The 57671-nt window shown below is 42.2% G+C and carries 65 protein-coding genes (1 of these 65 running past the window's edge); 39 read left to right on the top strand and 26 right to left on the bottom strand.

From position 1 onward, the window contains the following. The 22 genes from GBN19_RS03375 to GBN19_RS03275 all read left to right on the top strand — a co-directional run. A protein-coding gene (locus GBN19_RS03375; protein ID WP_151777165.1) for a phage major capsid protein crosses the window boundary here: on the top strand, positions 1-918 show its 3' portion. 405 nt of this gene lie to the left of the window's left edge; only the last 918 of its 1323 coding nucleotides appear in the window; its start codon lies beyond the left edge, outside the window; the stop codon is at positions 916-918. A gap of 90 nt (positions 919-1008) precedes the next feature. After that, the gene (locus GBN19_RS15715; RefSeq protein ID WP_171494427.1) at positions 1009-1176 is read left to right on the top strand and encodes a hypothetical protein; all 168 of its coding nucleotides are present in this window, start codon (positions 1009-1011) and stop codon (positions 1174-1176) included. A gap of 11 nt (positions 1177-1187) precedes the next feature. Beyond that, positions 1188-2627, top strand: coding sequence for a phage portal protein (locus GBN19_RS03370; protein ID WP_151777164.1), 1440 nt, complete (start codon positions 1188-1190; stop codon positions 2625-2627). Continuing rightward, entirely contained in the window at positions 2627-2935 is a 309-nt protein-coding gene (locus GBN19_RS03365) for a head-tail connector protein (protein WP_151777163.1), read from the top strand. Before GBN19_RS03370 ends, GBN19_RS03365 begins: the two co-directional genes overlap by 1 nt. Positions 2936-2943: 8 nt before the next feature. Further along, entirely contained in the window at positions 2944-3297 is a 354-nt protein-coding gene (locus tag GBN19_RS03360) for a phage head closure protein (protein ID WP_151777162.1), read from the top strand. A 7-nt stretch (positions 3298-3304) separates the two neighbouring features. Then, entirely contained in the window at positions 3305-3763 is a 459-nt protein-coding gene (locus GBN19_RS03355) for an HK97-gp10 family putative phage morphogenesis protein (protein WP_151777161.1), read from the top strand. 2 nt (positions 3764-3765) lie between these two features. Then, positions 3766-4137: a DUF3168 domain-containing protein gene (locus tag GBN19_RS03350; RefSeq protein ID WP_151777160.1), complete on the top strand. Its 372-nt coding sequence runs from the start codon at positions 3766-3768 to the stop codon at positions 4135-4137. 64 nt (positions 4138-4201) lie between these two features. Further along, the gene (locus GBN19_RS03345) at positions 4202-4666 is read left to right on the top strand and encodes a phage tail tube protein (protein WP_151777159.1); all 465 of its coding nucleotides are present in this window, start codon (positions 4202-4204) and stop codon (positions 4664-4666) included. A gap of 50 nt (positions 4667-4716) precedes the next feature. After that, positions 4717-5190, top strand: a complete 474-nt coding sequence (locus tag GBN19_RS03340; protein ID WP_151777158.1) for a phage tail assembly chaperone family protein, TAC — start codon at positions 4717-4719, stop codon at positions 5188-5190. A 234-nt stretch (positions 5191-5424) separates the two neighbouring features. Beyond that, the gene (locus GBN19_RS03335) at positions 5425-5919 is read left to right on the top strand and encodes a hypothetical protein (RefSeq protein WP_151777157.1); all 495 of its coding nucleotides are present in this window, start codon (positions 5425-5427) and stop codon (positions 5917-5919) included. Between the two features lie 60 nt (positions 5920-5979). Further along, complete coding sequence (locus tag GBN19_RS03330) at positions 5980-10182, top strand: transglycosylase SLT domain-containing protein (RefSeq protein ID WP_151777156.1); 4203 nt, start codon at positions 5980-5982, stop codon at positions 10180-10182. Then, positions 10179-10523, top strand: coding sequence for a phage tail protein (locus GBN19_RS03325; protein WP_151777155.1), 345 nt, complete (start codon positions 10179-10181; stop codon positions 10521-10523). Before GBN19_RS03330 ends, GBN19_RS03325 begins: the two co-directional genes overlap by 4 nt. A 51-nt stretch (positions 10524-10574) precedes the next feature. Further along, the gene (locus tag GBN19_RS03320; RefSeq protein WP_151777154.1) at positions 10575-11456 is read left to right on the top strand and encodes a phage tail fiber protein; all 882 of its coding nucleotides are present in this window, start codon (positions 10575-10577) and stop codon (positions 11454-11456) included. Further along, positions 11440-12246, top strand: a complete 807-nt coding sequence (locus tag GBN19_RS03315; protein ID WP_151777153.1) for a phage minor tail protein L — start codon at positions 11440-11442, stop codon at positions 12244-12246. Before GBN19_RS03320 ends, GBN19_RS03315 begins: the two co-directional genes overlap by 17 nt. Positions 12247-12249: 3 nt before the next feature. Next, positions 12250-13011: a C40 family peptidase gene (locus tag GBN19_RS03310; protein ID WP_151777152.1), complete on the top strand. Its 762-nt coding sequence runs from the start codon at positions 12250-12252 to the stop codon at positions 13009-13011. Then, positions 13001-13600: a tail assembly protein gene (locus tag GBN19_RS03305; RefSeq protein WP_151777151.1), complete on the top strand. Its 600-nt coding sequence runs from the start codon at positions 13001-13003 to the stop codon at positions 13598-13600. Before GBN19_RS03310 ends, GBN19_RS03305 begins: the two co-directional genes overlap by 11 nt. A 54-nt stretch (positions 13601-13654) precedes the next feature. Continuing rightward, positions 13655-17257: a host specificity protein J gene (locus tag GBN19_RS03300; RefSeq protein ID WP_228271201.1), complete on the top strand. Its 3603-nt coding sequence runs from the start codon at positions 13655-13657 to the stop codon at positions 17255-17257. A gap of 10 nt (positions 17258-17267) precedes the next feature. Then, positions 17268-17615, top strand: coding sequence for a hypothetical protein (locus tag GBN19_RS03295; protein ID WP_151777150.1), 348 nt, complete (start codon positions 17268-17270; stop codon positions 17613-17615). Continuing rightward, on the top strand, positions 17615-18340 hold the full coding sequence (locus GBN19_RS03290; protein WP_151777149.1) for a hypothetical protein: 726 nt from the start codon (positions 17615-17617) through the stop codon (positions 18338-18340). Before GBN19_RS03295 ends, GBN19_RS03290 begins: the two co-directional genes overlap by 1 nt. 70 nt (positions 18341-18410) lie before the next feature. Further along, positions 18411-18671 (top strand): holin, encoded by a 261-nt coding sequence (locus GBN19_RS03285; RefSeq protein WP_151777148.1) that lies wholly within the window; start codon positions 18411-18413, stop codon positions 18669-18671. Continuing rightward, positions 18655-19197: a lysozyme gene (locus GBN19_RS03280; protein ID WP_151777147.1), complete on the top strand. Its 543-nt coding sequence runs from the start codon at positions 18655-18657 to the stop codon at positions 19195-19197. Before GBN19_RS03285 ends, GBN19_RS03280 begins: the two co-directional genes overlap by 17 nt. After that, on the top strand, positions 19194-19784 hold the full coding sequence (locus GBN19_RS03275) for a hypothetical protein (protein WP_151777146.1): 591 nt from the start codon (positions 19194-19196) through the stop codon (positions 19782-19784). The genes GBN19_RS03280 and GBN19_RS03275 overlap by 4 nt, the downstream gene beginning before the upstream one ends. Before the next feature lie 10 nt (positions 19785-19794). Here GBN19_RS03275 and GBN19_RS03270 read toward each other — a convergent pair whose 3' ends face one another. The 5 genes from GBN19_RS03270 to GBN19_RS16210 all read right to left on the bottom strand — a co-directional run bounded on the left by GBN19_RS03270 (position 19795) and on the right by GBN19_RS16210 (position 22020). Further along, entirely contained in the window at positions 19795-20463 is a 669-nt protein-coding gene (locus tag GBN19_RS03270; protein ID WP_151777145.1) for a hypothetical protein, read from the bottom strand. Next, positions 20456-21031, bottom strand: a complete 576-nt coding sequence (locus GBN19_RS03265; RefSeq protein ID WP_151777144.1) for a hypothetical protein — start codon at positions 21029-21031, stop codon at positions 20456-20458. Before GBN19_RS03265 ends, GBN19_RS03270 begins: the two co-directional genes overlap by 8 nt. Next, positions 21018-21479: an Aca2/YdiL-like domain-containing protein gene (locus GBN19_RS03260; protein WP_151777143.1), complete on the bottom strand. Its 462-nt coding sequence runs from the start codon at positions 21477-21479 to the stop codon at positions 21018-21020. Before GBN19_RS03260 ends, GBN19_RS03265 begins: the two co-directional genes overlap by 14 nt. 47 nt (positions 21480-21526) lie before the next feature. Next, positions 21527-21730, bottom strand: a complete 204-nt coding sequence (locus GBN19_RS03255; RefSeq protein WP_151777142.1) for a hypothetical protein — start codon at positions 21728-21730, stop codon at positions 21527-21529. A 164-nt stretch (positions 21731-21894) separates the two neighbouring features. Next, the gene (locus GBN19_RS16210; RefSeq protein WP_266095374.1) at positions 21895-22020 is read right to left on the bottom strand and encodes a hypothetical protein; all 126 of its coding nucleotides are present in this window, start codon (positions 22018-22020) and stop codon (positions 21895-21897) included. A 583-nt stretch (positions 22021-22603) separates the two neighbouring features. Between GBN19_RS16210 and GBN19_RS03250 the strand changes: the two genes are divergently transcribed. From GBN19_RS03250 to GBN19_RS03220, 7 genes are all read left to right on the top strand, one after another. Further along, positions 22604-23971, top strand: coding sequence for an NAD(P)-binding domain-containing protein (locus tag GBN19_RS03250; RefSeq protein ID WP_151777141.1), 1368 nt, complete (start codon positions 22604-22606; stop codon positions 23969-23971). A 460-nt stretch (positions 23972-24431) separates the two neighbouring features. Further along, on the top strand, positions 24432-24908 hold the full coding sequence (locus tag GBN19_RS03245) for a dimethylamine monooxygenase subunit DmmA family protein (protein ID WP_151777140.1): 477 nt from the start codon (positions 24432-24434) through the stop codon (positions 24906-24908). Positions 24909-24928: 20 nt separating this feature from the next. Continuing rightward, positions 24929-25870, top strand: coding sequence for a PDR/VanB family oxidoreductase (locus tag GBN19_RS03240; RefSeq protein WP_151777139.1), 942 nt, complete (start codon positions 24929-24931; stop codon positions 25868-25870). Between the two features lie 10 nt (positions 25871-25880). Then, positions 25881-26894 (top strand): heme-dependent oxidative N-demethylase family protein, encoded by a 1014-nt coding sequence (locus GBN19_RS03235; RefSeq protein ID WP_151777138.1) that lies wholly within the window; start codon positions 25881-25883, stop codon positions 26892-26894. Positions 26895-26949: 55 nt separating this feature from the next. Further along, positions 26950-28080 (top strand): aminomethyltransferase family protein, encoded by a 1131-nt coding sequence (locus GBN19_RS03230; RefSeq protein ID WP_151777137.1) that lies wholly within the window; start codon positions 26950-26952, stop codon positions 28078-28080. Positions 28081-28270: 190 nt separating this feature from the next. Further along, positions 28271-28849, top strand: coding sequence for a helix-turn-helix domain-containing protein (locus GBN19_RS03225; protein ID WP_151709181.1), 579 nt, complete (start codon positions 28271-28273; stop codon positions 28847-28849). Between the two features lie 20 nt (positions 28850-28869). Continuing rightward, entirely contained in the window at positions 28870-29415 is a 546-nt protein-coding gene (locus GBN19_RS03220) for a GNAT family N-acetyltransferase (RefSeq protein ID WP_151777136.1), read from the top strand. Between the two features lie 50 nt (positions 29416-29465). On the opposite strand, the gene GBN19_RS03215 is transcribed toward GBN19_RS03220, so the two are convergent. From GBN19_RS03215 to purU, 8 genes are all read right to left on the bottom strand, one after another. Continuing rightward, positions 29466-30062, bottom strand: coding sequence for a GNAT family N-acetyltransferase (locus GBN19_RS03215; RefSeq protein ID WP_151777135.1), 597 nt, complete (start codon positions 30060-30062; stop codon positions 29466-29468). Positions 30063-30245: 183 nt separating this feature from the next. After that, positions 30246-30584 (bottom strand): P-II family nitrogen regulator, encoded by a 339-nt coding sequence (locus GBN19_RS03210; protein ID WP_151777134.1) that lies wholly within the window; start codon positions 30582-30584, stop codon positions 30246-30248. 64 nt (positions 30585-30648) lie between these two features. Then, complete coding sequence (locus GBN19_RS03205) at positions 30649-31314, bottom strand: sarcosine oxidase subunit gamma (protein ID WP_151777133.1); 666 nt, start codon at positions 31312-31314, stop codon at positions 30649-30651. Continuing rightward, positions 31314-34214: a glycine cleavage T C-terminal barrel domain-containing protein gene (locus GBN19_RS03200; protein WP_151777132.1), complete on the bottom strand. Its 2901-nt coding sequence runs from the start codon at positions 34212-34214 to the stop codon at positions 31314-31316. Before GBN19_RS03200 ends, GBN19_RS03205 begins: the two co-directional genes overlap by 1 nt. After that, the gene (locus tag GBN19_RS03195; RefSeq protein ID WP_151777131.1) at positions 34211-34528 is read right to left on the bottom strand and encodes a sarcosine oxidase subunit delta; all 318 of its coding nucleotides are present in this window, start codon (positions 34526-34528) and stop codon (positions 34211-34213) included. The genes GBN19_RS03200 and GBN19_RS03195 overlap by 4 nt, the downstream gene beginning before the upstream one ends. A gap of 10 nt (positions 34529-34538) precedes the next feature. After that, complete coding sequence (locus GBN19_RS03190) at positions 34539-35777, bottom strand: FAD-dependent oxidoreductase (protein ID WP_045793348.1); 1239 nt, start codon at positions 35775-35777, stop codon at positions 34539-34541. Between the two features lie 27 nt (positions 35778-35804). After that, positions 35805-36713 (bottom strand): bifunctional methylenetetrahydrofolate dehydrogenase/methenyltetrahydrofolate cyclohydrolase FolD, encoded by a 909-nt coding sequence (gene folD / locus GBN19_RS03185; protein WP_151777130.1) that lies wholly within the window; start codon positions 36711-36713, stop codon positions 35805-35807. After that, positions 36710-37579 carry a formyltetrahydrofolate deformylase gene (gene purU / locus GBN19_RS03180; RefSeq protein WP_151709172.1) on the bottom strand — a complete coding sequence of 290 codons (870 nt, stop codon included), beginning with the start codon at positions 37577-37579 and terminating at the stop codon, positions 36710-36712. Before purU ends, folD begins: the two co-directional genes overlap by 4 nt. A gap of 323 nt (positions 37580-37902) precedes the next feature. Here purU and GBN19_RS03175 point away from each other — a divergent pair, with 323 nt between their 5' ends. Beyond that, on the top strand, positions 37903-38754 hold the full coding sequence (locus tag GBN19_RS03175) for a 3'(2'),5'-bisphosphate nucleotidase CysQ family protein (protein WP_151777190.1): 852 nt from the start codon (positions 37903-37905) through the stop codon (positions 38752-38754). Positions 38755-38812: 58 nt separating this feature from the next. Beyond that, complete coding sequence (locus tag GBN19_RS03170) at positions 38813-39556, top strand: histidine phosphatase family protein (RefSeq protein WP_151777129.1); 744 nt, start codon at positions 38813-38815, stop codon at positions 39554-39556. Between the two features lie 45 nt (positions 39557-39601). Here GBN19_RS03170 and rpsT read toward each other — a convergent pair whose 3' ends face one another. Continuing rightward, entirely contained in the window at positions 39602-39868 is a 267-nt protein-coding gene (gene rpsT / locus GBN19_RS03165) for a 30S ribosomal protein S20 (RefSeq protein ID WP_004900852.1), read from the bottom strand. A 203-nt stretch (positions 39869-40071) separates the two neighbouring features. On the opposite strand from rpsT, the gene GBN19_RS03160 reads away from it, so the two are divergent. From GBN19_RS03160 to GBN19_RS03140, 5 genes are all read left to right on the top strand, one after another. Then, positions 40072-40752, top strand: coding sequence for a nucleoside-diphosphate sugar epimerase (locus GBN19_RS03160; RefSeq protein ID WP_151777128.1), 681 nt, complete (start codon positions 40072-40074; stop codon positions 40750-40752). After that, positions 40749-41255, top strand: coding sequence for a ribonuclease E activity regulator RraA (gene rraA, locus GBN19_RS03155; protein WP_151777127.1), 507 nt, complete (start codon positions 40749-40751; stop codon positions 41253-41255). Before GBN19_RS03160 ends, rraA begins: the two co-directional genes overlap by 4 nt. A 117-nt stretch (positions 41256-41372) precedes the next feature. Further along, the gene (gene mfd, locus GBN19_RS03150; RefSeq protein WP_151777189.1) at positions 41373-44837 is read left to right on the top strand and encodes a transcription-repair coupling factor; all 3465 of its coding nucleotides are present in this window, start codon (positions 41373-41375) and stop codon (positions 44835-44837) included. A 142-nt stretch (positions 44838-44979) separates the two neighbouring features. Continuing rightward, positions 44980-45414, top strand: coding sequence for an HIT domain-containing protein (locus tag GBN19_RS03145; RefSeq protein ID WP_004751830.1), 435 nt, complete (start codon positions 44980-44982; stop codon positions 45412-45414). A gap of 38 nt (positions 45415-45452) precedes the next feature. Beyond that, positions 45453-46931 (top strand): adenylate/guanylate cyclase domain-containing protein, encoded by a 1479-nt coding sequence (locus tag GBN19_RS03140; RefSeq protein WP_171494426.1) that lies wholly within the window; start codon positions 45453-45455, stop codon positions 46929-46931. On the opposite strand, the gene fdx is transcribed toward GBN19_RS03140, so the two are convergent. The 8 genes from fdx to GBN19_RS03100 all read right to left on the bottom strand — a co-directional run bounded on the left by fdx (position 46928) and on the right by GBN19_RS03100 (position 53034). Then, on the bottom strand, positions 46928-47266 hold the full coding sequence (fdx, locus tag GBN19_RS03135; protein ID WP_151709166.1) for an ISC system 2Fe-2S type ferredoxin: 339 nt from the start codon (positions 47264-47266) through the stop codon (positions 46928-46930). The genes GBN19_RS03140 and fdx overlap by 4 nt on opposite strands. Positions 47267-47275: 9 nt before the next feature. Further along, on the bottom strand, positions 47276-49141 hold the full coding sequence (hscA, locus tag GBN19_RS03130) for a Fe-S protein assembly chaperone HscA (RefSeq protein ID WP_151777125.1): 1866 nt from the start codon (positions 49139-49141) through the stop codon (positions 47276-47278). 25 nt (positions 49142-49166) lie between these two features. Then, entirely contained in the window at positions 49167-49682 is a 516-nt protein-coding gene (hscB, locus tag GBN19_RS03125; protein WP_151709164.1) for a Fe-S protein assembly co-chaperone HscB, read from the bottom strand. 82 nt (positions 49683-49764) lie between these two features. Further along, positions 49765-50085, bottom strand: coding sequence for an iron-sulfur cluster assembly protein IscA (gene iscA / locus GBN19_RS03120; RefSeq protein WP_004751838.1), 321 nt, complete (start codon positions 50083-50085; stop codon positions 49765-49767). A 31-nt stretch (positions 50086-50116) separates the two neighbouring features. After that, a complete protein-coding gene (gene iscU, locus GBN19_RS03115; RefSeq protein WP_151709163.1) occupies positions 50117-50503 on the bottom strand; it encodes a Fe-S cluster assembly scaffold IscU in 387 nt (128 codons plus the stop codon). 76 nt (positions 50504-50579) lie between these two features. Beyond that, positions 50580-51797: an IscS subfamily cysteine desulfurase gene (locus GBN19_RS03110; protein WP_151777188.1), complete on the bottom strand. Its 1218-nt coding sequence runs from the start codon at positions 51795-51797 to the stop codon at positions 50580-50582. Between the two features lies 1 nt (position 51798). Next, positions 51799-52272, bottom strand: a complete 474-nt coding sequence (locus GBN19_RS03105; RefSeq protein ID WP_151709161.1) for an Rrf2 family transcriptional regulator — start codon at positions 52270-52272, stop codon at positions 51799-51801. Positions 52273-52386: 114 nt separating this feature from the next. Continuing rightward, positions 52387-53034 (bottom strand): hypothetical protein, encoded by a 648-nt coding sequence (locus GBN19_RS03100; protein WP_151777124.1) that lies wholly within the window; start codon positions 53032-53034, stop codon positions 52387-52389. A 224-nt stretch (positions 53035-53258) separates the two neighbouring features. On the opposite strand from GBN19_RS03100, the gene GBN19_RS03095 reads away from it, so the two are divergent. From GBN19_RS03095 to GBN19_RS03085, 3 genes are all read left to right on the top strand, one after another. Continuing rightward, a complete protein-coding gene (locus GBN19_RS03095; protein ID WP_228271203.1) occupies positions 53259-53687 on the top strand; it encodes a phasin family protein in 429 nt (142 codons plus the stop codon). Between the two features lie 150 nt (positions 53688-53837). After that, on the top strand, positions 53838-54110 hold the full coding sequence (locus GBN19_RS03090; protein WP_151709158.1) for an HU family DNA-binding protein: 273 nt from the start codon (positions 53838-53840) through the stop codon (positions 54108-54110). Positions 54111-54240: 130 nt separating this feature from the next. Further along, positions 54241-56109 (top strand): SurA N-terminal domain-containing protein, encoded by a 1869-nt coding sequence (locus GBN19_RS03085; RefSeq protein ID WP_151777122.1) that lies wholly within the window; start codon positions 54241-54243, stop codon positions 56107-56109. Positions 56110-56137: 28 nt separating this feature from the next. Here GBN19_RS03085 and GBN19_RS03080 read toward each other — a convergent pair whose 3' ends face one another. The 4 genes from GBN19_RS03080 to tusD are packed head-to-tail and all read right to left on the bottom strand — an operon-like array spanning position 56138 to position 57511. Then, positions 56138-56449, bottom strand: a complete 312-nt coding sequence (locus tag GBN19_RS03080; protein ID WP_151777121.1) for a TusE/DsrC/DsvC family sulfur relay protein — start codon at positions 56447-56449, stop codon at positions 56138-56140. 9 nt (positions 56450-56458) lie between these two features. After that, positions 56459-56743: a hypothetical protein gene (locus GBN19_RS03075; RefSeq protein WP_151777120.1), complete on the bottom strand. Its 285-nt coding sequence runs from the start codon at positions 56741-56743 to the stop codon at positions 56459-56461. A gap of 6 nt (positions 56744-56749) precedes the next feature. Next, the gene (locus GBN19_RS03070) at positions 56750-57100 is read right to left on the bottom strand and encodes a hypothetical protein (protein WP_151709154.1); all 351 of its coding nucleotides are present in this window, start codon (positions 57098-57100) and stop codon (positions 56750-56752) included. Positions 57101-57142: 42 nt separating this feature from the next. Continuing rightward, a complete protein-coding gene (gene tusD, locus GBN19_RS03065) occupies positions 57143-57511 on the bottom strand; it encodes a sulfurtransferase complex subunit TusD (RefSeq protein WP_151777119.1) in 369 nt (122 codons plus the stop codon). Positions 57512-57671 lie beyond the last annotated feature (160 nt).

Raw genomic sequence — 57671 nt, 5'->3', positions numbered from 1 at the left:
AAAAATTTGGGTTATGGGGAAAGTGTGATTCAGTTTGTGGAAAAGGCAACACTAGGAACCACGACCGATACAGGCTTTGGTGCGCCATTGGTTGAAACCAGTACTTATACAGGCGACTTTATCGAACTGCTACGCAATGCCACTGTGTTTGACAAATTGAAGGGCTATCGTTCAGTGCCTTTTAACGTAAAAATTAAAGGTCAGAAAACAGGCGGTACGGCTGCATGGGTAGGTGAATCTCAGCCTAAACCACTGACCAACCCAACTTTTGATAGTGTGGAAATCAAAGAGCATAAGCTTGCTGCGATTACGGTCTATACCCAAGAGCTATTGCGCCGTGCAGACCCTGCAATTGATAAACTGGTTTTGGATGATTTGATTGCAGCATCGGCTGAATTGATTGATACCACATTCTTGGGTACAGCTGCAGGGAGTGATGTCGTTCCTGCGGGCATTTTAAATGGCGTGACTGCTGTACCAAGTTCAGGCACAACGGCAGCAGATTATGAAAAGGACTTAATGACTCTAATCACAACTTTTGTGGAAGCCAACCTATCAACAGACAATGCCTATTTCCTGATGTCTGAAACCCGCGCCATGCAATTGGCTTTGCTGCGTGATGCTTTAGGAAATACCTACTTTACTGGAATGTCGTTTGCAGGTGCAGCCCGTAGCTTGTTGGGAATTCCTGTGATTACTTCTCAAGCAGTGGGTTCTAAAATTGAGCTTGTGAAAATGAGTGAAATCTTGGTGGCTCAAGATGGTGGTGTGGATGTGTCCTACAGTGACCAAGCAACCTTAGTGGATGGCACAACGACTTACAATCTATGGCAGAACAATGAGTTTGCCATTCGTGTTGAAAAGTTCATTACATGGGCAAAACGCCGTGCCATTGCCAGTGCTTATATTCAGTACTAAGCCGTGTAAATGAATGAATAACAGCTCCTGATTTGGGGCTGTTTTCATATCTGAGCAATGAAAATTGATTGTTGAGCTATGGGAGCAGCGATGAAAATTGAGTATTTAAAGACGATGCATGATGCCAACGTGGGCGATGTTAAAGAGGTTGAGGATTTTGCTGCCAATGTTTTGATTAAAACAGGGGTTGCAAAGGCATGTGATGAACCTAAAAAGGCATCTTCTGAAGTGGAAAAAGAACAAGTTCCAAGCGAATAAAGGCGGTAGACATGGGTATTTTTGAGAAGTTATTCAAACGAAAAAGCTACCAAACTGCCCGAAATGCAGGAACTTGGAACAGTTTTTTTGTGCAAGAGCCATTTTCAGGCGCTTGGCAACAAAATAAGGAAATTACCCGTGAAGACATGACCGCATTTTATGCTGTATTTGCTTGTGTCGGTCTAATTTCTAAAGACATTGGCAAGATGCCGATTCTACTCAAGAAGAAACAGCAGGGCGTTTTGGTGGATGCATTGACTCCAAAACAGCTTGTTCGTGTCTTTAAAAAGCCAAATCATTACCAGAATTGGCAGCAATTCAATGAACAATGGACGCAAAGCTTACTTTTACGTGGTAATACTTATGTATTCAAGGTGAAAGATGCCTTTGGTGAAATTTATCGCCTTGTAATTCTCAACCCTGATTTGGTCACCACCTTGGTGGATGATCAGGGTAATGTGTTTTACCAGTTGAGCACTGATCGGCTGACACAAACTGAAAATGTGATTATCCCTGCCTCCGAAATGATCCATGACCGTATTAATGCACTGTATCACCCATTGATTGGTTTAACCCCGATCATGGCATGTGCTTTGGCTTCGGAGCAGGGCATCTCGATTTTACGCAATTCTAAAAATTTCTTTCTGAATGGCTCAAGACCTGGTGGCGTGATTGAAGTACCTGGTGCAGTCGATAAAGATAAAGCCCAAGATATTAAAACCAAATGGGACACAAACTATGGTGGTGCCAATGTAGGTAAAACTGGGCTACTGTCTGATGGGGCGAAATACACCAGTATTGGGATGAAAGCCACAGATAGCCAACTGGTTGAGCAGTTGAATATGTCAGCTCGGATTGTCTGTACCGCTTTCAATGTCCCACCTTTTAAAATTGGCATTACCGATGTGCAGGGCGCAACCAAAGTTTCTGATCTGAACGAGATCTATTATTCAGATTGTTTGCAGTCTTACATCGAGGCCCGTGAAAACCTGCTAGATGATGGTTTGGGCTTGGTTGATTTGGGTGTCGAAGCCTTTCTTGATTTAGATGTGCTGATTCGCATGGACTCATCGAGCAAGATTGCTTATTACAAGGAAGGAATTGGCGCAGGGATTTTTTCACCCAATGAAGCGCGGCAAAAATTAGGTTATTTGCCCGTTAAAGGTGGTGATTCTCCACTGATTCAACAGCAAAATTTCTCACTGGAAGCATTGGCAAAGCGTGATGCCAAAGATGATCCATTTAGTACAGGGTCATCCAATACGCCAGCACCACAGTCTGATGCCAATAAGTCCTTTGAAAGTTTGTATCAGGGCGTATTTTCAGATGAAAAAACCTATAAAAAAGGCAGTTTTGTGACGTTTAAAGGTTCACTTTGGCACTGTGAAAAAGATCATCAGGGTGAATTCAGCCATGAATCATTTAAGTTGTGCGTAAAAGGGGCAAAATAATGGCAATTACTACCTTGGAACTGGTCAAACAGCATTTGCGTTATGATTCGGATGATCAAAATGACCTTTTGGATGCCTACCGACAAGCCGCAGAATCTGCGGTTTTTTCGTATGTGACAGATACGTTTGAAGCAGATGCTGCGGGTGTTGTGAGCTATCCCGCGCAATTGACACAAGCCGTTTTGCTGTTGTGTGGTTATTACGACCAGTACCGCAACATTGAAGGGGATATGCCCAGTGATGGCAATTACTTGCCGCCACCCGTTCGGGCTTTACTTTTTCCATTTCGCAGTCCGACAGTGGTATGAGGTGATTGATGAAAGCATCGAACTTAAAACACCGCATCACCATTCAAAAAGAAAACGTGACAGGGCAAGACCCGAAAACAGGCAAGCAAATCAGCCAGTGGACAGACCTTGCGACTGTTTGGGCAGAGGTTACAGACCTATCAACCAAAGACCAGATTGCAGCAAAGGCGGTGCAAAGTACCATTCAGGCACGGGCAAAAATTCGTTATAGCCAAATGACTAAGCAAATTACCTCCTCGATGCGGGTGAAGTTTGATGGCTATTACTACCGCATCGATGGTAACCCGATGGCAGATCCTGACAGTCGACGTGAATATTTGACCTTGAACCTTGCAACAGGGGAAAAAGCGTGGAATCCGTGAGGTGCTTATGGCACGTATCCAAGGTTTAGATCAGGTACGGCAAAAACTGAGAGCGATTGGCAAGAAAAGTACCATTAAACGCATTACACGAAAGTCGGCACGGCAAGCCATGAATATTGCCCGTGATGCTGCTCGAGCAAATGCCAAAGCGCTGGATGATCCAATTACCAAAGAGAAAATCTGGAAGAACATTGTCACTCAGACAGGTAAAACCAGTAATTCCAATGAAATCCGTATGCGAGTCGGTGTGCGTGGTGGGGCTGCACAGAATAAATATACGGATAAAACTGCTTTATCAGGTTTACCAGGTGGCATTACCACCTACTGGCGTTATATCGAGTTTGGGACCAGTGAAATCGCAGCACAGCCGTTTATGCGTCCTGCATTGTCAAAAAATGTGGGGCAGATTACCGACAAGTTTGTGTCTGTATTCTCTGCAGAAATTAATATCATTTTAGGAGGCTGATCATGATTGATTTGCCGATTTTCCCGATACTCAAAGCCAATGCCGCCGTGACTGACTTGCTTGAAAGCAATGGTATTTTACGTGCGTATAGTTTTGGGCTTGCTCCTGACAATCCCCAACCACCGTATGTGACTTGGCAAATTGTGGGTGGTGACCCATACAACGAACTAGATACTGCTCCAAGTTGTGACCGTGTTGATGTTCAGATTGATGTGTATGCCACGGATGATGATGTGGTCAGTGATGTTGCCAAAGCGGTGCGGAATGCGATTGAGACAGAGTGTTATGTCACTCGCTATGGCAATCAGGATCGAGACCCAGTGACAGGTATGCCGCACTACAGTTTTGATGTGAGCTGGCATGTAAATCGATAGTTTAAATTTTTTAGTTATGCGTCCGAATGGGCGCTTTTTTTATGCCTGAAAGGAGCAATTACTCATGGCAAAGTTACGTGTACAAGGTTCTCGTTGGTGGGCATTTGATGGTACTGAATTAATTCAGCTTACTTGCTTAAAAACATTTGATCCCGGTTCTGATTCTGCGGGCAAGATTGAAACAACTTGCTTAGATGAAGACGAAACCAAAACTTATATTCCTGGTCTTTCTGATCCGGGCGATGGTTCATTAGGTTTTGACATTGACACTTCAAATCCAAGTCACTTAAAGATTGTTCAGTGGGCGACTGAGAAAAAAGCATTAACCATTATTCAGGGTGCGACTGATTCACAATCCATTCCAACCGCTACAGGTAGTGTGCTTAATGCACTTCCAACCGACCGTACATGGTGGCGATTTGAAGCCTCGTTGACTACTCCAGTGTGGAAATTTGATGCAGATACTTTGGTCAACTGTACCGTGACTATGCAGCGCTCAAGTGCAACCACATTTATTCCTGCAACCTAAGATCAAACCTTTAGCCCCTTGATTGGGGCTTTCTTTTTTAGGATAAAACAATGAAAAAGATTGATATTACAGAAATTAACGCAGGCGTATTGATTACTAAGCCGCAGGCAGTCACAGTTCAAATTAAATACAATGGTGAAGATGCTGAGTTTGATACTTTTATCAAACCGTACTCTTATGATACCGCCGTGGCAAAACTTCGTGCTTTTGGTGAAAATAAAGAGGCATTGGCAGGTATTTTGGCTGCTTCCATTTGTGATGCAGAAGGCAATCTTCAGTTTACAGAAGCTCAAGTTCGTCGGAATTTCAGCCAAGATTTAACGGACGCACTTTGGTTTAAAATTGTAGAAGTAAACTCATTGGGAAAGACGCAGAACTCGAACCCGAAACTGAACTCATCTGTGAAATCGCAGTCGCGACGGGTAAAAGCATCGAAGAAGTCCAAAACCTTACATACGCAGAAATTAAAATCTGGGCAGCCTATGTCGGAAAATACGGAAGCCTCAACATTGGCCGAAGAATAGAGCAAGAGTTGGCGCGATTACATCATTCATTTTTAGTATCGAAGGGCGTTAAAAATGTTGAGCTTGTTGATCTTATGCTACATGAGGGAACTGAAAAACGGGCTGCAAATGACGAGTCGGAATTTGATGATGACGCTTTAACTGCTTATTTGATGCAAACGACTTAATCTTGAGTTTGCATCACTTCAAGTAAATTGAGTATATTCTAGTCTCTTGTCAGTAAGAGATTAAAAAATGAAAAAAATTATACAAATAACATGCCTTATTTTAGGTACTGCATTTTCATCAACTGTGTTTAGTCAAATTATTTGGCAAAAAGCAGCTAAAGGTATGACCGTTAATCAAGTTAAAACAGTTTTTCCAGAAGCAAAAGATGTTATTCCAACTGAAGGAACTACACTCGGCGATGGCGCTTTGCGTTTACTAGCGATTCAAAATTATCGTATAAATGGATTTACATTTAATCCTTCTTTTTATTTCAAAGATAAAAAATTAATACAAGTAACTTTGAATGCTGATCCTAATCAAAACCAAATGGTCGTTTATTTAAAGATGCTAGAAGCTTTTCGCCTGAAATATGGAAAGGAGGCTAATACCGTGGATATGAGTATAGGCGAAGAAAAGATTTGGATTACGCCTGATAAAACTACAGTAAAAGTTTCTTATATGATTGGTAAAACAAGTATTTATTATTCAGCTAGAGAGGCTGATGAATTAAATAAGTTATAGATTTCTAATTAACGATAACCCCGCTAAGCGGGGTTTTTTATTATCTAGAGGAAAGTAAATATGGCTGCATCCCTCGGTCGTTTAACACTTGATCTTGTGACCCGCATTAGCTCATTTACCGAGCCTCTAGAACGTGCGGAACGTCAGGCAGAAGATTCTACAAAAAAAATTGCTAAATCTTTTGATGCTGCATCTTTGGCTGTCAAAGCCCTTGGCGCTGTAGCAGCAGGTCTATCTGTTGCTAGTGTCATGGCATTTGCAGAAAAGTTTGTCGATGCAGGCAATGACATTCAGAAATTTGCCAAGCTCTCCAATGCCTCAATTCAGCAATTCCAATATTACGCAGTCGGTGCAGATACGGCAGGCATTTCGATGGAATCCTTTGCCGACAAAATGAAAGACATGCAGGATCGTATTGGCGACTTTCAGCGTACAGGTGGTGGGCCACTTGCCGACTTCTTTAATGATATTGCTCCGCGTGTCGGGGTGACGATTGACCAGTTCCAAAAGCTATCAGGTCCTGAAGCATTGCAGCTTTTTTATGATTCATTGGAAAAAGCAGGGGCTTCAACCAATGACATGAAATTCTATATGGAATCTATCATTTCTGATTCTTCATTGTTGATTCCATTGCTTGAAAATGGTGGCAAAGGATTCAAACAATGGGGGGATGCCGCCCAACAAGCAGGTTCAATATTATCTGACAGCATGGTCAAAGACTTGGCTTTGGCAAAACAAAATCTGCAAATTCTAGATTTACAGTGGCAGGGCTTTGAAGCGGAACTGGTCAATGTTGCAGTGCCTGCATTGAAAGAAGTCGTGACCCACATGGATGAGGTCAAAGCTGTGGCAACCGTACTGGGCGCATATCTGGTTGGTGCTGGAACTGCGTCAGCAGCGAAATATGTTGCAGGGATTTATAGCAAAATCACCGCCATTGTTGCGGATATTCAGGCGGAAGAAGCGGCGATTTTAACCGCACAGCGTAAAGCAACTGCAGAACTCAATGCGGCAAATGCAGAAATGTCTGCTGCACGCGCAGCAGTTGCCAATGCTGAGGCGAAAGTCGCAGCAGATCGTCAGGTGATTGCTTCAGAGATTCAACGGATTGAATCGAGCATTGCACAAACCAATGCTGAAAAAGCGTTAGAAGCACAGCGTTTACGCAGCCAAATTACAGATCAAGGTCGAAATGCAACATTGACACGAATGGCGGAATTACAGCGAGTTCAAGCCAGCATGACTGCCGAACTCACTGTACTTGAACAGCGTTTAGCAGCAACAACAGTTGCAGGATCTGCCGAATATGTGGCTGCCCGTACCGCACAAACGGCTGCAACTGAGCGTTTGACGGTTGCCACCAGTGCCAACAATGTGGCGCAGGCTGCAAGCGTTAGAACTGGAGTGAGCTTGCTTGGTCTTCTTGGTGGACCAGTGGGTTTAGGTCTGACTGTTGCAGCAGTTGCAGCATCTTATGTCATGCTGAAAGATAATACAAAAGACACAGCAAATATTCTGGACACTCAAGGTCAGTCTGTTGATGAGTTGTGTAAGAAGTATGAAAAACTTAATTCTATTCAAAAAGATACTGTGATTCATGAGTTGACAAAACAGGTTGAAGAATTACGTGTCAAATATGTCACAGCATCCTCAGATTTAAGTGCTTATATCGGATACATGGAAGACTCGGGACGTGTTTCTGAAAATGTTGCTAAGCAGATTCAGGATCAGTATGCGAAGTATTCACAGGGTGAAATGTCGGCTGTTCAGTTTTATGAGGCAGTGAAGTCGATCAATGGCGTAAGCGGTGAGCAGGCAACTAAGATGCGTGACTTAGTTTCTGCTAGTGACGGGGCAAAGTCGGCTTATCAGCAGCAGAAAGATGTTTTAAATCAGTTGAATCAAAAAAATGATGAGGCTGCCAAGAAACAAAAACAGCATGCCGATGCTACAAATAATACAGCAGCAGCATATGTAAACTTAACTCAAAAGCAGATGGAATATGTTCGAGGCGTTGAGAAAACTCTAGCACGCCAAAAATATATTGAAAATCAGGTTAACAATAATGGCATGTCAGTTGAAATGGCAAATCACTTTGCGGATTCGCGAGAAGCAGCAGGGTTGGGTTTTTCGGGCTCCAAAAATGATGTGATGCCTGCTGCTGTTCGACAAGCAACGATCAAGAGCTGGGATGCTAAAAACTATACACTTTCGAAAACTGAGCTTGCATCATTTTCTAAAGTTCAGGCAAATGCTGCAAAGTATAATTTTGCAGATAAAGAAAGCTTATATGGGCTTCCATCTGGTCTGCTTTCAGCAATTATGATGAATGAAAGTCGAGGTGATACATACCGCAACGGCAAACTTTTAACATCAGAAAGTGGCGCTCAGGGTTCATTCCAGTTTTTACCTGCGACTGCAAAAAGATTTAACGTGGATGTGGCAAGTGTCGAGTCAAGTGCGGCAGGTGCAGCTAAATACTTGCAGTATCTATATAAACGATTTGGAGATTGGGATAGTGCGATTGCTGCATACCATGCAGGTGAAGGTAATGTTGAGCGTGGCACAAATATTGGACCAAGAACTAGAGGTTACGTTAAAAATGCAAATAAGTGGGTAGCTGCCGCGAATAATAAGACAGAAGTTGATCAGTCTATCTTGATGCCAACTCAGGGCGACTTACTGGCACAGCAGAAAGCAGCCGCGGAAGCAACAAAGATTCGACAAGATAAGGAACTTGAACTTCGTAAGAAGTACTACACCCAAGAACAGCAGCTTGCCCAAGATAACAAAGATGCCATTGAAGCGATTAACTCAACCTTGACAGGTTCAGATCAAACCAATGCTTTGGCAAAACAGGCTGCGTTATACAAAAGCCAACTCACCACCTTACATGCTCAAGAGAAGGAGGAATACAACCAGTTACATGCATTTGAAACTGATCGCATCCAACAGATCAAGGATAGCTATGCAGTTAAGCAGCAGCTTATGGATGCTGATTTAACAAAGAGCAAGGCTCAGCGTGAAGATGCAAAAGCAGCTCTTGGTCGCCAAATGCAGGCTGAAATTGATGCTGTTAAGCGTGAGGAAGAACAGCAAGTTCAATCTGCCTTTGAAGCTTATTTGAATGAAACAGAGATTGTTGTTAGGCGATATGCTGTAGAGCGTGATGAAATTCAGAAAAATTATCAGTTGACTAAGGAGACCAGAGAAAAACTGCTTCAGGCAAATGCGATGGGCATATTCTCAATACGGAATCAAGCTGATAATAATGTCGGGCAGTATGAAATAAGTGCTAGGGAATATTTATTGCAAAAGAAGGATTCAGCTTCTTATGCAGCATATGATTTGCAGAATCAATATGGCTCAGCTTTGTCGGGTCTAAATAGTGCTTATGCAAATCAACAATCAGGTATTCAAAATGATCCATTAATGGATCAGCAGCAAATTGAGCAATCACTTCTCGCAGCGCATGAGCAGTATTTACAATCTAAACAGGCTTTAGACGAGGAATATGACGAAAAAGTAAAAGAGCTGGCACAGAGTCAGCAAGATACTGTTTTGAACACATATTCTAATATTTTATCTCAGGCATCAACGGTTTGGAGTTCCATGACTGATCTAGTCAAGGATTCGGCTGGCGAATCAAGTACAGCATATAAAGTGATGTACTTTGGTCAGCAACAGATTGCAGCAGCTCAGGCAACAATTAATGCATTTCTTGCATATTCTAATGTGCTTGCTAATGCACCATATCCTTTAAATATGACATTAGCGCCGATTGCACTCGGTCTTGGAATGGCAAATGTGGGTTTAATTGAAGCCCAGGCAATTGCTGCATTTGCAACAGGTGGTCATGTACGTGGTGCAGGTACAGAGACAAGCGACTCAATTCCAGCATGGCTTTCAAATAATGAATATGTATTTAAAGCCAGTACTGTACGAAGCCTAGGTGTTGATACGCTTGATTACATTAATGAAACTGGAAAACTTCCAATTTTTAGAGCTGAAGGTGGTTCAGTTGGTAGTTCAAGTAGTAGTGTTACGCAGAAGAAATATATTTCTGATGTGAGCGACATGGCTGCAACTACATCGGAATCTAATAGCCCTATTAAGATTTATGTAAGTGTTGATAGTTCTGGTGCATCAACAACAGGTGCAGGCACTAATGAGCAAAAGCAGCTTGGTACAATGATTGGTAATGCTGTCAGAACAGTCATTATGCAAGAACAACGACAAGGGGGGTTATTAGCAAAAAGATGAGTGATTTAGTTTTTAGCTGGAAGTGTGATCTTAATAATAACTCTGAGTCCCAAAAGTTTTCGATTTTAAACAGTTCCTTCGGCGATGGTTATGAACAAAATACCAGTGTTGGTATAAATAACCGAAAAGGAACATGGAACTATCAGCGTACTGCAAAAAAATCTGAAATTGATGCAATTGCCAATTTTTTTGATCAACACAAAGGCGCAGATAGTTTTTTGTGGTCGAATTACGATGGCGATCAAGTCAGAGTAAAAGCTGATAGTTCTTATAGTAAAGTCAAGCAGGGTGCAGATGTTTGGATTATTTCAACGACATTCACACAAGTTTTCTATCCTTAATCAATGAATACCATGAGCACCCGAAAGGGTGCTTTTTTTATGAGATAAATTATGACTAAGCAAACGATAAATGTTGGTAATGCTGCAAATGATGGTACAGGTGATCCAGCACGAACCGCTTTTACTAAAGCGAATCAGAATTTTAAAGAACTGTATGATTATTTGGGTGATGGAATTACTTTAAACAGGTTAGGCTCAAGTGCATTTGCAAATATTGGTTTGGATCTAGGCGATATTTTAGGCGTTGGCAGTTTTGGTCTTGGTGCGTCCGGGGGCAGTATATTTGCTAATAATTTTTCTGAGTTGAAAGCAGCTCTTAACACTAAAACACAATTTTTCCGAAATGATGGCTCATACGAACAAATTGATACATATAGTCCAAGTCTTTATGTCAAAACAGCAGATACTCAGTTTATCTTGAGTGTTAAATATGATACAGGTAATCCGACAATATTAAGTTGGGTTGATAACTTCAGTAGTCCTACCGTTGTTAGATTTAGAACTGATAAAAATACAACCGTTGATGCAAATGGCTTTATTAAAGCAGCATCACCAATTGTCAAACTTTTTGCAGATAAAATCGAACTCAATGACGAAGCATCTGAGCAAAATATTACTTTTGAAAAAGTAGATGTTGGGCATTATCTGATTAAAGGTAGTTCAGGCCTTGCAAAAGAAGGTTGGACAGTCGAGCAACCACGTGACGCAAACGGAAATCTATATCACGTTGTTGAATATACAACGCTTGAAGGGGGCGACATTGAAATCAAGACATTTGATTACATGCTTGATAAAAAAGGGCGCATTGTTGCTGATTATAACACCGCGTTAGATGTTCAAGAAAACCGTTGGATTGACTTACGCTTACAAGAAATTGAAAAATCTGTGAAAACTTTGGAAAGCATGGTGATTAAAGATGACTTTACAAAGTGATTTTCAAAAGCTCTATGTTGATGGACTCATCACATTATTTGAATTAGATGCCAGCAAATTAGGTGCTGGCATTTTACGTTTTCATGGACATATTTCTTATCAGGATTGGCAGAGAATTTATCAATCTGTAGATAAGTTATTACCGACTGCTGATAATACCATGATGACTGCCGATAAAACCTATGATATTGGCACTGAAAAATTGTGGATGAGAAATATTGTTTGGAATGGTGAAGTTTTTGAGCCAATGGCACTGCAAGTCGATGGTTTGGAGATGAACGCAACTGGAAAGGCATCAAGTCCAACCCTTACGATGTCAAATAACATTGGCGGTGTGCAGTGTGCTGTTTCTGCTTATTGTCTGCAATTTGAAGATTTTGCAGGCGCAAAACTTAAAGTCATTCGCACTTTAGCCAAATATTTGGACGCAGAAAACTTTGCAGATGGTAATACTACTGCCGATGTAAATGAGTCTAAAACCCAAATTTGGTACATCGAGCAAAAAACGTCTGAAAACGCACAGCAAGTTTCTTTCGAACTTTCAAATCCTGTTGATTTTGAAGGGCAACAAATCCCTGTGCGTAATATCACGGGCTATTGCACATGGTGCATCAATGGTGATTATCGCGGTGAAGAATGTCAATACACGGGATTGCAATACTTCACAGACAAAGACATTGCAACTGATGATCCGAGTTTAGATAAATGCTCTGGGCGTTTTGCTGCATGTAAATCACGTAACAATGAAGCCAACTTTGGTGGGTTTGCTGCATCTAACTTATTCGGGTGATTTATGAAATTGAGTGCAAAACTTAAAAAACAAATTGTCACTGCTGCCAGTGAAGCTTATCCAGATGAAATGTGTGGTGTAGTCGTCGATGGCGAATTTATTCGACTTGAAAATTCTTCTGATAATCCAAAAAACTATTTTGAAATTGATCCTAAAGCCTTGGCCTATGCTGAAGATCGGGGCGAGATTATGGCATATGTGCATAGTCATCCTGATGGTACAGCTATTGCATCTGCTTTAGATAAACATCAAATTGAATTGCATGGAAAACCGTGGGTAATTTGTGCTTATCCTGATCTTGATATCCAAGTATTTGAGCCATGTGGATATAAAGCACCATTAATAGGTCGCAATTATTATCACGGTTGGCAGGACTGCTATTCATTGATTCGTGATTTTTATGAGCGTGAATTGGCTATTGAGCTACTAGATTTTGAGCGAGATGATGCATGGTGGGAATCTAAAAGCAATGCTTCACTGTATCTTGAGAACTATGCAAAGACAGGATTTTATGAAGTGAGTTCAATGCAGTATGGTGATGTTCTCATTTGCAAAGTTGGACGGACAGAACATCCAAACCATGCATTGATTTGGCTGGGCAAAAATTGGCAGCTTAAAAGCGAAAAAACAGAGCAGTGTATTGGTTCAACTTTAGTTTTGCATCATCCATACAATCAAGCATCTAAGCGTGAAATTTATGGGTTAAATTGGTCTGAACGTACAGTGAAAATTCTACGCCACAAGGATTACAAGCATGAAGTATAAAACAATTCGTTTTCATGGAATTTTGCGTGAAAAATTTGGCAAAGAATATCGGCTTTACGTAAGCTCAACCAAAGAAGCCATGCGACTTTTAGCAGTCCAGTTAGACGGCTTTGAACAATTCATGCTGAATGCTCACAAGAAAGGATTACGCTTTGCGGTCTTTCATGATAAGCACAATGTATCTGAACAAGAAATTGAAATGAACTCAGATGCAGAATTGGTACGGATCATGCCAGTTGTTGAAGGAGCGGGCGGGAACAACGGTGTTTTACAGACTGTTCTCGGTGCTGTGATGGTCGTTGTGGGTGTTGTTGTAGGTGTAGTGGCGGGCTGGACTGGTGTTGGTGCAGTTGTAGCCCAAGGTTTAATTGGCGCAGGTGTTGGAATGATGCTTGGTGGTGTTGCACAGATGTTAATGCCAAAAGCCAAAACTGATGACTCAAACAGTGATGGGAATAAAGCTAACTATGGTTTTGGTTCGGCTGTTACAACGGTGGCTCAAGGCAATCCAGTGCCGATTTTGTACGGTGAACGTGAAATCGGCGGATTCATTGTTTCAGCAGGGCAATATCCTGAAGATCAACTTTAAAAAATATAAACCTTTAGGCGCGTTATGCGCCTTTTTTATTGCTTGGAATTTGGCATGAAAAAACATCGTAACGGCTATTCGCATCCGATGGATGCCGACTATCGCATTGTAAAAGGCGCAAAAAAATCAAGCTCATCATCACGTACACCTGTTGTTGCAACAGATTCAGCACAATCAAAAACTTACATTAAAATTTTGTATGGTTTGAGCGAAGGCGAGATCGAAGGTATTGTTGATGGTGGCAAGGGTGTTTATCTTGATGATACGCCTATTTTGAGCAGCAACAGTGATTCAAACTTTGATGATGTCACATGGGATTTTCGCGCGGGTACAAATGATCAAACTTACATTGAAGGTTTTCCCGAAGTTTCTAACGATACTGATGTCAATGTCGAGTTAAAAACATCGGCATGGGTTCGCTCGCTCACCAACACTGACATTAATGCAGTTCGAGTTCGTCTCAAATGGGGGGCATTACGGACGACAAATGCAAGTAACGGTGATGTAACAGGGGTAACGATTAAATATGCAATCGACATCTCAACAGATGGAGGGGCTTATGCTGAAGTTTTAAATACCCAAATTAGCGATAAAACTTCTGCAAACTATGAACGTTCACATCGTATTGATTTGCCAAAAGCTGAAAGCGGCTGGAATGTTCGTGTCAGACGTTTAACTCCACCTGCACAGTCGGATTATGTGACTGATTCAATGTATGTTGCATCGTATGCAGAAGTGATCGATGCAAAGTTTCGTTATCCAAATACGGCATTGCTTGGTTTGCAATATGACGCAGAAAATTTCTCCAGTGTTGCAAAAGTTGCGGTCATGGCAAAGGGCATTAAAATTCGTGTTCCGAGCAATTATGATCCTGTGACACGAAAATATACGGGCATTTGGGATGGCTCTTTTAAACGCGCTTACTCAAATAATCCGGCATGGATTTATTACGATATTTGCACAGCAAAACGCTACGGCTTAGGCAGTCGTATCACGGATGCGATGCTCGATAAAGCGAGTCTTTATAAACTTGGCCAATATTGTGATGGCTTAGTCAGTGATGGCGCAGGCGGTCAAGAACCGCGTTTTACATGCAATGTCTATATTCAATCAACCGAAGATGCGTACACGATTTTAAGCAAACTTGCGGGTGTGTTTCGGGCTATTTCATATTGGGATGGTGACAGCATTATTTGTGATGCTGACATGCCGCAAGATGTATATTTTAACTATACAAATGCAAACGTGATTGATGGTGCTTTTGAATATTCAGGCACACGTGCGCGTGATCGACATACAGTTGCGAAAGTAGCGTGGGATAATCCTGAAAATCGTTTTAAAACAGAATATGAATTTGTACGTGATCAAGAAGCGATTGCAAAGCACGGTGTGAAAGTTGTTGAAGTGTCAGCTTGGGGGTGTACCAGTCGAGGACAGGCGCAACGTGCAGGGCATTGGGCGATTCGTTCAGAGCAGAAAGACACACAAACGGTGAGTTTTAAAGTCGGCTTAGATGGGAACATTCCTGTTCCTGGTAAAGTCATTTCTGTTGCAGATAACAACTATGCAGGTCGCTTCATTGGTGGACGTATCAGTAAAGTTTCTTCAGACAGAACAACGCTCACTTTGGATCGTGATGTGACCGCGAGCGCAGGTGATAAAATCTATGTAAATAGTGAATCGGGTGCAGCAATTACGCGGATCATTCAAAGTGTATCTAGTCGTGCTGTGACTGTAACTGAAGCTTTTGCAGCAGATTCAGTTGCTGCGCAAAATGCATGGACGATTGATTCTAGTGATTTAGCGACACGTAAATTTCGCGTGATGACGGTTAAGCAAGATGAAGCACATCAGTTCAGCATCACTGCGCTTGAATACAATTCAAGTAAATTTGATGAGGTGGACAGCGGCGCTGCAACAGTGACAACACCTGTTTCAATCATCAACCCAAAATCGCAAGATCAAGTTAAAAATGTTGTGCTATCGACTTATGACCAGGTGCAGCAGGGTATCAATATTGCGACGATGGTTATTGCCTGGGATAAAGCTGACTTTGCAGTGAAGTACCTTGTTGAATGGCGCAAAGATGACGGTACATGGATAAAAATGCCTGTCACGGGCAATACTTCTGTAGAAGTAGCGGGGATTTATTCGGGCAACTATCAAGCACGTGTGACTGCGATTTCTGCATTTGATATTTCATCATTGCCAACATCATCAATACTCACTTATTTGTCTGGGAAAACAGGTACACCGCCAAAATTGGCAAACATTGTTGCTACTGGCACGATGTTCGGCATGAGGGTTGAGTGGAAATTTCCTGCAACAGGGGCATCAGATACGGCTTACACTGAAATACGATATGCAACAAAATCAGACAAGTCAGACGCTACTCAACTAGGTTTGTACGCATACCCAACAAGCGATTTACAGCAACAAGGGTTAGCAGCTAAGGTCACACTTTATTACAGTGGTCGCTTAGTTGATAAGATTGGTAATGTTGGCGAATGGTCAAGCTGGGTAAGTGGCACAAGCACAGCCAATGCAGATGAAATTTTAGACGCATTGGACGGTCAAATTACTGAATCACAGCTTGATCAATCATTACGTGAAAAGGTAGATAAAATTGATAGTGTTGATGGTGATGTTAGTAACTTAATTAATGCTGTAAAAAATGTGAGTGATGGATTAACAACAGAGATTCAAAACAGAAAAGATGGAGATACGAATGTTTTAAATGTTGTTAATACATATAAAACAAGCACTGATTCTTCTTTTGCTGCTGTTCAGACGTCAATCAATACACTTGCAACAGAGCAATCATCCCAAGCGGCCAAGCTCGACGGTGTTTACGCCCAGGTTACACCTGTTACTGCTGATAGCTCAGCACTGACAGCAGACAGCTCAAGCAACACGGCAACGAGTTGGACGATCCAGTCTGCATTTACAGATGCCGATTCAGCACTTGGACAGCGAATTGATACTGTGACAGCGAGTGTTTCAGACAATTCAGCATTGATACAGTCTGAGACGACAGCGAGAGTAAATGCAGACAGCGCTTTAGGTTCACGTATTGATACTGTTCAATCAACTTTTGATGCAAATTTAGCGACTGTTCAAAGCAATATTAAAACTTTGTCTGACGCTCAAAGCTCGACAGCATCGCAGATCAGCACGATTCAAACCACAGTAAACAGCAACACAGCAAGCATTCAAACTCAGCAAACAAGTATCAATGGCCTGAATCTTCAATACACATTGAAACTAGACAGTAATGGCTTGGTGGGTGGTATTGGGCTTGCAAACAGCGGTTCATCTGTTGACATGATTATTCGTGCGAATAAGTTTGCGATTGCACCGCCTTCAGGAAATGGTGACGCAGGTAAGTATGCATTTGTATACCAGTCAACATCGCAAACCTTAGCCAACGGTACAGTTGTTCCAGCAGGTCTATATTTGTCTGATGCAGTAATTGGATCAATCAATGCGAATAAGATCAATGCTGAGAGCTTGAGTGCGCTTAGTGCTAATTTCGGAACTATTACCACGTACAAAGACATTAATAACCCTACAGGTACTCGTATGGTTATTACTGGGGGATTATTCCAAGTGTATGACGACAACAATGTACTTCGTGTTCGTTGTGGCTTTTGGTAAGGGGTAGGTTATGCAAGGATTGCAGGTATTTAATGCATCAGGAGCCCTGGTACAGGATGTGACTGATAGATGCTCGCGTGTTTTGGGTTTCTATCAGTTAACCTCACGGGGTAATGGGTTCTACACTTTAACCATTACAGATGACAAGTTTCGGGAGGGTACACCCTTTATCATTCCTTTCCAAAATGCGACAACAGTTTCTGTGCAGTGGTACACCATTAATTATGGGTATCAAAAAATTACATCGTCAGCATCATCTTTTTATGGATTAACACTCAACGATAATGTTCTGACTATCAATTTGCGTGTGTGGGGGGCATCAATTCCCACGCAGCTTTTAATGTATGGTGTTTACTGATGACAGCAGGATTTATAGCAAGAAATGCAGATGATGCAACGGTTGTACAAATTGATTCAGATGGAGCGAATCTAAATCTATGTTTTATTCGTAAGACATATATACAGGCAAGGTATCGAACACAATATACAACTCAAAGTCCTACGCGAATTATCGCTGTATTACCTGATAATCCAGCATTACGTGTGAAATCTGAGATTGCACATAACATTGCTGTTGACGCAAACAGATCCTACTTTATCTCATTGTTTAATTCGACTGGTTCTGATGTGTCGGGTGGTTGTTGGGTATATGAATTTGATGTCTATAAATACATTACAGCATCCTCGACATTTGGATTGCAGATTTATAATGACAACACTGAATTGGTCTATGATGCACTGACCCCATCAATGCGAGTGGTTGGCTTTATTGTCGGTAACATGTCAAATTTTACGCGATTGCATGTTGGGCCTGAAAATTACAATTCTCGTTTAAGTATTAGTGCACAAAATAGATCCATTGCTATCGCTACATTTGGTAGCTCATGTGATGCATTTACAATGGGCAGTAGTGCTGATATGCGTATTGTTGAAGCCAGTGCCTATATCGACTATACAGCATCAACTTTAAATCTAGTCTATCAGGGCAGATATGTGGGGACAACTCATGAAGGAGAAACTGCGATTCATTATGAAAAGGCATGTAGTGCAACTGTGATGGCTGTAGACGTGACCAATTTTTAATACTTAACTTTTTTCTAAGAAATGAGCACCCGAAAGGGTGCTTTTTTATTGCCAAAAATTGGGGGGGACCATGGCAGATCAGGCATTAGATAACACTGCTTCAACGCTACTTGCCAGTAAAACGGCCATGTATGGCGGGAGTATTGGTGCATTGTCATCGTGGCTAGCTTCACTGGATTTGGGTTTCTGGATCAGTGTGCTGATCGGTGTAGGTGGCTTGGCGATGAACTGGTATTTCGCACGTAAAAAAGACAAGCGTGATGTTATTGAACATAAGGCATATCTCAAATCTTTAGAACATAAGGAACAATGTAATGTCGAGCAAGACTAAATACTACGTGATTGGAACTCTAGCCGCCGCAATTGGCGGTTTTTTTATTCAGGGTGTCAGTGATACGGGTGTGGCATACACAGGCTCGAAAGAGGGCTTTCGTTCGGTACCATACAAAGACGTTGGTGGTGTTCCCACAGTGGCATTTGGCAACACGGTTCACCCTGACGGTCGCAAAGTCAAAATGACTGATCCGCCAGTCTCGAAAAAGCAGGGGCTTGAATACCTCAAGGCACACTATGCCAAAGATGCGCCAGTATTTAACAAGTCTTTGCAAGGTATCAAACTCTCGCAAGATGAATATGATCTCTATGCCGATTTCTCATATCAGTTCGGGCAAAGCACGTGGGCGAAGTCATCTATGTTGAAAAATCTCAAAGCAGGGCAGTACACACAGGCATGCAAATCATTGCTGAAATACAAGTATGCTGCTGGACGTGATTGCTCAATTCATTCCAATGGTTGCTATGGCGTATATACCAGACAGCTTGAGCGATATACAAAATGTATGGGAGCAAACTTATGATTTCAGCCCTCGCAATCCTGAGTGCCATTTGGCGCTTTTTTTGTGCCTGTTTCTGGTGGGTACTGGCACATAAGCGGTGGTCATTAATCATTGTCCTGGTGCTTTATGGCGTATTCCAGACTTGGCAAGCTAACAGCTTGGCAAATGACTTGAATAGTGCAGATGCCAAATGCACAACCCAAGTGAACCAAGTCAAAGCTGAATTAAATCAGTATAAAGCAGACCAAAAAGAAGCCAACGAAAAAGCTAAAACTAATGCAATCACCCAAGAAAAAACATGGGCCGAACAACTCTTAAAGGTAGAACAAAATGCGAGTCAAAAAATACAAAATGCGGTTGTTGCCGCTCGTGATCTTGATCTGGCTAATCGCGGGCTGTCAGAGAAAATCAATATTGCAAACCAACGTTTGTCCAACGCCAATAGTGAAGACATCGCGGAGTACACCAAAACCTGCAATCTCGTACTCGAAAACTTGGCAACTAGAGGTGGAGAAATCGCAAAAGCAGCTGATGGGCACGAAATTGATGCAGAAAAATTAGAGGAACAATTAAATGTAGTCGCAAGTGGGGTGAAGCCCTCTAAGTGAGGGCTTGTTTTCATTTCTTATTTTTTAGTTCATTGGAATATCGACTTAGAATCTCATGTAAATCAACATTGTATAATTCACCAAGTCGATCAATCACTGTGTCCAACTTTATTTTTGCATCATCACCGAATAGCATATATTCACGATTCTGTGAAAATCCGACTGTTCGATAAGCGGTTCGACCAGTTGTTTTGCGCTTCTGCTTTGCTGTTTCTTTATTCACAAGCAAAACATATTGCTGATTTACATCACGAAAACCAGTTTCACCGCCAAAAACTTGGTAAATCTGCTGGGCTTTTGCTTTAGTCAAATCTAACGATTTTTCAATACGTTCCTGATTTTCACCAATTTCAACAAAAGGCACTTGTTTTGTTTTTGCAATCCAATTCTGTTGTTCAAGCGGAATGCGTGATAATGCAGAAATTAAGGTTTTATTTCCTGCAAACTCAATGACAAGATCTGGATTAAGCTGATTTGTTGCAATCAATGGTACATATTCAAACAATCCACTTCGCAGAGCAGATAAATCAACACCGCGCTTATTGAGTTCAGACCAGATTAATGACATATAGACAAGATATTCACTGGTCACTTTAAGTGTTCGTGACAACTCTTGTTTTAATTCATCAATAGATGCACTTTGGATTTGATTTGCATTAAATAAAGTTATTTCATTCATCGTTATTCACCAATTTTTGTAAGTCTTTTTGAAGTTCTGCCAGACGTTTTTCAGCTCTTAAATTACGCAAGTATTCACGCTCTTTTTCTCTTAGCTGCTGATACTTATCAGGTTCTTCAAGCTTTAAGCGTTCACGTTCTAGTAAGTCTTTCTCATTTCTACGAGCTTCGATTTCTGCAATAATTTCTGGGTTCTCATCACGATATTTCCGCATTCTTTGAGCAAATTTTGGTTTATTCTCAGGATTGCTTCGATATTTCTTCAAGCCTTTTTTCTCAGCTTCCTGATAATTTGGCATTTTCCTACGTTCTTTTTGTGCCTGCCGATGTGCTTCCAATTTTTCAGGATCAGATTTAATGCGAGCATACTGCTTTGCTGACTGATTTTTAGCAAAATCAGGGTCTTTTGCCATTTTCTCAGCGTACTGAATATTCCAAACTTTACGCTGGTAAAGGGCTGCACATTCATCATTACAAGTCAGTTTTTTTCCGCGAACTGACTTATCAACGATTTTTCCGCAATAAGCACAAAATTGGATTTTGCATGCTGGTCCATCAATGTAGCTCATCTTCAAATGCTCCATGCAACCAAGACCAGATCCAAAAATCATCGGGAATAGGCTTTGAATCATCTAATCTAACAATCTTTCCGAGCAAAATTAATTGACTAATTACAGATTGATAAATGCGCCAGTAAGCGACTTTTGAACATTCAGTTTTCATTTGAAATGACTCAAAAGTTCTAAAAAATGGCAAAGTTGGGCTGACCCGTGATGGCTTTGTATCATCATCTTTGTTATAGATCGTTATGCGCTCAACATCTTTAATCATTCGCTCAAGTACCATTGCATAGTGTGATGCCATAAAATCAAACAGAAAATCCACATCACTAGGAACTTGGCGTTCGCCTTGCTCCCAATAATTAAATGATCGTTTTTGCACACCTGCCAATTCAGCAGCTTCAGAAACTTCCAATCCTAAGCCTTGGCGGATTGCTTTTAATTGAAGATTATTCATATTGATTTCCAGAAAAAAGGAAGCCCACCGAAGCGGGCTATTGAATCTTAAAATTCCCAATCATTGAGATTGATATTTCGACCATTTTCTTGACAGTGCTTAGTAGCAATAGTTTTAGCTTTTTTCCAATGGCCAGCCACCGAAGTTGTATAATCAAGAACCCATGTATTACCACGCAATTCATACACATGAAATGTAGTAGCTGGTTTCCCATTTAAATATACAGTTTGGATATTTTCGATTTTTAACATTTTAATTCTCCAATCGGTCAACACCGATTTAAGTTAATTTTTCAAGAGAGCTTTTCTCGTCTTGATAATTTATTATGTTCCCGAACGGGAACAATGTCAAGCACTAATCAGAATATTTTTTATACTTTGTTGATTATGGCTAAAACTCAAATCTGTCAACTAAACTAGCTTTGCACATCACTCAAAACCACATACTGACTTTTCAAACCCAATGCCCAGCCATACTCTTTATAAAAAGGCTGTCCATTCTTGATCGTGTGCTCAATATAAAAATAGATCCAGTTTCTCATCTTATATCCATATTTTATGAGTCTACTCAAGTAGACGCATAGTAGACCGAAAAACTATTGCAATATACTGTTGAGTATTGAGATATATTGCTAAATATCGCATATATGATTGAATTTAATGGACTTGATAAGATTTTATAGTGTGAGATATTGCGATATATTGTTAAAATTATATAAGATTTTAGAATTATGAGTCCGCTGCTCTAACCAACTGAGCTATAGGCCCTTTAACAAGTGAAATGATGTGTTATCAACTACTTGTGATGTTCGCAATACTAATCAACATTTATGGATTTATCAAGTTTTTTTATCTGATGGAAAACATGGTAGATCATAGAAAGTACAATTCTATAGTGTTGAATCGCATAGAGCATACTTTAGAAATATGCATCAAAGAATTGTGATTTTGGTGTAAGACGTGAATTTTATGGCAGGTTTTTTTTGTTTTCAGAATTTGTGATGCGCAGTATCTCATTTGTAATACCCCATCTTAGGAATTTCACGACCGGCAACTTCGTCCTATGTTAATTGCATGGTGCTAAGCACTGTCACTTTTTAAAATAAATTACATGGGGATACAGCCATGACACGAGTTGCAATCATCGGTGCGGGTCCAAGTGGGATGGCACAGTTACGAGCGTTTCAATCAGCACAGGCAAAAGGTGCAGATATTCCAGAAATCGTCTGTTTTGAAAAACAGGCGGACTGGGGTGGTTTATGGAATTACACATGGCGTACAGGGATTGATGAACATGGTGAACCTGTACATGGCAGCATGTATCGTTACTTATGGTCAAATGGGCCGAAAGAGGCGCTTGAGTTTGCGGACTATAGTTTCGATGAACACTTTGGCAAAGCGATTGGCTCGTATCCTCCACGTGCTGTGCTTTGGGACTATATTAAAGGGCGAGTCGAAAAAGCCAATGTGCGTCGTTATGTCCGTTTCAATAGTGCTGTGCGTCATATTGAATTTAATGAAAAAACGCAGCAGTTTTCAGTCAGTGTACATGACCATAACCAAGATGTCGTTTATACCGAAATTTTTGATTATGTTATGGTGGCGAGTGGGCATTTCTCGACCCCTAAAGTGCCTGAATATGATGGCTTTAAAACCTTTGGTGGGCGCATTTTACATGCGCATGATTTTAGAGATGCACTTGAGTTTAAAGATAAAACTGTCCTTGTGGTGGGTAGTAGTTATTCTGCGGAAGATATCGGTTCACAATGCTATAAATATGGCGCAAAACAGATCATTAGCTGCTACCGAAACAGCCCGATGGGCTACAAATGGCCAGAAAACTGGTCAGAACGTCAGAAGTTATTGCGAGTCGATCAGACGCATGCTTACTTTGCCGATGGCAGCAGTGCCGAAGTTGATGCCATTATTCTATGTACAGGCTATTTGCACCATTTCCCATTTATGGCAGAGTCGATTCGCTTAAAAACCGATAACCGTTTGTATCCGCTTGGTTTGTATAAAGGTGTGGTTTGGGAGAAAAATCCGAAACTGTTTTATTTGGGCATGCAAGATCAGTGGTACACCTTCAATATGTTCGATGCACAGGCATGGTATGTGCGTGACATTATTTTAAATCGTATGACATTGCCAAGTTTGCCAGAGATGCAGGCACATACATTGGCATGGCATGAAGAGGAGAAAACTCTGACGGAAGCGGGGCAAATGTATAAATTTCAGGGCGATTATATTTTAGAGTTGATCGAGGCGACGGATTATCCAACCTTTGATATTGAAGCGATGCGTCTGATTTTCCTTGAATGGAAAAAGCATAAAAAAGAAAACATCATGACTTTCCGCGATCATATTTATCGTTCAGCGATTACAGGCACGTTGGCAGCACCGCATCATACGCCGTGGTTGGATGCACTGGATGATTCGCTTGAAGCTTACTTGACGGATATGCCTGAAGTGCCACAGAAAAAAGTGGGGTAGGTGTGGTGGAAAGTGGGAAAGAATAATGTCTTAAAATCAGATTCTTTCTTTGTCATCTTCGTTGGTATTTGCTTGTGCAGAACGTCATCCACAACCTGCGTGGTTTATACAATATATTGTTTTTGCAATGTAATTAAATAGATGCTGACGTTGAACAGGTTTTGTGGATGACAAATGGTTTTGGTTCTTTTGCCAAAACAAAAGAACGGATGAGCTCCAATCATAGGATTATAAAAGGTAAGACTCCGCTATGAGCAGTCTTTGACTAAGCTTTATTTATAAGAGCATTAAAAGTATTAAACACTTTAAAAACCAGTCATCAACTTGACTGGCTTTTTGCTTTTTAAAACTCCACGAACTTGCATTACCCCCTTGGAGGTATGTTTTAAAGGGAATTGATCGAAAAAATAAAATAATTTAAATATTTGATTATATTAATTTATTCATTGGAGTAACTGCCATGCAAGACGCAATGCTTAGCACTCCGAGCTATCGGCAGATACAGGAACTTCAACCTGTACACGGGCAATACCTGCTGATTTTACAGCATGACCATTCCCCAGAAGCGCAGCATCTAGCTGACCAGTTTGCAGCATGTTCAATATTGCTGGCCAGTTCAGGCACTTTTTCAGATGAGCTCAAAGACCAGTTACAACAGGCACATGCAGGGTTACATGCCGTGGTGTGTGGTGATGAAATTTTTTTGTGGCAGATGGCACAAAACTTGGTTGCTCAAGGATTGATGCAAGATGAAATCGAACTGGTACAGATCCAGCCTGAACTTAAAAAAGTCTATTGCGTACATTGTGGTGAAACTCAAACCACAACAGCCGAAGAGTTTTGTAGTTGCGAACATTGTGGCGTGTATTTGCTGATTCGTAGCCATTTTTCCCAACGTCTAGGCGCGTATATGGGCGTCTGTGCCAACCCAGACTAACCGATGCAAGCGGAGGGCGTATGTCTACATTAATTCCTGTGCGAGTACGCAATATTCAACAAATCACAGCGCTGATTCGTGAGTTTACCTTTGAAGCACTCGATCAGCCTTTACCTGCATTTTCATCGGGTAGTCATGTGGTGGTGCAGTTGCCTTTGCCTGATCGTATGTTACGCAATGCCTATTCACTGACCAATGATCCTGCCCATGATGATCACTACAAAATCGCAGTGCGTTTGCAGGATGACTCGCGTGGTGGTTCTCGATTTTTACATGAACAGGTGATGATTGGCGATGTACTGAATATCTCTGCACCACTGAATTTATTTGCCCTGCATTCACAAGCACAAAAGCATGTGTTTATTGCGGGTGGCATCGGCATCACCCCATTTTTATCACATATCCGTGAACTGATGCATACAGGTCAAGCCTTTGAGCTGCACTATGCTTGCCGCGATCAAATTAGCAATGCCTATGAAACATTACTGACCGAGTTATTTCCTGAACAGGTACACATTTATTCTGAAAAAACCGCACGCCGTTTGGATGTGATGCAACTGCTTCAACAGCAAAGTTTAAATAGCCATGTTTATGTCTGCGGCCCAGAACGTCTGACTCAGGCAGTACAAGATGCAGCGCAAACGTTGGGCTGGTCAAAGCAGCGCGTTCATGCCGAAGCTTTTGCAGCACCTCCAGCAGGGGCAGCATTTACAGCCTATCTCACTCAAAGCCAACAGGAAATCGAAGTTCCGAGCGATTACAGCCTACTTGAAGCCTTGGAAAAACACGACATTCCAGTGACCAGTTTATGTCGGGGTGGCGTGTGCGGGCAGTGTGCCACCAAGTACAAGGGCGAAGTGGAACACCATGATCATTATTTAAATTCACAGGAACGTCAGGAACAGCTGATGCCGTGCGTGTCACGAGGCAAACAGGGCTGTCGTATTGAGCTTGAGCTATAGGAGAGTCGCCATGACCGTACAATTTAACCCTGCGGAAAATATGCGTGATCAGTTTCATTATCACAACAGTGCCAAAGCCATTGCGCGTTTTCCATTTCCATTTCCTGAAGACAGCTACATGTATTCGGTGAATATTGAGCCTGCATTGTCTAAGCCTGACACGATTTTTGAGTACTGGTTCGATATTGACGAGCATTATCTGACTGAAATGAATGAGCGTGCCTTAACGCTCGCGAGCGACCCGAAACGCTGCATTGTGTTGCCGCACATGCAACAGGCTGCGTGGGACTTTCTGGAAATGGCAATGCTGCATTTGTCGGCAGATTATCCTGAACATTTTCAACTAGAACGGCAAGGGAAGGCGTGGCACTGGATCAATCGCCCGATGAATATCGATGTGCATTTCCAGTTTGGGGATGATGCGACTCTGCCGTTACCACCGTTTGAGTTTATCTCACGTCAAGTACAAGGCGATATTGCCTTGCTGGATCAGCGTGAAGGTGATCTGTTTATGGATGCAGGCATGATTACTGGTCCTGCGGACTGGTCTCTGAACTTCGATGCAGGCATGAGCTTTAAACAGTGGCATGCGCCTGTTCCGAAACTGGCACACGATGCAGGGGTGTTTGAACGTGCGCTGAAATTTTTACTCAACATTCAGGTCGGGCATCCGTACCGCCGTTTGAATTGGACGATGACCATCAACCCACGGATGGACACCTCTTCAGAAACGTTCCATCTGTGGGGACATGAGCGCGGTTTAGTCACCAAAGACAATGCAGGCGAGTTGGTGCATTTACGCGTTGAACTGCAAATGATGCCACGTCTGGCTCGTAGCAACGCGCTGTTATTTAGCATCCGTACTTATCTGATTAGCCTGAATGATTTAGTGACCAATCCTGAATGGGCAAAACGTCTGCATCGGGTAATTCGTGACTTACCTGAGCCAATTGCCGATTACAAAGGCATCAGCCATTACCGTGAACCGTTGGTGCAATGGCTCAGCCAGTTTGACCCAGAATGATGTGGATTGAGCAACTTATTTTACTGATATAGAGACACAATAAAGGAATAGATGTATGGCAAATTTATGGCGTATTTCAGCACTGGCAGAACGTCACCGTCAGCTTGGCTCAAACTTGGAAGACTGGAATGGCATGGGGACGGCATGGAGCTATGCCAGTGATACGGCTGAGCATTATTTGGCGATTCGAACCAAAGCAGGTTTGATGGACGTTTCAGGCTTGAAAAAAGTGCATTATGTGGGGCCACATGCAGAAAGCCTGCTTGAATATGCCACCTCACGCGATATTTCCAAGCTTTACCCTGGCAAGTCAGTGTATGCAACCATGCTCAATGAAGAAGGCAAATTTGTGGATGACTGCGTGATTTACCGTACAGGGCCGAATACCTTTATGGTGGTGCATGGTACAGGGATTGGCTTGGAAATGCTGACCCGTTCGGCAACAGGACGCCAAGTCGCGGTACTGTTTGATGATGACCTGCATGATTTATCGCTTCAAGGGCCTTTGGCGGTCGATTTTCTGGCGGAATATATTCCTGATATTCGCAACTTGCCGTATTTCCATCATATTCAGACCAAACTGTTTGGTTGCCCTGTGATGATTTCACGCACAGGCTATACAGGCGAGCGTGGTTATGAAATTTTCTGTAAGGCGATGGATGCACCATTGATTTGGGATACGATTTTAGACAAAGGTGCGAAATTTGGCATTGTCCCATGCTCATTTGTCACTTTGGACTGGTTGCGAGTGGAAAGTTATTTGCTGTTTTATCCGTATGATAACTCGGAATATTTTCCATTTAAAAATGACAAGTCAGGCGATACATTATGGGAGCTTGGACTCGACTTTACCGTTTCACCAAGTAAAGGCGAATTTCGTGGTGGCTATGAGCATAAACGCTTGCAAGGTAAAGAGCGCATCAAGATTTTTGGGGTGATGCTTGAAGGGGAGCAGGTTGCACAAATGGGCGACACCTTATGGGATGGCGACACCCAAATTGGTGTCATCACTTGTGGTATGTATTCGCCCATCAGCAAGAAGTCAGTGGCTTTAGCTCGTGTTGATGTCCCTTATGCAGTACAGGGATGTGAAATTCAGGTCAAAGGCAGTTTAGAGGTGAATGCGATCACGCATACCTTACCGTTTGATGATCCGCAAAAGCTGAAAAGAACCGCGAAAGGTTAATGCTACACAGCTCATCAAAATCCTGCATCAAGCAGGATTTTTTGATGGATGTTGATTCGTGATTTAAATAGCCTAAGCATTTCAAGACATTCAATGAATAAAAAAACCATCTAAAATTCACTTGCATCTGCTTTTTATATTCTAGTATATTGGATATAAATTCTATTATATTAAAAATGAAAGGGGTGTTATGAGCGATCAGCAACCTGATATCAATCAGCACATCGCCCAGCATATTCGTGAACTACGCCTTGCCAAAGGGTATTCACTTGATCAGTTGGCGGCACGAAGCGGGGTCAGTCGTTCCAGTATTTCCCTGATCGAACGTGCTGCAACCAGTCCTACCGCAGTGATTTTAGAGAAGCTTGCCGCAGCGTTGGATGTTTCCTTAGCCAGTTTATTTGTCTTTGACACTTCAGCGAATCAACCGAAACCATTATTGCGTTATGAGCAGCAAAGCCAGTGGCGCGATCCTGCATCGGGTTATTTGCGGCGTAATTTGTCTTCTGTGAGTGTGGCATCGCCCATGCAACTGGTGGAAGTGACTTTCCCTGCACATACGCAGGTTGCCTATGATTTCGTGCCGCGTGAGGTCAAGGTTTACCAGCAAATCTGGTTGCTGCATGGGCAAATGCAGATTCACTTGGGGGAGCAGAGCTATACCTTGCAGCAAGGTGATTGCTTGTCTATTCAGTTGAATCAACCCATCATTTTTCAAAATTCCACCACAGATGAAGCCCGCTACTTGGTTGCGGTGTGTGAAGTGTAATGACAACAGGAATACATACTATGGACGAAAGTCAAAATATCGAACTGATTGAATGTAATGAAGCTGAACATGCCCAAGCAATTTTGGATATTTTTAATGAAGCGATTTTAAACTCGACAGCACTCTATGACTACAAACCACGCACGCTGGAAAAAATTCAGGCATGGTTTGCCCATAAACGTGAACATGGTTTTCCAGTGATTGGTGCTGTGGATGCCAAAGGCAATCTACTCGGCTTTGCCAGTTGGGGCAGCTTCCGTGCATTTCCTGCCTATAAATATACGGTTGAGCACAGCATTTATATTCAGCATGAACAGCGTGGGCGTGGTTTAGGAAAGTTGCTACTGCAAGCCTTGATTGAGCGTGCTAAACAAGATGGGCAGGTGCATGTACTGATCGGCTGTATTGATGCGAGCAATCAAGCGAGTATTGCCTTGCATCGCCGTTTAGGTTTTGAGCACTCAGGTACATTTCCACAGGTGGGTTTTAAGTTTGGGCGTTGGTTAGATGTCGATTTTTATCAGTTGATTTTGCAAACACCGTTTAATCCGCAAGATGATGCTTGAGCACTAAAATTCAAGAAACCTGTATCAGCAGGTTTCTTTATCTCAAAAACTTAATACGCTTTCTGCAATAAATCCTGCAAATGTGCTTTGATCTCTGCCCATTCCCCAGCGCGAATACTGTACATGACAGTATCGCGTACTGTGCCATCTTTACGAGGTTGATGATGACGCAAAACGCCATCTTTTTTTGCACCTAAACGCTCAATCGCACGTTGACTGCGGTAATTAAAATTATCTGTGCGAAAGCCTACAAGCTCTGCGTTTAGATCTTCAAAGGCATGGCTTAACAGCAGGAATTTACAAGTGGTATTCACATGTGTACGTTGTACTGAAGCCGCATACCATGTATAGCCAATTTCAAGTCGCTGAATGTTCGGCACAATATCATGATAACTGGTGGTTCCAAGTACCTTGCCTGTTTGCGTGTTAATCACGGCAAAGGCTTGGCGTTGTTGCTGTTCACGTTGCTGCAAGGCTTGTTCAATATACGCGATAACCTGATCGGGATGGGGTGCTGATGTGACGCGGATATTCCACAGTTCGCCATCTTGTGTGGCATCGACTAAACCTTGGGTGTGTTCGGTGCTTAACGGTTCAAGACGAATGTTGCCATGTTCAAGGATCGGTGCAGCAGCTAACCAGTTCATTGTGTTTATACTCGATAAAGTCAGAATCTAAAAAATAGAAATCAGGAGATGAATAGACTTCTTTCTATGGTGCCGTATTTCATATTCGAATGAGAAAAATACAAATCAATATGAATCAAAGAAGTCTAATGAAAAGCAACCCAAAGCGTTAAACAAGTCTGACAGACGAATGCAAGACTCAACCTATAAGGCATCGACCCCAGTTTCACCTGTACGAATCCGAATCACTTGCTCCAGATTGGAAACAAAAATTTTCCCATCGCCAATTTTTCCTGTAGAGGCTGCTTGGCTAATTGCTTCAATCGCCTGATCAAGTGTTGCGCTGTTGATCGCAATTTCAATTTTGACTTTTGGCAGAAAATCCACCACATATTCTGCACCGCGGTACATTTCGGTGTGTCCTTTTTGTCGACCTGCACCTTTGACTTCGGTCACGGTGATGCCTTGTACTCCAAGTGCTGCCAGTGCTTCACGGACATCATCAAGTTTGAATGGTTTTATAATTGCAGTAATGAGTTTCATTGTTCTATCCCCTAAAAGAAAAAAGACACCTGAAAATTTCAGATGTCTGGTTGATTGTTATGATTTAAATTAGCCCTTCAATCCCGCTTATCTCACCGCCAAATTCCGAAATAGCATCTTGCAGAACTTGCCACAAATAAAGTGCTGCGGCACGGTCACATAAGATATTCAGTTTTTGGGTTTGCTGATCGCCGACATTCATCACAATGGCATTGACCCGTCCAACCGAGGTTTGTGCCACTTTACCGACGGCAAAGGCTTCAGGCGATAAATCAACCGCACAGAGTTTTGCCATGATTTCGGTATTGAACTGACCTGTGAGTTGAATCCATGCATGGCTGTCCTGACGAGGTAGCAAATAATTGGCATATTGTTCATCGTACTGCCAGTCATTTTCGAGTTGGGCAACCCGATCACCAAAATCATGCAGGCTGCCTAAAACTAAATATTCAGTCATCGACAGGCGGGCAATCCAGCTACCATCAACCTGTGCAAGTGCATGGTTTGGACGTTCAGGCAGACTAAAACCAAACTGGTGTAAGTAGGCTGCGCTGTCTACGCCACGAAAACCGACATGGGACAAATTGGTCAGATCCACCACTGCACAGTGCTGAATTTTACGTTCTGCCTGTGAAGTCGCTTCACTTAAAAATTCGCGTTTGCTCCGCCCAAAAGCATTGTAAGGTTGTTGTGCAATCGGGCTGCGTTCCGTTGCTAGAGTTTGCATCATCAAACCTCCTGTCGTTGATTGTCTGGATCATAAAATGGCGCTTTGACGACTTTGGCATGCACCATTGCACCGTGTTCTACCCGAATCGGGAAATTTTGTCCGATTTCACTTTGTTCAATGCCGACATAGGCCAAACCGATAATTTTGTCGAGGGTCGGTGAGTATTCACACGAGGTAATGTTGCCTGTGATTTTGTCACCATTGAGGACAATGTGTCCTTCAAGCGGTTGAGCCTGATGTTTGTCTAGCTCAAAGGCGACCAGTTTGCGTTTCAACGGCTGAGCTTCCAAAATTGCAATCGAGCGTTTGCCGACAAACCACGGTTTTTTGCGTGCCACCGCCCAGCCCAAATCCACTTCTTGTGGATGGGTCATGCCATCGGTGTCTTGGCTAATGATAATGTGACCTTTTTCAAGACGTAGTAAACGCTGGCTTTCCACCCCAAATGGCTGCATGTTAAATAGCTGACCTGCCTGCATGAGGGTGTCCCACATATACTCGCCAAAACGTGCAGGGAAATGGATTTCATAACCCAGTTCACCAACAAAGCCGACCCGTAAAATCCGTACAGGAATGCCATGAATTGTGCCAGTGCGTACACCCAAATAAGGGAATGCTGCATTGGACAAGTCCACGTCCTGACAGACTTTCTGCATGACTTGGCGTGAGTTCGGGCCTGCAATATTGAGTGCAGCAAGGGCAGTAGTGACATTGGCAATATCGACACTGAGACGCCATTGGGCATTCCATTTCAGCATTTGCTGATAAATTCGATCGACACCACTGGTGGTTGCAGTCACATAAAAATGGTTCTCGCTTAGGCGTGCTGCTACACCATCGTCAATGACCACGCCATGTTCATTCGCCATGACTGCATAACGGGTTTTTCCAACCGCAAGTTTCGCAAAACCAAAGGTATAGAGACGATTTAAGAACTCGGCGCTGTCTGGCCCACGGACATCCAAACCACCGAGGGTAGACACATCAATCATGCCGACATTCTGATGCACGTTGAGCACTTCACGAGCAATGTGTTGCAGGCGTTGTTCAGGGTTGCCATAAAATGCAGGACGTTGCCAGTTGCCCGCAGGCATCATTTTTGCACCCGCAGCAAGGTGGCGAGCATGCATTGGGGTTTGGCGAAATGGGTCGAAGCCGCGCCCCGCAACATGTGCCAGTTTCTCGACCGTAAACGGAGGACGCGCTGTCGTCACACCTGTTTCGCTAACACTACGCTGGGTGGATTTTGCCACCAAACGTGCGGTTGGCAATGCAGAGTGACGTCCTTGAGACGGTCCCATACCCACAGTCGAAAAGCGTTTAACCAGTTGCACATCGCGATAACCACTTTTGGTCGCATTCACAATGTCGCGAATTTGTAGGTCTTCATCGAAATCGACAAATTCCTTACCTTTAGGATGTTCAAAGATCGGCCAAGGAAAATTCATTGAGCTTTCTTTAAAGTTTGGCGCAGCAATTTGACTTGCATCTTCACCACGTAAAGCAGCCACCGCAACTTGGGCAATGTAGCTGGCATCTTGTAAAACGTGCTCAATCTGGTGAATGCCATTGACCGAACCTGTAATCAACAAGCCTTTTGGCAAACCTGAAATTTTAAATGCTGCTTGTTGGTCGTCATAACTGAGTTTGCCACCTGCCTGACAGAGTAACTGATATACAGGCATGTAACCTGCTGACATGCACAGGACATCGCAGTCAATTTTCTGCGCGTGAGCATCGACTTGACCTTCAGCCACAATACGGCGCACATCGACACCTGTCAGCTGCTGCATGCCACTGCTGTGTAAGGCTTCATAGACAGTACTACTTAAATGACAAGCAATGCCTTTGGCTTTGACCGCACTTAACAAGCTGGTATCCGATGCCACGGGGCGCATATCCACCACAGCTTTGACGGTCACGCCTGCTTCAGCCAAATCCAGTGCAGTCAAATAACCATCATCATGCCCAGTGAGCACCACCACTGTTTGCGCAGGTTTCACGGCATAGAGTTTCATCAGGCGCTGTGCTGCGCTCGATAGAATGACACCAGGCAAGTCGTTGTTACGGAAAATCACAGGTTGATCGAAGCTGCCGCTCGCCACAATACATTGCGCTGCGCGAACTTTGTACATACGTTTGCCTTGAATAATGGGTAAATAATGGTCGGTAAACCATGCATTACAGGTGGCTTCAGTGAGTACAGTAATCTGTGGATGGCGTTCAATCGCACTCACCAAACGTTGTTTGATTTCAGCGGCTTTCTTGCCTGAAGCATCCAGACGTGCATAGTTCAGACTGCCGCCCAAGATTTTCTCTTGTTCAACCAGTAAAACTTTTGCACCTAACTCTGCTGCGGTCAGCGCAGCTTGTAAACCCGCAGGGCCTGCACCAATAATCGCAACATCGGTAAACAAATAGGCTTTGTCGTAATATTCAGGCTGAAAGTTCAGATCAAGAATACCCAAGCCTGCCTTTTTACGAATCAGGGGTTCCCACAGTTTCCAAGCGCCTTTCGGTTTATAGAAAGAGCGATAGTAAAACCCGACAGGCATAAATTTGGAGAATTTACCCAAAAAGGCATCGGAGTCTTTTAAGAGTGAGCCCGAAAAGTTTTGTCCAGTGACCTGCATATTTGGTTTGATCACTGTGGTATCGGCAAGCACATTGGCTTCTTCAGGCAGTTGTACCAAGGTATTGGCATCTTGTCCTGCCATGGTCAGCGGTGCGCGTGGACGGTGATATTTAAATGAGCGTGACATGATCCAGCGTTGGTTGGCGACAAGTGCACTGGCAATACTGTCACCTGCAAAGCCTTGGAAACGGCTGTGGTCAAATTCAAATTCGACAGGCTGTTGGCGATTGATTAACAGCCCATAAGGGAGAGGTAATCGGTTCATGTCAAAGACTCCTTGTGAACTGAAGATGGGCTGCTGTCACTAAATTCGACCCGTTGCTGAAACAGCACTTTGGGGTCATAGGTTTTTAAAATTTCATCGGTGATGGTGTTGCGTTCAGCAATAAACCAGTAACTACTTGGCGCATGCATCCACCATTCACGTACCACACCCGCAAGGTTGTCGCAGTTAAAGACATAATCTGCCCACTCTAAATCGCTACAGTGGTTCTGGTCAGGCATGTCTTTGAGTTCGCCACCATAGACAAATTCACTGATATTGCGTGGACCATTGAGTGGACAAGGCATAATTTTCATCAGATTCTCCTTAGTGGCTTGCTGCTGTTGCGCCCATTTCGTTGACTTGCTGGAAGGTGCTGAAACGTTCCAGTGCAAAAGGTTCAATCAGGCGAGGGGTTTTGCCTGTTGCCACCAGTTCCGCCATAGTCTTGCCGCAGATTGGCGTGGCTTTAAAGCCCCATGTGCCCCAGCCAGCATCGAGGTAGTAATTGTCTACAGGAGATTTCCCCATAATCGGGCTATAGTCAGGGGTCATGTCGGTAATCCCTGCCCATTGGCGCATCAGTTTGACATTTGCCATGAACGGGAACATTTCAATGGCATGTGCCAGCAAACTTTCTTTCAAGTCCAACGTTGAACGGGTGTTATATAGTGGGTATGGGTCGGAACCACCACCAAATACAATTTCGCCGCGGCTGGTTTGTTGCACATAACAGTGCAAAGCCGATGAACTGACCAAAGGTGTCAGGAAGGGTTTAAATGGCTGAGACACCATGGCCTGTAACGGAAAGGTCTGAATTGGTGCACGGATCTTGGCTTTTGCCATCAAAATTGAAGATGCCCCCGCAATCGCCTGTACTGCACAGCCACATTGCACTGTGCCACGATTGGTTTTAATGGCTTTGATTTTGTTGTTCTCAATCACCAAATCCTGTACTTCGGTCAGCTGATGAATTTCAACACCACGTTTTGCCGCTTCTTTGGCATAACCCCAAGCTACAGCATCATGACGTGCAGTTGCCCCATCGATATGCCAAAGCCCAGCTAAGACAGGCAAATGTGCAGGATCGAGATTTAAGCAAGGCACAAGTTCTTTAATCTGTTGACGATCCAGCATTTCGGTACGACCACCAAAGTGCTTGTTGACTTCGGCACGTTGGCGGAAGGCACGGACAGTCGAGTCGGTGTGTGCCAGCGTGAGTTGTCCACGCTCAGAGTACATAATGTTGAAATCGAACTCATTGGAGAGATTTTTAAATAATTTGACCGATTCAGCATAAAACTCGACGCCTTCGGAGGTCAGGTAATTAGAGCGAATCACGGCAGTATTACGTGCAGTATTACCCCCACCCAAATAGGCTTTTTCTAAAACCGCAATATTGGTAATACCATGATATTTAGACAGGTAGTAGGCTGTCGCAAGACCATGCCCACCACCGCCAATAATCACCACATCATAATGCGGTTTCAGAGCCGTCGGTGGAGGTAAATCCACTTCGACAGGATATTCAGAACTTAATCCATATTTCAGTAGACTAAATGGCATGAGTCCTCCACAGCGCTCGGCATTGACTTAAACGGAAGTTGAATGGGTTTGTGCATGCTGCAACTGTGCGGCATGGACGGTATTTTGCATGAGGTAGGCAATGGTCATTGGGCCAACACCACCAGGCACAGGGGTAATGGCACTGACCATCGGCAGGACATCGTCATAGTCCACATCGCCGACCAGACGGTTTTTGCCATTTTCCTGAATGCGGTTAATACCAACATCAATCACGACTGTATCTGCTTTTAAATAAGAGGCATTGATCATGCGTGGGCGTCCGACTGCCGCCACGACAATGTCACCCAACTGACAAAGCTGTGCTAAATCCTGACTTTTGGAATGCACCACAGTCACAGTGCAGTTTTCCTTGAGCAGCAAAGCCGCCATCGGTTTCCCGACAATATTGGAACGTCCAACCACAACTGCGTGTAGCCCAGATAAATCACCCAAAGTGTCTTTCAGCAGGCGAATACAACCTGTTGGCGTACACGGGGTGAGCACATCACGTCCCTGACTTAAACCACCAACATTTTCACTGTGGAAACCATCGACATCTTTTTTCGGATCAATGCGTTCAAGAACAGCGATTTCGTCGATATGTTTTGGCAATGGTAGCTGTACCAAAATGCCGTGTACGCTTTGATCAGCATTGAGTTCATCAATCTTGGCAAGCAGTTCAGTTTGGCTCAGTTCAGCAGGGAAGCGAAATTCCAGTGAACGGATGCCAACCATCAGGGCTTTTTCGACTTTGTTGCGGACATAGACCTGACTTGCAGGGTCTTCGCCGACCAACACCACAGCGAGGCAAGGACTAATGCCTTGCTGCTGTAATGCGATGACATCATGTTTCACTTCTTCGAGGACTTGTGCAGCAGTGGCTTTACCATCAATCACGGTAGTTTCAGACGCAGTAAATTGGCTGAGTAGACTCATTTGAACACCACCGTACGATTGTCGTTGAGGAATACACGGTGTTCGACAAAGTATTTCACCGCTTTAGACAGCGCGATGGTTTCAGTGTCACGACCTAAAGACACCAGATTTTCTGGCATATAGGCATGGTCTACACGTTGAACCGCCTGCTCAATAATTGGGCCTTCATCTAAATCACTGGTGACAAAGTGCGCTGTTGCACCAATCAGTTTCACACCACGATCAAACGCTTGGTGATACGGTTTTGCACCTTTAAAACCTGGAAGGAATGAATGGTGAATGTTGATGGCACGACCCGATAACTGTTTGCACAAGTTATTGGAAAGAATCTGCATATAACGCGCAAGAATCACCAATTCAGTGCCCGTTTCATCCACAATTTTGATCAGCTCTTGTTCTTGCTGAGACTTATTGTCTTTGGTCACAGGTAAGTAAATGAAGCGAATGCCTTCACGCTCTGCAACTGAACGTAAATCGAGGTGGTTCGATACAATCGCGGTGATTTCAAAATCAAGTTCGCCTTTGTGATAGCGATACAATAAATTCAATAAACAGTGGTCAAATTTACTGACCATAATCAAGACCTTAACAGGCTTACTTTGATCATAAAAAGTGGCTTGCATGTTAAAGCTTTCACCAATCTCCTTGAAATTGGCTTTGAGTTGCTCAAAATCTCCATCGACCCCAGCATTGAAACGGAACACAGCACGCATAAAGAAATGCCCTGTAGTTTCATCATCGAATTGTGCCATCTCACTGATATAGCAAGCATTACTTGCTAAATACCCTGAAACCGCTGCAACAATTCCAGATGCCGCAGGACAACTAATTTTTAATACATATTGCTCAACTTGCTTGTGTTCCATGGTGGTGCTTCCTCGCCGTGTGGTCTTTAGGAAAATTCCCCTTTAAAATTCTTCATGGGAAAAATATTTTCTTCAAGGTAATTTATATAAAAATTTAACCACGCCGTCTAGCACTTTTTGAATTATTTTTTCCTGACAGGAAACTTTTGTGAGATATCTCATTAGGAGTAGAGCATCATATTATTGTGCAATATTTTTTCTTATGGGGAATAAAGCAAGGACTGTGCCGAGATTTTCAGTAATCTCAAAAAATCTAATGAATTGAGCTGTATTTCAAAAAATGAGGCGCTATGATGAACTCATTATGAAAATGAGAAGCAATGATGTTTGTACCTACTCTTCAACCAAAGGATGAATTAATGCAGGCTGTTGTGCAGATTTTGCAGCAAGCCAGTGAGATTATTCGGCAGGAATACCTGACATTCTGTCAGGGTGAGAAATTTCATGTGCAGACCAAGCACGATGATTCGCCTGTTACGCAAGCCGATTTAAAAGCCAATCAGTTTATTGAAACCGCATTACAAAAGCTCACGCCAGCGCTGCCACTTTTATCGGAAGAAAATGAACATCAGGAACGGCATACTTGGTCACGTTGTTGGGTACTTGACCCTTTAGATGGCACAAAAGAGTTTTTGCATCAGCGCCCAGAATTTACCATTAATCTCAGCCAGATCGAAAATGGTAAAACCTTATTTTCTGCAATAGCCATTCCCGCACAGCAATTGATTTATATCGGTTATTTGGATCAGCATCCTTATAAGTACGATGCCGAGCAACAGCAGTGGTATGTTTACCAAGCGCCTGAAGTGCAGCAGATTGAGCCGATTCAAGTTGGGCTGAGTCATCGTAGTAAACAGCCAGAGTATCAAGAATTTATCGAAATTTTGCAGCAAAGTCATACGATTGAAACCTCTCAGGCAGGCAGTGCTTATAAATTTTGCATGATGTTGGAAGGTAAAATTGACATCTATCCACGTTTTCATCCGACCTCAGAATGGGATACCAGTGCAGGGCAAGGTTTGCTCGAAAGTGTGGGCGGTGGATTGGTGAGCTTGGCAGGAGAACCTTTCATTTATAATCAGCGTCACCGTTTACTCAATGATGGTTTCATTGCTTTCGCTCAGCCTGCATATCAGGAAATTGCGTTGAATGCACTTCGCCGAATGACGAAATGACATTGCAGTCGAAAAGCAGCATGATATAGTGCACAAGTAACCACTTGAATCTAGAAGAATGTCATTACAGTTATTACCTCAAAGTATGTATCAGGCAATCGAGTTACTCCCTGATCGCATCACGCCTGTGACTTTATTTACGCGACATTCGGTGCGTGAAATGGTCGCTGGGCAGGGACTTGCTGGATATGACCTGCAACTGACAGATGAAGGACGTGAGCTTGCACAAGCATGGGGTCGCTACCTGATTGAAAATACAGGGCGAGTCATTGAACAGTGTATGTCGAGCCCGATTCAGCGCTGTGTCGATACGGCTGCATTGATGATTCAAGGGGCAGATCAGGTCACCCAGCGTCCAAACACCCATAATATTGAAATTGTTGAGCAGGGTTTACTGGTTGAACCAGGAAGTTTTGTCCTCGATATTCAACAGGCTGCACCATATTTTAGAAAGCAAGGTGCTCTAGGCTTTATTAATAGTTTTGTGAATAATGCCTTACCTGGCATGAAGCATCCGATTACGGGTGTCGCGGATGTGCTTGAGCTGCTGTATAACGCGCATCCACAAAACAGTGGTGGTCTAACGCTTGCAGTGAGTCATGATACGATTATTGCTGCGATGCTTGCGGTCATGCGAAATCAGATGCAGCTTGAGAAAAGCGACTGGCCTGAAATGATGGAAGGTGTATTTGTCTGGTTTGAAGGTGATAATTTCACAGACAGTGTTTTGAAATGGATTTGGCGTGGCAAGATTTACCAGTTATCCATTCGTGAATTTGTTCAGCAAAAAGATAATTCATAAGCAATAAAAAAAGCCCCAAATTTGGGGCTTTTTTATAATGCAAAATTAGTTAGCTAACGCTTTAACTTGTGCATTCAAACGGCTCTTATGACGAGCAGCTTTGTTTTTATGGATGATGCCTTTATCAGCCATACGGTCGATTACAGGAACAGCTTTTTTGTAAGCTTCTGTAGCAACAGCATAATCACCAGCTGCAATTGCACTTAAAGTACGTTTGATGTAAGTACGAACCATAGAACGCAAGCTTGCGTTGTGTTTGCGCGCTACAACGTTTTGACGCGCACGTTTTTTTGCCTGAGCAGAGTTTGCCACTCTTGCACTCCTTCAAATAGATTGGTCTGGGCGGGCTGAAACAATACTGAAACTACTCAGATCGCTTTCACCAGCCCGTAAACAAGTGCAATATTTTGATGAATCAGCGTTATGAAGTCAAGTATTATCAGGGTTTGATCGACTTTTGCGACCAAAAACAGTATAAAATTTAAACATAATTATCGCTCTAGAAGAATATCTCTATGCAAAAAGTAAAAATACAAAGTGCAATCGTGATTGGAGCAACAGGTTTAGTCGGTCAATCCCTCGTACAACTATTACTACAACTGCCTGAATGTGAAAAAATTACCTTGGTTGTACGACGTCAACAACCCCAATACCAGAATTACAATCAAGTTCAACAATTGGTACTGGATGATTTTTTGCTTCTGAATGAGGAAGATGTCAGTCAGCATACCCATGCTTTTAGCTGCTTGGGAACGACACTAAAACAGGCAGGTTCACGTCAAGCATTCTATAATATTGATTATGGGATCAATATGCACTTTGCTGAACTGCTACAAGATAAACATATACATTATTTACTGATCAGTGCAGCAGGGGCATCTGCAAGTTCTCGCATTTTCTATAATCGAGTCAAAGGAGAACTAGAGCGTGATGTACAGGCATTTAACCTCGACACCATTTCTATTTTGCGTCCTTCATTATTGATTGGTGAGCGTAACCAACAGCGTTTTTTTGAAGGTTTGGGACAAAAACTGTTTTATTGTACCGAACCTTTTTTACCTAAAAAATATCGGTATAAACCTGTTACTGTTGCACAAGTGGCTAAGACTATGGTCTCGGCTGCGATACTACAAACGGAACACATTCGAATTTATAATAACTTAGACATACAGAACATAATATGGAGTACAAAATGACAGCATTTGTAACGTGTGATTTATTAGATGATCATCCTGAACATAATATTCAGGTACTTGGACCAAGTTTAGACAATAAATTCTTTAAAAGTTATGGTGGTCGCAAAACCTTTGGTGGGCAAATCGTGACAGTCAAATGCTATGAAGATAACTCTCGTGTTAAAGAATTACTGGCGAGTGATGGCACAGGTAAAGTCTTGGTGGTCGATGGTGGCGCATCAATGCGCTGTGCGCTCATGGGCGATCTGATTGCAGAATCTGCGGTACGTAATCACTGGAATGGCGTGGTGATCTATGGTTGCGTGCGTGATGTCGACGCCTTGGCAGAACTTGATTTAGGGATACATGCTTTGGCTGCCATTCCGCAAAAAAGTAACCGTCAAGGTGTGGGCGTTGTTGATGTTGCCTTGCATATTGGTGGGGTGACAATTATTCCTGAGTCTTATCTGTATGCAGATAACAACGGGATTCTTATTTCAGAAGAAAAGTTGGTTGATCTTTAATCTAATCTGCTGAATTTTAAAATGAATCTAAATTTTAACGGATTATTCTGACCAGCCTAGAATAGACATGGTAGTATTTGGCCTATGAAAAACGGGCTAAAACTTGATTCCATGTCTATTTTTACCAAAGAAATTTCTGCATTAAAACTCAATCAGTTTAAACAACATGAAAAACGCTGGATTGGTGGTTTACTCGGTTCGGCAGGTGCGCTTTTATTTAAAGAAATTGCTGAGCAGTTCCCTCAGTTATTTGTGCTGATCGCACGCAATAACCAGCATTTGGCGCAGTTGGAAAGTGAACTGGAATTTTATGGCATAAAGCCGACCATTTTTCCAGACTGGGAAATTTTACCTTACGACCGTTTATCACCGCATCAGGATATTGTTTCCGAGCGTTTGGCGATTTTAGCCAATATGCCTCAGCAGGGTATTTTACTGGTTTCAGCTTCGACCTTTGCTCAGCGTGTTGCGCCTGTGTCTTGGGTGCTTGGGGCGCATTTCGACTTAAAGGTCGGGCAAAAATTTGACTTAGAACAACAGAAAAAACGTCTGATTCAGGCAGGCTACCAACTGGTTGACACCGTATATGATCATGGTGAATTTGCGGTACGTGGTAGTATTGTTGATGTGTATGCATCGGGTCAGGAAGCACCGATTCGTATTGATTTGTTTGATGATGAAATTGATACGCTCAAATATTTTGATCCTGAAACCCAGCGCACCACGCAGACCATTCAGCAATTTCGAATTTTACCTGCTAAAGAATTTCCACTCAAAGAAGCACGAGCATTATTCCGTGAGCGTTATGCCGAAAGTTTCCCAACGGCAAATCCAAAGAAAAACCCGATTTATCAAGATGCATTAGAAGGAATCGCATCTTCGGGTTTGGAGTTTTATCTCCCGTTGTTCTTTGAAAAAACGGCGATGCAACAGGAAAGTATGCTCAGCAGTTATTTTCCTGAACATACCATTGTCATCAATACCGATGATCTTGATGAGGGGTTAACTCAGTTCTGGCAAGATGTGTATCGACGTTATGAAGACCGTCGTCACAATGTTGATCAGCCTTTATTAGCACCTGAAGAATTATTTTTAAAACCACAGCAGGTGCTAGAACAGGTCAATCAATTTCGTCGTATCGTGGTATCCGTTGAACCGATTGCTGAAAAAGCAGGTGCGATTAATCTTGGTACTGATGCACCGCCTAAACTGCCTGTGGATGCCAAGTTAGAGCGACCATTCAGCCACGTCAAGCAGTATGTCGATGCCATGAGTCATCCTGTGTTGTTGGTTGCGGAAAGTGCAGGTCGACGTGAGACTTTAAAAGATGCCTTGCGCCCAAGCTTTGGTGATATTCCACAGGTTGAGTCTTTTCAGCAGTTTTTAAAACAGCAATATTCAATTGCGATTACCAATGCACCACTTGATCGTGGTTTGGTGATTCATGATCAACTCGCTGTGATTTCTGAAAATCAGTTGTATGAGCATCGGGTAGTACAGCGTCGCCGTAAGCGTCAGCAGGAAATTTCTGAAGAATTTCTGGTTCGGAGTTTAACCGAGCTGAGCATTGGTGCGCCTGTAGTGCATATTGATCACGGGGTGGGGCGTTATGCGGGCTTGGTCAATTTAACCATTGATGATCAGGAACATGAGTTTTTGCAGCTTGATTATGCCGATGCTGCAAAAATCTATGTCCCTGTATCAAATCTGAATTTGATCAGCCGATATAGTGGTGGCGATCCTGACCTAGCGCCTTTGCATAAACTGGGGAATGACGCATGGAATAAAGCCAAACGCAAAGCCTTAGAGCAAATCCATGATGTTGCTGCTGAGCTTTTACATATTCAGGCACGTCGTCAGTCTAAACCGGGTTATGGTTTTGAACTAGATCAAAGCTTGTATATGCAATTTGCCAGTGGTTTTGCTTATGAGGAAACCCTCGATCAAGCCAATGCGATTGAAGCAACTTTGCATGATATGCAACAAGCCAAACCGATGGATCGTTTGGTCTGTGGTGATGTTGGTTTTGGTAAAACCGAAGTGGCGATGCGTGCCGCATTTGTCGCTGTGCAAAACTCAAAACAGGTTGCAGTGCTCGTACCTACGACACTTTTGGCACAGCAGCATTATGAATCGTTCAAAGACCGTTTTGCTGACTGGCCAATTCGGGTTGAGGTATTATCACGCTTTGGTTCAAGTAAGACGCATCAAAAAGTCATTGAAGATTTGGCACAAGGCAAGGTCGATATTGTGATTGGTACGCACAAAATCTTGCAGGAAAACATCCAGTTCAAAGAATTGGGCTTGATGATTGTCGATGAAGAGCATCGTTTCGGTGTACGCGATAAAGAGCGAATTAAAGCCTTGCGTGCCGATGTCGATATGCTGACGCTAACTGCGACACCTATTCCGCGAACTTTGAATATGTCGTTCAGTGGTATGCGTGATCTTTCGATTATTGCCACGCCACCTGCACGCCGTTTAGCTGTAAAAACCTTTGTGCAAGAACACACCGATGCCACCATTAAAGAAGCGATTTTGCGGGAGTTGCTGCGTGGCGGTCAGGTGTATTTTCTACATAATGAAGTCGATACCATTGAACGTGCTGCAGAAAATATTCGTGCACTTGTACCAGAAGCACGGGTCGCAGTCGCACACGGACAAATGCGTGAACGTGAACTCGAACAAGTCATGCAGCAGTTCTATCACAAGGAATACAACGTTTTAGTCTGTTCAACTATTGTGGAAACAGGGATTGATGTCCCGAATGCCAATACCATGATTATTGAACGTGCGGATAAACTGGGACTGGCTCAGTTGCATCAGCTACGTGGTCGCGTTGGACGTTCACACCATCAGGCTTATGCTTACCTCATGGTGCCTTCACTCAAAGGTCTGAAAGGCGATGCAGAAAAACGCCTAGATGCCATTCAACGAGCATCTACTTTAGGTGCAGGCTTTATGCTTGCTACTGAAGACTTGGAAATTCGCGGAGCAGGTGAGTTGCTGGGTGAAAAACAAAGTGGTTCAATGCAGGCAATCGGTTTTAGTCTGTATATGGAAATGCTCGAAAAAGCGACCAAAGCGATTCAACTGGGTCGAACACCGAACTTTGATGCGCCGCTCAGTTTGACTGCGGAAATCAATTTACACATGCCTGCCTTGATTCCAGATGAATATTTGGGTGATGTACATCAGCGCTTGTTGTTCTACAAACGCATTAGTAATACCAATGCTCAAGAAAAACTCAACAATATCCGTATGGAGTTGATTGACCGTTTTGGAATTTTACCAGTCGCTGTGAAGCAACTGTTTAGTGTGCATGAAATTCGGATACAGGCAGAGCAGCTCGGTATAGTTAAAATCGATATTAACAGCAATGGTGGTTATATTGAGTTTGCGCCAGACACGCCTGTACAAGCGATTAGTATTATTCAAATGATGCAGCGTCAGCCGACGTATTTCCGTATGGAAGGCGGGCAACGCCTGAAAATTATGGTGATGCTTGAAGACTATGAAAAACGTATTAGTTTTATGAAAGAGCTTTTGGCAGGACTGATTCGAGAGCTACCAACAAACTAAACTGGACAATATCGCTCGAGTGCGAGGAGATGCTCTGTAAACCTTATAATTCGAGCGATAAAGCACAATCAGTTGATATTCATGGCAACATGGATATGGTAGTATTGAACCACTTTTCGTTATTTTTACCACTTATAAAGATATGTTTAGTTTACATCCGCAACTTGCGCAAGATACGTTTCTCGTTGGTGATTTTCCATTATCAACATGCCGTTTAATGAATGATATGCAATTCCCTTGGTTAATCTTGGTTCCACGAGTTCCAGGAATTACCGAATTATATGAATTGAGCCAAGCTGATCAGGAACAATTCCTGCGTGAATCAAGCTGGTTATCTAGCCAATTATCACGCGTATTCCGTGCTGATAAGATGAATGTCGCAGCGCTTGGAAATATGGTACCGCAATTACATTTTCACCATATCGTTCGTTACCAAAATGACGTTGCTTGGCCAAAACCTGTATGGGGTTTGCCCGCAGTTCCTTATAGTAATGATGTTTTGGCACATATGCGTCAAACCCTAATGTTGGCACTGCGTGGTCAAGGTGAAATGCCATTTGACTGGAGAATGGACTAATTTATTGACCCACATTCTGTTGTCTAGGTGAGGCGAACGTGCCATTTGAGCGAAAAAATAAGTTTGTGCTACAAAGTGTGTATAGGGGAGTTTCCTATATCATGCTTTCGTTTGGTGTATTACTTTACTATTTTCCAACGCCTCTACAGTTTCAACATTATGTGGTTGCCATTTTTTCGGCTTGCGTTTTTATTGCGACACTTTGTATATTTTTTCTTGCGAAACATAAATTTACCCGCCGCCAAATCAAGCAAATTATTTTTGTTCTAGATTTATCTGTGATGGCGGCAGTTTTGTCTGCGGTACATTTATCTTTTGTTTTTAGTAGTCTGACTTTAGCTTCATTTTGGTACTTTTCAACAACATTTAATAAAGTATCCTTTGTAGGCTATAGTCTGGGCTTTTTATGTGCAGTCATGACATTTTATGTCAATTCATTCTTATTTTTTGGTTTCGAAAATTATTTTGAAGATACCAGCATTTATCTGACAGTTTATAGTTTTATCTGTTTTTGCGCCTGTTTTGGTGTGACCAATTATTTTAATCGAAAAGAGCTGCAAAACTTGATTGCAACCAAAGATTATTATCAAGAACAGATGAACCGCTATATTCAATTTTCAAATCAGCTCAGTCGTTATGCGCCGTTACAGTTATGGCAATCGATTATGCGTGGTGATACGCAGGCGAAAATTGACTATAAACGTAAAAAGATGACGGTATTTTTCTCCGATGTCATCGGTTTTACCCAACTCGCAGAACGATTGATTCCTGATGATCTCGCCTTTGTTTTAAATGATTATTTAAGTCATATGGCAGAAATCGCCAAACGTTATGAAGGTACATTAGACAAGTTTATTGGCGATGGTATGCTGATTTTCTTTGGTGATCCGCAATCACAGGGCGCTGAAGCAGATGCAAAACGCTGCGTAGAGATGGCAATTACCATGCGTCAGCAAATGCATGTTTTGCGTGAGCGCTGGTTAAAAATGGGCTTCCCTGAGCTACATATTCGCATGGGCATCAGTACAGGTTACTGTCACGTTGGGAACTATGGTTCAGATTATCGGATGTCTTATACACTGATTGGTCATGATGTAAATTTGGCAGCACGCTTACAGGCTGCGGCGCATCCCGATGAAATTCTGATTGCAGATGAAACTTATCGTTTGATTAAAGATGAATTTGTTTGTGTGCCCAAAGAGCCGATGCAGCTAAAAGGTTTGAGTGAGCCGATTCAAACTTGGCAAATTATTGATAAATATACAGGTATTCGTTCAGATCTACAGCAATGGTTTGATTATGAATATAAAGGCTTTCATTTATTGTTAAATTTAGATGAAGCTCAGCATTATGAATATCAACAATTGCTTGATGTATTGGAGCAAATGAAACAGCGTATTCAAACACAGCAGGATTTGACAACAGAACAGGGAATTGCGCGTTTAGATGAGCGGGATGAAGTTCCTGATTCGGACGCAAAGCTCAAAGACTTTGAGTCCGATAAAGTCAGGATTTAGTGATTTTCTGAAGCGTGGTTGATGGTGTATTTTGGAATTTCGACTTCCAAATCTTCATTTTCAACATTCACCTGACACGACAAACGCGAATCTGGCTCTAAGCCCCATGCACGGTCAAGCAAATCAGCTTCGACATCATTCATTTCGTCTAAGCTGTCAAAACCACGACGTACAATCACATGACAAGTGGTACATGCACAAGACATGTCACATGCATGTTCAATTTTAATGCCATTTTTGAGTAGGCTTTCACATAAGTTGGTGTTGTTTTCCACTTCAAACTCTGCACCTTCAGGGCAAATTTGGGGATGTGGAAGAACTTTAATACGTGGCATAGTCTTTACCTATTCAGAAGTTGAGTTTGACCAGTCGTCTAATTTGGTACCTTTGAGCGCATGGTCAATATGGCGATTCATGCGCAATGCAGCAAAAGCATCACTGTGTACTTTAAGCTGATGAACAGCGTGTTCAATGGCTTGAATATCTTGACCTTGCAATTGAGTATCAAGCTGCTGTTGTGCTTGCTGTAAAGCACTTAACTGCGACTCACTGAGCAAACCTGCATCAGCTTTCAGTGCTTGTGTTAGGGCTTCAAGTTCACGTTGTGCTTCAACTTTGGTTTCTTGCAAATGGCGAAGTTGTTTGTCTTCTTCGGCATATTGGAAGCCTTCAAGCAGTAAGCGCTCCATGTCGGTATCAGATAAACCATAAGAGGGTTTAATGTCGATATGCGCTTCAACACCTGAAGTTGTTTCACGTGCAGAAACTGCTAAAAGACCATCGGCATCGACTTGGAAAGTGACTTCAATCCGTGCCTGACCTGCGGTCATTGGTGGAATACCACGCAACACAAAGCGTCCCAAAGAACGGCAATGTTCAACCAGATCTCGCTCACCTTGTACCACATGAATCAGCATGGCAGATTGACCATCTTGATAGGTCGTGAACTCTTGGCGACGTGCTACAGGAATGGCGGTGTTACGTGAAATTAGACGTTCAACAAGCCCACCCATAGTCTCTAAACCTAAAGACAGTGGTGTTACATCAAGCAATAATGAACCATCTTGGCTGTTACCAACCAACTGGTTTGCAGTAATCGCTGCACCAATTGCAACCACTTCATCTGGGTTGATGGTACATAGAGGCTCTTGTTGAAAAACATCCGCGACGACTTTTTGAACTGCATACGAGCGTGTTGAACCACCGACTAATACGACATTTTGAATGTCGCTCAGTTCAAGTTTGGCATCACGTAAAACACGTTTGCAGACGGTAATGGTGCGGTCAAGTGCCACTTGAATAATTGATTCAAATGTTGGTCGATCTAAGGTAACTACTTGGTTAAGCAAGTGCAATTGAACGTTTTGCTGCTCAGAAAGCTGTTCTTTGGCTTTACGTGCAGTCACCATAAAGTGAGCATATTCAGCATCATCGAGTTCATCAAGATTAAGCTGTTTTTTTGCCCATTTTACAATAAGACGGTCAAGGTCATCACCACCAAGGGCAGTGTGTCCACCCGTAGCAAGCACTTCAAACACGCCTTGCGAGAAACGTAAAATCGACACGTCAAATGTACCGCCACCCAAGTCGTAAATGACATAGTTGCGGTCAGTCGATAAATTGGTTTCTTGATCTAAGCCATAAGCAACAGCCGCAGCGGTAGGCTCATTCAATAAACGTAATACATTTAAACCTGCAAGCTGAGCAGCATCACGGGTTGCTTGACGCTGGGCTTCATCAAAATAAGCAGGAACAGTAATCACAGCACCAGTGAGTGGCTGTTGAATACTGTCTTCAGCGCGAAGTTTGAGTTGTTTTAAAATATCAGCAGAAATTTCAACAGGTGTTTTTGGCCCAGCATTGGTTTGGAATGCAGGCATTTGATTATCTGCACCAACCAGTTCATAGGGATGCTGAAATTTAATATCCGCTTTTGAACGTCCCATGAAACGTTTAACCGAAACAATGGTATTTTTCGGATCACGGGTAATGAATGGTTTTGCTTCTTCACCATACGCATTTTGCTGCTTGGCATAATGCACAATCGATGGTAATAACACTCGGCCATGTTCATCTTCTAAAACTTTAGCTTGACCTGAGCGTACAGTGGCAACCAAAGAGTGCGTCGTACCTAAATCAATCCCAATCGCAACACGATGTTCGTGCGGCGCACTTGACTGACCTGGTTCAGCAATTTGCAAGAGAGCCATCTGTTAAAATCCTTGAATATAAAAATTAAAAATCATCATCCAAATCGTACTGTTCATCATCTAGTAAGCGATCTTCAGCTTTGTCAATGTCATTCATGACACGTTGGAAAAAGCGTAACTTGCGAACAGTATCACGTGCTTCGCCCCAGTCTTTATCGTCATAGTCGATTTTGAACTCGCGCACTAAACCAGCAATCCATTGATTCACTTCATCTTTTAAAGTGTGAAGTTGTTCTGGATCTTGGGCTTCATCGAGTTGCTCACGAATTTCGAGTGCTGACTGTAAAAATTCAAAGTCGTGAATAGATTGGTCTAGACCATGATCTTGTTTTTGCAGTGATAGCAAATAACCTGCACGGCTATCAACATGTGATAACACCTTATAAGCTTGGTTAATTTCACTCGATTTGATGAGTGCTTGATCTTTATCTTGTGCTTTATCAGGATGATATTGTTGTTGCAATTTCAAAAAGCTATTTTTTAAAGCTGCTAAATCAATATCGAGAGCAATAGGTAATCCGAACAACTCAAAATGATTCATGGGGGATGATTTCCACGAGGTAAATGTCAATAAAACAGTGAATTATACACTGTTTTATTGATAGTGAAGATGAATGGGAGAATTAAACAGTGAAAGACTCACCGCAACCACATTCACCTTTTTTGTTTGGGTTATTAAATTCAAAGCCTTCATTTAGACCATTTTTAACATAGTCCATTTCCAATCCTTCGAGGTAAACTAAGCTCTTTGGATCAACAAAAACTTTTACACCAAACTGCTCAAAGATTTGATCATGAGTATCGACTTCATCGACAAACTCAAGTACATACGCTAAACCTGAACAGCCTGAAGTTTTCACCCCAACGCGAATGCCTTCACCCTTACCGCGATTTTTTAGGTAATTGCTGATATGAGTGGCTGCATTTTCAGTTAAATGGATCATGAAAACTCCGTGAATTTATCTTGCCAAACAATTATACATTTGATTTTTTGCTGCGATAATCTTCAATCGCAGCTTTAATTGCATCTTCTGCCAATACTGAACAGTGAACTTTCACTGGCGGTAAAGCAAGTTCAGTTGCAATATCAATGTTTTTGATGGCTTGAGCTTCATCAAGTGTTTTGCCTTTTAACCATTCAGTTACTAAAGAGCTAGAGGCAATTGCTGAGCCGCAACCGTAAGTTTTAAAGCGTGCTTCTTCAATGATCCCGTCGTTGTTAACTTGAATTTGTAAACGCATTACATCGCCACATGCAGGTGCACCCACCATGCCTGTACCCACATTTTCTGCATTTTTGTCAAGCACACCAACGTTACGTGGGTTTTCATAATGGTCAATGACTTTTTCGCTATATGCCATGGTCTTTCTCCGAACCTAGGGGGTTAGCCTGAGTTTTCTTAATTTAATATGGGGGTAAAAACATCAATTTCAAGGATTAATGTTCAGCCCATTCAACTGTTGAAAGGTCGATGCCTTCTTTATACATATCCCAAAGCGGTGAAAGCTCACGGAGTTTTTCGACAGCAGATTGAGTAATGCTGATTACGTGGTCAATATCTTCTTCAGTGGTGTATTTACCAAAGCTGAAACGGATTGAGCTGTGTGCAAGTTCATCAGACAAGCCAAGCGCACGTAATACGTAAGATGGTTCTAAGGTTGCAGATGTACAAGCAGAGCCACTTGAAACAGCAACGTCTTTAAGCGCCATCATTAAAGACTCACCTTCAACAAAGTTGAAGCTGACATTTAGGTAGTTGGCAACGTTTTGTGTAGGGTGACCATTTAGGAAAACTTGCTCTAAACTTTGCAAGCCATTCCATAATTTGTCACGAAGTGCACGTAAACGGGTTTGTTCTGCTTGAAGATTTTTACCTCCAAGTTCAAATGCTTCACCCATACCGACGATTTGATGCGTTGCAAGGGTTCCTGAACGCATACCACGTTCATGACCACCACCGTGAATTTGTGCTTTTAGGCGAACACGTGGGCTACGGCGTACAAATAGTGCGCCAATACCTTTAGGGCCATAGATTTTATGACCAGAGAAACTCATGAGGTCGACTTTGATTTGACTGAGGTCAATTTCAATTTTTCCAGCAGCTTGAGCAGCATCGACATGGAAGAATGTTTTATTGGCACGAGTCAATTCACCGATTGCAGCAACATCAGTCACAGTACCGATTTCGTTGTTGACCATCATTAGTGACACTAAAATGGTGTCTGGACGAAGCTCAGCCGCTACCATTTCAGGTGTAATCAAACCAGTTTGTGGTTGTGGCTCGATATAGGTAATTTCAAAGCCTTCAGCTTCAAGCTCACGGCAAGTATCTAAAATTGCTTTGTGTTCAATTTTACTGGTAATGATGTGTTTGCCTTTCGATGCATAAAACTGAGCAACACCTTTAAGTGCGAGGTTGTCAGATTCAGTTGCACCAGAAGTCCAAACAATTTCACGCGGATCGGCTTTAACTAGATTCGCAACTTGCTCGCGTGCATACTCCACTTTTTCTTCTGCTTGCCAACCGTAAGCATGAGAACGCGAAGCCGCATTACCAAAAGTACCATCAAAGGTTAAGCATTCCATCATGCGTTCAGCAACCTGAGGGTCAACTGGAGTTGTTGCTGCATAGTCAAGATAAATAGGACGTTTCATGTTAAATACCTGTACCCGATAATAGGTCTGACTCATAAGGTGCTGAATTTTGGCGAATCGCAACAGTTTGTACATTGTCACGAGAAATGAGGTCAGATAAGGAAATTTTTGCGAGATAATCGGCGATATGGTGAGAAAGATCTTGCCATAGGTCGTGAGTTAAACACATTGCACCATTTTGGCAGTTACCTTTGTGGTCACAACGGGTTGCATCCACTGTTTCATTGACAGCTTCAATAATTTCTAAAACAGTAATTTCATTTGCGCTTCTTGCTAAATGGTAACCACCATTTGCTCCGCGAACGCTAGAAACTAAACCATGACGTTTAAGCTTCGCAAATAACTGCTCAAGATAGGCGACTGATATTGTTTGGCGTGCTGCAATTTCTGCAAGCGTGATCGTTTGTTCAGATGGCTGCAAGGCTAAGTCGAGTAGAGCAGTCACTGCGTAGCGACCGCGAGTGGTTAGACGCATAATTCGATACACATGTTTAGACTAGATGTTTAAATTTTAAGAATCCTGACTAAAATAGTCAAGTTTTTTGATGATAAAAAAGCGGACCTAATTCACGGTTTGCTTATTTTTATTTTAAACAGTCCAACTATTATATAACAAAATACATAAAAGTATGACGATTACCGTAATAAAAAAGCCATTTAAACGCTGTTGTTTTTTTTGAACATGTCTTAAACGATTTTTGTACTGCTTAACCTCGACTTGTAAGCTATTGATTTTTGAGCGTTGATATTCAATTTTTTCTAAAAGTGGCGCGATTCGTTTTTTGGATGCGACAACATCATGCTCTGATTCAGAGCGGAATAGCCATTTTTTCCAGTCAGCAGCAAGTTTAGGCAATGCGAGTTGAGTTAACAAATCACGAAATGGATCTTTGAGTTGATCGTGTCCATACATGCGAATTCCACGCACACTTTTTTTATTGCCTAAGACTAAAGTTTGAACATAGCCAAAAACGGTACTGCTAATTTCTAAATCAATAGGACTATCGGGAGCTTGTAAGTCAAATAAAATGCCTTTTCGGGTAAAGCGGACGTAAAAGTCTATATAAGGAACATAGCAATTTACCTTAACTGTTAATTGTTGCTCCAAAAATTCTTTTGCATGTAATTGAACCACATCATCGTGTTTAAAAATGAAACTATAAAAAGTTTCCAATGCAATCATACCCAAATTTAACAATAGCTTGGGCTGTTCTTGTGTCTGTTGAGATTCACTCATAAAGTTAAAATTCCTCAATGAAAATCGAAGATTCCATTGATTGTCCTCGAACGATGAAAATGGTCGCAAAAATGAAGTAGTTTTGTAGAACAGTTTAGGAAAATGTTCAAGTCATATCTTTGTTATTATAACGTGATTATGTGCAAAGACCGTTGTTGTCATATATAGAAGAGGTTACAACTATGAGTAAAAGGATAATAAATCAGCAAAATGAAGTCGATGATATGACACAAGCCTCACAAGATAAAAAAAATAAGCAGAATCAAAAAACTGCTTTAGATTTTCGTAAGTATACTCAGCAAATCTGGTTGGCGGGATTAGGTGCATTTTCACGTGCTGAAGAAGAAGGCACAAAACTCTTTGACTCGTTAGTCAAAGTTGGTGAAGAGCTAGAATCTAAGACCCTGGGTTTTGCTGATCAGACCGTAACCAAGGTTACAGATAAAGCACGTGAATCGGTGGTTGAAACCAAAGACAAAGTCGAAAAAATTCTCGATCAGGGAGTAAATACTTCTTTAAATCGTCTTGGTCTGGCAACCAGCAAAGATGTGCAATATTTGGAACAGTTGATTTTATCGTTACATACCAAAGTCGATCAGTTGATTGAAGAAAATCAGACCCTGCGCCAAAAGTTGTCACAAAGCTCTCAATAATTGTGCATTTTCATAGGTTTTTGTCATGAAATCCTCATAAAAGCATTTGCGGAGTATTGCCTTTTGACCTCAAGCATTGCTATAAAGGCGGTATGGTTATATACGAAAGCCTTGGATCTTAAACAACCAAATTAAGAGGACGTCATCTTCATGAATAAATCAGAATTAATTGATGCGATTGCAACAAAAGGGGGTTTGTCTAAAACTGATGCAGGAAAAGCGTTGGATGCGACAATTGCTTCAATTACTGAAGCGTTAAAAGCAGGCGATACTGTAACTTTAGTTGGTTTTGGTACATTCAGCGTGAAAGAGCGCAGCGCACGTACAGGTCGTAATCCGAAAACTGGTGCAGAATTACAAATTGAAGCAAGCAAAGTCCCAAGTTTTAAAGCGGGCAAAGGCTTGAAAGATGCTGTAGCGTAAGACAAAACAGCAACTTAAGCGCGCCTCAAGGCGCGTTTTTTATTGAATTGGCGAAATAAACAAGGCAAATGCGTTCATTCGCCTTTTGATTTCAGTTAAAATCGCACACAAATAAAATATTGGAATACTTATGGAATCGTTTCGTAAACTGATCAAAGGTTGGTTAGGCATCGCATTGCTGGTGTTGTTCCTAGCTCCTTTAGCGTTAGTAGGTATTGAAGGATATTTTAGTGGCTCGAAAAAAACCGATGTAGCAAAAACTGTGAATGGTCAAGATATCGCAAATAAAGATCTTGATGATTTAGTGAAGGCTTATCAGCAGCAATATTTGCAATATGTTCAAGGTGATGCATCTTTACTTAATATGGATGCAATTCGTAATAATGCACTAGATACCCTAATTGCGCGTCAATTATTACTTCAACAAGCACAGAAACTGGGCTTGACTTTAAGTGATGCGCAATTTGTGACAATGCTATCACAAGTCCCTGAATTTCAAGTCAATGGAAAATTCAGCGATCAAGCTTTTGGTAATTACTTGCGTAGCAATAATATGACCAAGGAAATGCTGATCGAAAACTTGCGTAAAGATCAGGCATTAAAAATGCTTTCAGGAACGATTTCTAATTATACCTTACTGGATAAGGCGGACATTCAGCGTTTGGCAAATATTCAAACTGAGCAACGTGAAATCTATTTGGCAAGTGTAAAACTTGATGAATATAAAAAAGGTTTAACTGTTAGCCCACAAGAAATTGCCAATTACTATAATCAGCACAAGGCTAGCTTTAAACAAAATGCCAATGTTGATGTCGATTATGTGGTCGTGACTCCAGCAATGATTAATGTCACAACTACAGCACCAACTGCTGCAGAAATTCAACAAGCATATGCAAGTTATGTTGAGGCACAGAAGAAAAATGTTGCAAAAGAAGTGCATCATATTTTAATCACGAAAGATAGTCGTGGTGATGCAGCAGCATTGAAACTTGCTCAAGATGTTGAAGCCAAAATCAAAGCAGGATTGTCATTTGTAGAAGCAGCAAAACAATTCTCTGAAGATCCAACTTCAAAAGAAAATGGCGGTTTAATACAAGGTTATAAAGCAGGTTTGTTAGGTTCAAAAGAATTTGATAATGCTGTGGTTGGTCTAAAAGATCAGCAAATTTCACAACCTGTAAAAACACAGTTTGGTTATCACATCATTGAAGTACAAACACCTGCACAAAAAATTGCATCACTTGATGCAGTAAAACCACAGCTAATTGCAGATTTGCAGAAAAACCAAAAAGCCAATGCACTCAGTAATATTGTCAATAAGCTGAACGATAGTGTCATTAGTAACGATGCTTTGGATGTAGTTACTCAACAGGTAAAAACAGCGAAAGTCCAATCTGCTAAAGCAGTGACTGTTTGGACAAAAGACCCATATTTAGCTGATGCATCAGTGAAAGCAAAGCTATTTAGTGATGATGTTAAAACGGGTGATCGTAATGCATCAAGCAGCGTACAATTGGCCAATGGTGATGTGATCTGGGTAAAAGTTCGTAATTACCGCGCGGCAGGTACACAAACACTTGCTCAAGCAACAGCAGCGATTCGTAATAAAGTATTGGATCAAAAAGCTGAAGTGATTGCGAAGCAACGTCTAGCCACAACATTCAATGGCTTTAAATCGAAACCTGCTGAGCAAGTTTTAGCACAATCAAGCATTAAGTTTGAAAAAGCTGGAGTATTCCCGCGTCAGGGCTTGAAAAAAGAAGTGTCTAATATCGCATTTACTTTGCCAACACCAAAAGCAGGAATGTGGTCAGTTGGGACAACAACTTTACCAAATGAAATGGTGGTGATTGCGGTATCTAAAGTTGAGCCCATGGATCCGAAAGCAATTAGTGCTGAACAAATGCAACAATTACAAAACTGGTATCAACAAAGTCGTAGTGAGCAGGAGCTTGCAGATTATGTTGAATATCTGAAATCAAAAGCAAAAATTAAATAAATAAAAAAAAGCGCTTCGGCGCTTTTTTTTATAAGCAGTTGGCAGGTTTGGGAATACCTGCCAAGCGGCTTAAATGACGTGCAACCAGTCCTGTATTAAATTGTTGTTGTAATACGGCATTATTAATTTCAGGACTTACAGTTTTCATCAGGTACTTAATCAGTGGTCGTGTTGCAGGTGAGTGACCAAACTGCTGATAAAATTGTCGAACAGCATGTAAAATTTCGAAATGCCATGCGCTAAGCTCAATTTCAAGACTATTTGCGAGTTCTTGAGCCACTTGTTCATTCCAGATTTGATAGTCAACTAAGTGACCATCTTGATCGAGTTCTAAAGTCATAATTTTCAACTATTTTAAACTGATACAACGTGTATGCTGTAAAAGAATTTGACTGAATTGGCTATAGTCAATGATTTGAATGCGGGAACCTATGCTTTCAGGCAATATATCCGCATCATTTTTCAATATATAGCAGTGATAATTGTTTAAACTTGGATCATTGTAAAGAAGTGCGGATTCTGCCATTAGCACAATCTGATCGGTAGAGGGATCTGCCATATGCTGCAATTGTTCGAGTAAATAAGCAGATTTGCTGTACTCAGCTTGCATTAAAAAAAGAGTCGAATTTGACATATTGATTTACCAGTAAAGCACGTGTTCAAAATTTCTTAAAAATTCAGAATTTAATTCTACAAATTCAAGTTCGTGCTGTGTTTGCAAAACAAAAGCATGTTGCTGTTGATGGCGTTCAATATAAATAGGGCTAAGGTCATAAAACTCAAAACTATCAACCATATTTGACGCGAGTTTAAAAGGATGATTTAAGGCATCAAAAGCGACATCATTTTTGAGTAAGCTTAAAGCGGCATCTTTCAGTAGCACTTTGACCTGACAGCCAAATGTAGCAAGTACCATAGTTGCAGACAGACTTTCATTGCTCTGTGTATGCATAAGATTGGCTTGGGTTAAAATAACAAGAACAGTTTTCACAGAACTACCTTTTAAAAACAACAAAGCACATGTGTAAAGGCTCTAAAATTGAACTAAACGCGTGGTATTTTGAACGGCATCGGCAAACTCCCCTAGACCAACCAACTCAAAGCCCGATGCTAGATTAAATTGTGAGAGTTGATGGCGCTCAGCATTGTCTTGGTCTGTAATGCCACGAGCCAATGCCGCACTTACACAGACAGGTAACCGAATACCCAGTTTTTGCCATTCCTGAGAGAGTTGACGTTGATCATCAGGGCACCAGTTGAGGGTATTTGCGACCATAACCGCATCTTGATAGAAAAATACCCGAAACTCTTGTTGAGCTGCTTGTAATGCTTGTGCTATTCCTAGCGCATGCCAAGCCAACACGGAGTGTGGAGGAGCGGTGACGAGAATTAGGGTGCTCATAACAAATCACTTTACAAAGAATATGGTTGTGCACTCACTTGAAACTGGAATGGTAAACCATGGAAAATGAACAATAGCTAAGAGTATATAATGATTTTAGATGATAATTAAATGAAATAGATGTTTTTTATTTAATTTTAATAATAAAAACAATATCTTA

This window comes from Acinetobacter brisouii, from assembly GCF_008993995.1.
Classification (GTDB): Bacteria; Pseudomonadota; Gammaproteobacteria; order Pseudomonadales; family Moraxellaceae; genus Acinetobacter; species Acinetobacter brisouii_A.
This window is presented reverse-complemented; position numbering and strand designations above follow the sequence as displayed.

Coding starts and splice junctions, on each gene's coding strand:
- iscU (WP_151709163.1), bottom strand. CDS start 50,503: ATGGCATATAGCGAAAAAGTCATTGACCATTATGAAAACCCACGTAAC.
- GBN19_RS03160 (WP_151777128.1), top strand. CDS start 40,072: ATGCAAAAAGTAAAAATACAAAGTGCAATCGTGATTGGAGCAACAGGT.
- GBN19_RS03080 (WP_151777121.1), bottom strand. CDS start 56,449: ATGACTTTAGAACTCGATCAAGATGGTCACTTAGTTGACTATCAAATC.
- GBN19_RS03250 (WP_151777141.1), top strand. CDS start 22,604: ATGACACGAGTTGCAATCATCGGTGCGGGTCCAAGTGGGATGGCACAG.
- GBN19_RS03330 (WP_151777156.1), top strand. CDS start 5,980: ATGGCTGCATCCCTCGGTCGTTTAACACTTGATCTTGTGACCCGCATT.
- GBN19_RS03175 (WP_151777190.1), top strand. CDS start 37,903: ATGTTTGTACCTACTCTTCAACCAAAGGATGAATTAATGCAGGCTGTT.
- hscA (WP_151777125.1), bottom strand. CDS start 49,141: ATGGCTCTCTTGCAAATTGCTGAACCAGGTCAGTCAAGTGCGCCGCAC.
- GBN19_RS03255 (WP_151777142.1), bottom strand. CDS start 21,730: ATGTTAAAAATCGAAAATATCCAAACTGTATATTTAAATGGGAAACCA.
- hscB (WP_151709164.1), bottom strand. CDS start 49,682: ATGAATCATTTTGAGTTGTTCGGATTACCTATTGCTCTCGATATTGAT.
- GBN19_RS03275 (WP_151777146.1), top strand. CDS start 19,194: ATGATTTCAGCCCTCGCAATCCTGAGTGCCATTTGGCGCTTTTTTTGT.
- GBN19_RS03305 (WP_151777151.1), top strand. CDS start 13,001: ATGAAGTATAAAACAATTCGTTTTCATGGAATTTTGCGTGAAAAATTT.
- GBN19_RS03315 (WP_151777153.1), top strand. CDS start 11,440: ATGACTTTACAAAGTGATTTTCAAAAGCTCTATGTTGATGGACTCATC.
- GBN19_RS03075 (WP_151777120.1), bottom strand. CDS start 56,743: ATGTCAAATTCGACTCTTTTTTTAATGCAAGCTGAGTACAGCAAATCT.
- GBN19_RS03300 (WP_228271201.1), top strand. CDS start 13,655: ATGAAAAAACATCGTAACGGCTATTCGCATCCGATGGATGCCGACTAT.
- tusD (WP_151777119.1), bottom strand. CDS start 57,511: ATGAGCACCCTAATTCTCGTCACCGCTCCTCCACACTCCGTGTTGGCT.
- GBN19_RS03215 (WP_151777135.1), bottom strand. CDS start 30,062: ATGAACTGGTTAGCTGCTGCACCGATCCTTGAACATGGCAACATTCGT.
- GBN19_RS03270 (WP_151777145.1), bottom strand. CDS start 20,463: ATGAATGAAATAACTTTATTTAATGCAAATCAAATCCAAAGTGCATCT.
- GBN19_RS03325 (WP_151777155.1), top strand. CDS start 10,179: ATGAGTGATTTAGTTTTTAGCTGGAAGTGTGATCTTAATAATAACTCT.
- purU (WP_151709172.1), bottom strand. CDS start 37,579: ATGGAACACAAGCAAGTTGAGCAATATGTATTAAAAATTAGTTGTCCT.
- GBN19_RS03100 (WP_151777124.1), bottom strand. CDS start 53,034: ATGAGTGAATCTCAACAGACACAAGAACAGCCCAAGCTATTGTTAAAT.
- GBN19_RS03335 (WP_151777157.1), top strand. CDS start 5,425: ATGAAAAAAATTATACAAATAACATGCCTTATTTTAGGTACTGCATTT.
- GBN19_RS03245 (WP_151777140.1), top strand. CDS start 24,432: ATGCAAGACGCAATGCTTAGCACTCCGAGCTATCGGCAGATACAGGAA.
- GBN19_RS03195 (WP_151777131.1), bottom strand. CDS start 34,528: ATGAAAATTATGCCTTGTCCACTCAATGGTCCACGCAATATCAGTGAA.
- folD (WP_151777130.1), bottom strand. CDS start 36,713: ATGAGTCTACTCAGCCAATTTACTGCGTCTGAAACTACCGTGATTGAT.
- GBN19_RS03355 (WP_151777161.1), top strand. CDS start 3,305: ATGGCACGTATCCAAGGTTTAGATCAGGTACGGCAAAAACTGAGAGCG.
- GBN19_RS03230 (WP_151777137.1), top strand. CDS start 26,950: ATGGCAAATTTATGGCGTATTTCAGCACTGGCAGAACGTCACCGTCAG.
- GBN19_RS03090 (WP_151709158.1), top strand. CDS start 53,838: ATGAATAAATCAGAATTAATTGATGCGATTGCAACAAAAGGGGGTTTG.
- GBN19_RS03350 (WP_151777160.1), top strand. CDS start 3,766: ATGATTGATTTGCCGATTTTCCCGATACTCAAAGCCAATGCCGCCGTG.
- GBN19_RS03105 (WP_151709161.1), bottom strand. CDS start 52,272: ATGCGTCTAACCACTCGCGGTCGCTACGCAGTGACTGCTCTACTCGAC.
- GBN19_RS03340 (WP_151777158.1), top strand. CDS start 4,717: ATGAAAAAGATTGATATTACAGAAATTAACGCAGGCGTATTGATTACT.
- GBN19_RS03200 (WP_151777132.1), bottom strand. CDS start 34,214: ATGAACCGATTACCTCTCCCTTATGGGCTGTTAATCAATCGCCAACAG.
- GBN19_RS03345 (WP_151777159.1), top strand. CDS start 4,202: ATGGCAAAGTTACGTGTACAAGGTTCTCGTTGGTGGGCATTTGATGGT.
- GBN19_RS03360 (WP_151777162.1), top strand. CDS start 2,944: ATGAAAGCATCGAACTTAAAACACCGCATCACCATTCAAAAAGAAAAC.
- rraA (WP_151777127.1), top strand. CDS start 40,749: ATGACAGCATTTGTAACGTGTGATTTATTAGATGATCATCCTGAACAT.
- GBN19_RS03225 (WP_151709181.1), top strand. CDS start 28,271: ATGAGCGATCAGCAACCTGATATCAATCAGCACATCGCCCAGCATATT.
- GBN19_RS03205 (WP_151777133.1), bottom strand. CDS start 31,314: ATGATGCAAACTCTAGCAACGGAACGCAGCCCGATTGCACAACAACCT.
- GBN19_RS03220 (WP_151777136.1), top strand. CDS start 28,870: ATGGACGAAAGTCAAAATATCGAACTGATTGAATGTAATGAAGCTGAA.
- GBN19_RS03310 (WP_151777152.1), top strand. CDS start 12,250: ATGAAATTGAGTGCAAAACTTAAAAAACAAATTGTCACTGCTGCCAGT.
- GBN19_RS03260 (WP_151777143.1), bottom strand. CDS start 21,479: ATGAATAATCTTCAATTAAAAGCAATCCGCCAAGGCTTAGGATTGGAA.
- GBN19_RS03210 (WP_151777134.1), bottom strand. CDS start 30,584: ATGAAACTCATTACTGCAATTATAAAACCATTCAAACTTGATGATGTC.
- GBN19_RS03280 (WP_151777147.1), top strand. CDS start 18,655: ATGTCGAGCAAGACTAAATACTACGTGATTGGAACTCTAGCCGCCGCA.
- GBN19_RS03235 (WP_151777138.1), top strand. CDS start 25,881: ATGACCGTACAATTTAACCCTGCGGAAAATATGCGTGATCAGTTTCAT.
- GBN19_RS03265 (WP_151777144.1), bottom strand. CDS start 21,031: ATGAGCTACATTGATGGACCAGCATGCAAAATCCAATTTTGTGCTTAT.
- GBN19_RS03365 (WP_151777163.1), top strand. CDS start 2,627: ATGGCAATTACTACCTTGGAACTGGTCAAACAGCATTTGCGTTATGAT.
- fdx (WP_151709166.1), bottom strand. CDS start 47,266: ATGCCACGTATTAAAGTTCTTCCACATCCCCAAATTTGCCCTGAAGGT.
- GBN19_RS03085 (WP_151777122.1), top strand. CDS start 54,241: ATGGAATCGTTTCGTAAACTGATCAAAGGTTGGTTAGGCATCGCATTG.
- GBN19_RS03240 (WP_151777139.1), top strand. CDS start 24,929: ATGTCTACATTAATTCCTGTGCGAGTACGCAATATTCAACAAATCACA.
- GBN19_RS15715 (WP_171494427.1), top strand. CDS start 1,009: ATGAAAATTGAGTATTTAAAGACGATGCATGATGCCAACGTGGGCGAT.
- iscA (WP_004751838.1), bottom strand. CDS start 50,085: ATGATCCATTTAACTGAAAATGCAGCCACTCATATCAGCAATTACCTA.
- GBN19_RS03370 (WP_151777164.1), top strand. CDS start 1,188: ATGGGTATTTTTGAGAAGTTATTCAAACGAAAAAGCTACCAAACTGCC.
- GBN19_RS03190 (WP_045793348.1), bottom strand. CDS start 35,777: ATGCCATTTAGTCTACTGAAATATGGATTAAGTTCTGAATATCCTGTC.
- GBN19_RS03095 (WP_228271203.1), top strand. CDS start 53,259: ATGACACAAGCCTCACAAGATAAAAAAAATAAGCAGAATCAAAAAACT.
- GBN19_RS03110 (WP_151777188.1), bottom strand. CDS start 51,797: ATGAAACGTCCTATTTATCTTGACTATGCAGCAACAACTCCAGTTGAC.
- GBN19_RS03145 (WP_004751830.1), top strand. CDS start 44,980: ATGTTTAGTTTACATCCGCAACTTGCGCAAGATACGTTTCTCGTTGGT.
- GBN19_RS03320 (WP_151777154.1), top strand. CDS start 10,575: ATGACTAAGCAAACGATAAATGTTGGTAATGCTGCAAATGATGGTACA.
- GBN19_RS03290 (WP_151777149.1), top strand. CDS start 17,615: ATGACAGCAGGATTTATAGCAAGAAATGCAGATGATGCAACGGTTGTA.
- GBN19_RS16210 (WP_266095374.1), bottom strand. CDS start 22,020: ATGAGAAACTGGATCTATTTTTATATTGAGCACACGATCAAGAATGGA.
- GBN19_RS03285 (WP_151777148.1), top strand. CDS start 18,411: ATGGCAGATCAGGCATTAGATAACACTGCTTCAACGCTACTTGCCAGT.
- GBN19_RS03295 (WP_151777150.1), top strand. CDS start 17,268: ATGCAAGGATTGCAGGTATTTAATGCATCAGGAGCCCTGGTACAGGAT.
- GBN19_RS03170 (WP_151777129.1), top strand. CDS start 38,813: ATGTCATTACAGTTATTACCTCAAAGTATGTATCAGGCAATCGAGTTA.